Annotated in this window: 52 protein-coding genes and 1 pseudogene (2 of these 53 cut by a window edge); 19 read left to right on the forward strand and 34 right to left on the reverse strand. The window is 54.3% G+C overall.

Translation table 11 applies throughout. The annotated features are described in order from the left end of the window. A protein-coding gene (locus NI000_RS22030; protein WP_253413561.1) for a 2-methylaconitate cis-trans isomerase PrpF family protein crosses the window boundary here: on the reverse strand, positions 1–1,000 show its 5' portion. Its footprint begins 191 nt before the window's first position; only the first 1,000 of its 1,191 coding nucleotides appear in the window; the start codon lies at positions 998–1,000; its stop codon lies beyond the left edge, outside the window. Between the two features lie 192 nt (positions 1,001–1,192). On the opposite strand from NI000_RS22030, the gene NI000_RS22035 reads away from it, so the two are divergent. Next, positions 1,193–2,056 (forward strand): LysR family transcriptional regulator, encoded by an 864-nt coding sequence (locus tag NI000_RS22035; RefSeq protein WP_253413562.1) that lies wholly within the window; start codon positions 1,193–1,195, stop codon positions 2,054–2,056. Between the two features lie 97 nt (positions 2,057–2,153). Here NI000_RS22035 and NI000_RS22040 read toward each other — a convergent pair whose 3' ends face one another. From NI000_RS22040 to NI000_RS22075, 8 genes are all read right to left on the reverse strand, one after another. Continuing rightward, entirely contained in the window at positions 2,154–3,800 is a 1,647-nt protein-coding gene (locus NI000_RS22040; RefSeq protein WP_253413563.1) for an MDR family MFS transporter, read from the reverse strand. 8 nt (positions 3,801–3,808) lie between these two features. Further along, positions 3,809–4,249, reverse strand: coding sequence for a MarR family winged helix-turn-helix transcriptional regulator (locus tag NI000_RS22045; protein ID WP_253413564.1), 441 nt, complete (start codon positions 4,247–4,249; stop codon positions 3,809–3,811). Positions 4,250–4,477: 228 nt separating this feature from the next. Next, the gene (locus NI000_RS22050) at positions 4,478–5,110 is read right to left on the reverse strand and encodes an NAD(P)-dependent oxidoreductase (protein ID WP_253413565.1); all 633 of its coding nucleotides are present in this window, start codon (positions 5,108–5,110) and stop codon (positions 4,478–4,480) included. Positions 5,111–5,165: 55 nt separating this feature from the next. Further along, complete coding sequence (locus NI000_RS22055; protein WP_253413566.1) at positions 5,166–5,819, reverse strand: DsbA family oxidoreductase; 654 nt, start codon at positions 5,817–5,819, stop codon at positions 5,166–5,168. Positions 5,820–5,911: 92 nt separating this feature from the next. Next, positions 5,912–6,340 (reverse strand): Rrf2 family transcriptional regulator, encoded by a 429-nt coding sequence (locus tag NI000_RS22060; RefSeq protein WP_253413567.1) that lies wholly within the window; start codon positions 6,338–6,340, stop codon positions 5,912–5,914. A gap of 226 nt (positions 6,341–6,566) precedes the next feature. Further along, entirely contained in the window at positions 6,567–7,517 is a 951-nt protein-coding gene (locus NI000_RS22065) for a nucleotide excision repair endonuclease (protein WP_253413568.1), read from the reverse strand. Next, entirely contained in the window at positions 7,492–7,680 is a 189-nt protein-coding gene (locus NI000_RS22070) for a GIY-YIG nuclease family protein (RefSeq protein ID WP_253413569.1), read from the reverse strand. Before NI000_RS22070 ends, NI000_RS22065 begins: the two co-directional genes overlap by 26 nt. A 56-nt stretch (positions 7,681–7,736) precedes the next feature. Further along, on the reverse strand, positions 7,737–8,606 hold the full coding sequence (locus NI000_RS22075) for a GNAT family N-acetyltransferase (RefSeq protein WP_253413570.1): 870 nt from the start codon (positions 8,604–8,606) through the stop codon (positions 7,737–7,739). Positions 8,607–8,790: 184 nt separating this feature from the next. Between NI000_RS22075 and NI000_RS22080 the strand changes: the two genes are divergently transcribed. The 4 genes from NI000_RS22080 (at position 8,791) to NI000_RS22095 (ending at position 13,035) form a co-directional block, all read left to right on the forward strand. Next, on the forward strand, positions 8,791–9,711 hold the full coding sequence (locus NI000_RS22080; RefSeq protein ID WP_253413571.1) for a polysaccharide deacetylase family protein: 921 nt from the start codon (positions 8,791–8,793) through the stop codon (positions 9,709–9,711). A 249-nt stretch (positions 9,712–9,960) separates the two neighbouring features. Further along, complete coding sequence (locus NI000_RS22085) at positions 9,961–10,827, forward strand: polysaccharide deacetylase family protein (RefSeq protein WP_253413572.1); 867 nt, start codon at positions 9,961–9,963, stop codon at positions 10,825–10,827. Between the two features lie 88 nt (positions 10,828–10,915). Then, complete coding sequence (locus NI000_RS22090; protein WP_253413573.1) at positions 10,916–11,479, forward strand: RNA polymerase sigma factor; 564 nt, start codon at positions 10,916–10,918, stop codon at positions 11,477–11,479. After that, on the forward strand, positions 11,473–13,035 hold the full coding sequence (locus NI000_RS22095; RefSeq protein ID WP_253413574.1) for a hypothetical protein: 1,563 nt from the start codon (positions 11,473–11,475) through the stop codon (positions 13,033–13,035). Before NI000_RS22090 ends, NI000_RS22095 begins: the two co-directional genes overlap by 7 nt. Before the next feature lie 135 nt (positions 13,036–13,170). On the opposite strand, the gene NI000_RS22100 is transcribed toward NI000_RS22095, so the two are convergent. Then, complete coding sequence (locus tag NI000_RS22100; RefSeq protein WP_253413575.1) at positions 13,171–13,365, reverse strand: hypothetical protein; 195 nt, start codon at positions 13,363–13,365, stop codon at positions 13,171–13,173. Positions 13,366–13,533: 168 nt separating this feature from the next. On the opposite strand from NI000_RS22100, the gene NI000_RS22105 reads away from it, so the two are divergent. Together NI000_RS22105 and NI000_RS22110 are read left to right on the forward strand one after the other, a co-directional pair. Continuing rightward, positions 13,534–13,875, forward strand: a complete 342-nt coding sequence (locus tag NI000_RS22105) for a helix-turn-helix domain-containing protein (protein ID WP_253413676.1) — start codon at positions 13,534–13,536, stop codon at positions 13,873–13,875. Positions 13,876–13,974: 99 nt separating this feature from the next. After that, positions 13,975–14,193: a helix-turn-helix domain-containing protein gene (locus NI000_RS22110; protein WP_253413576.1), complete on the forward strand. Its 219-nt coding sequence runs from the start codon at positions 13,975–13,977 to the stop codon at positions 14,191–14,193. A 72-nt stretch (positions 14,194–14,265) separates the two neighbouring features. Here NI000_RS22110 and NI000_RS22115 read toward each other — a convergent pair whose 3' ends face one another. Beyond that, a complete protein-coding gene (locus NI000_RS22115; RefSeq protein WP_253413577.1) occupies positions 14,266–15,345 on the reverse strand; it encodes a copper amine oxidase N-terminal domain-containing protein in 1,080 nt (359 codons plus the stop codon). Positions 15,346–15,543: 198 nt separating this feature from the next. Between NI000_RS22115 and NI000_RS22120 the strand changes: the two genes are divergently transcribed. Beyond that, positions 15,544–16,389, forward strand: coding sequence for a DUF5643 domain-containing protein (locus NI000_RS22120; protein WP_253413578.1), 846 nt, complete (start codon positions 15,544–15,546; stop codon positions 16,387–16,389). A gap of 50 nt (positions 16,390–16,439) precedes the next feature. On the opposite strand, the gene NI000_RS22125 is transcribed toward NI000_RS22120, so the two are convergent. The 4 genes from NI000_RS22125 to NI000_RS22140 all read right to left on the reverse strand — a co-directional run bounded on the left by NI000_RS22125 (position 16,440) and on the right by NI000_RS22140 (position 20,189). Further along, complete coding sequence (locus NI000_RS22125; RefSeq protein WP_253413579.1) at positions 16,440–17,006, reverse strand: DJ-1/PfpI family protein; 567 nt, start codon at positions 17,004–17,006, stop codon at positions 16,440–16,442. Positions 17,007–17,042: 36 nt separating this feature from the next. After that, positions 17,043–18,056, reverse strand: a complete 1,014-nt coding sequence (locus NI000_RS22130; protein WP_253413580.1) for a FecCD family ABC transporter permease — start codon at positions 18,054–18,056, stop codon at positions 17,043–17,045. Next, the gene (locus NI000_RS22135; RefSeq protein WP_253413581.1) at positions 18,053–19,102 is read right to left on the reverse strand and encodes a FecCD family ABC transporter permease; all 1,050 of its coding nucleotides are present in this window, start codon (positions 19,100–19,102) and stop codon (positions 18,053–18,055) included. The genes NI000_RS22130 and NI000_RS22135 overlap by 4 nt, the downstream gene beginning before the upstream one ends. A 61-nt stretch (positions 19,103–19,163) precedes the next feature. Beyond that, positions 19,164–20,189, reverse strand: a complete 1,026-nt coding sequence (locus tag NI000_RS22140) for an ABC transporter substrate-binding protein (protein WP_253413582.1) — start codon at positions 20,187–20,189, stop codon at positions 19,164–19,166. Positions 20,190–20,423: 234 nt separating this feature from the next. Between NI000_RS22140 and NI000_RS22145 the strand changes: the two genes are divergently transcribed. Continuing rightward, entirely contained in the window at positions 20,424–22,076 is a 1,653-nt protein-coding gene (locus tag NI000_RS22145; RefSeq protein WP_253413583.1) for a stalk domain-containing protein, read from the forward strand. Positions 22,077–22,167: 91 nt separating this feature from the next. Here the strand turns inward: NI000_RS22145 and NI000_RS22150 are convergent, their stop codons facing one another. The 10 genes from NI000_RS22150 to NI000_RS22195 all read right to left on the reverse strand — a co-directional run bounded on the left by NI000_RS22150 (position 22,168) and on the right by NI000_RS22195 (position 34,187). After that, a complete protein-coding gene (locus NI000_RS22150) occupies positions 22,168–24,222 on the reverse strand; it encodes a septation ring formation regulator EzrA (protein WP_253413584.1) in 2,055 nt (684 codons plus the stop codon). A gap of 168 nt (positions 24,223–24,390) precedes the next feature. Beyond that, positions 24,391–25,410 (reverse strand): AI-2E family transporter, encoded by a 1,020-nt coding sequence (locus NI000_RS22155; RefSeq protein WP_253413585.1) that lies wholly within the window; start codon positions 25,408–25,410, stop codon positions 24,391–24,393. Positions 25,411–25,689: 279 nt separating this feature from the next. Continuing rightward, positions 25,690–26,724 (reverse strand): hypothetical protein, encoded by a 1,035-nt coding sequence (locus NI000_RS22160; RefSeq protein WP_253413586.1) that lies wholly within the window; start codon positions 26,722–26,724, stop codon positions 25,690–25,692. Positions 26,725–26,917: 193 nt separating this feature from the next. Continuing rightward, a complete protein-coding gene (locus NI000_RS22165; protein WP_253413587.1) occupies positions 26,918–28,318 on the reverse strand; it encodes an ATP-binding protein in 1,401 nt (466 codons plus the stop codon). Between the two features lie 3 nt (positions 28,319–28,321). Then, positions 28,322–29,197 (reverse strand): tetratricopeptide repeat protein, encoded by an 876-nt coding sequence (locus tag NI000_RS22170; RefSeq protein WP_253413588.1) that lies wholly within the window; start codon positions 29,195–29,197, stop codon positions 28,322–28,324. Positions 29,198–29,216: 19 nt separating this feature from the next. Next, positions 29,217–29,663, reverse strand: coding sequence for a hypothetical protein (locus NI000_RS22175; protein ID WP_010493105.1), 447 nt, complete (start codon positions 29,661–29,663; stop codon positions 29,217–29,219). 109 nt (positions 29,664–29,772) lie between these two features. Continuing rightward, complete coding sequence (locus NI000_RS22180) at positions 29,773–30,921, reverse strand: acyl-CoA dehydrogenase family protein (RefSeq protein ID WP_301292642.1); 1,149 nt, start codon at positions 30,919–30,921, stop codon at positions 29,773–29,775. A gap of 166 nt (positions 30,922–31,087) precedes the next feature. Then, positions 31,088–32,026 carry a DMT family transporter gene (locus tag NI000_RS22185; protein ID WP_253413590.1) on the reverse strand — a complete coding sequence of 313 codons (939 nt, stop codon included), beginning with the start codon at positions 32,024–32,026 and terminating at the stop codon, positions 31,088–31,090. A gap of 175 nt (positions 32,027–32,201) precedes the next feature. After that, entirely contained in the window at positions 32,202–32,669 is a 468-nt protein-coding gene (locus NI000_RS22190; RefSeq protein ID WP_253413591.1) for a DinB family protein, read from the reverse strand. A 48-nt stretch (positions 32,670–32,717) separates the two neighbouring features. Beyond that, complete coding sequence (locus tag NI000_RS22195; protein WP_253413592.1) at positions 32,718–34,187, reverse strand: glycosyl hydrolase; 1,470 nt, start codon at positions 34,185–34,187, stop codon at positions 32,718–32,720. Between the two features lie 223 nt (positions 34,188–34,410). On the opposite strand from NI000_RS22195, the gene NI000_RS22200 reads away from it, so the two are divergent. Continuing rightward, positions 34,411–36,402, forward strand: coding sequence for a methyl-accepting chemotaxis protein (locus NI000_RS22200; RefSeq protein WP_253413593.1), 1,992 nt, complete (start codon positions 34,411–34,413; stop codon positions 36,400–36,402). Between the two features lie 54 nt (positions 36,403–36,456). On the opposite strand, the gene NI000_RS22205 is transcribed toward NI000_RS22200, so the two are convergent. Together NI000_RS22205 and NI000_RS22210 are read right to left on the reverse strand one after the other, a co-directional pair. Beyond that, positions 36,457–37,077, reverse strand: coding sequence for a PH domain-containing protein (locus tag NI000_RS22205; protein ID WP_054972674.1), 621 nt, complete (start codon positions 37,075–37,077; stop codon positions 36,457–36,459). A 122-nt stretch (positions 37,078–37,199) separates the two neighbouring features. After that, positions 37,200–38,201, reverse strand: coding sequence for an ABC transporter substrate-binding protein (locus NI000_RS22210; RefSeq protein WP_253413594.1), 1,002 nt, complete (start codon positions 38,199–38,201; stop codon positions 37,200–37,202). Between the two features lie 487 nt (positions 38,202–38,688). Between NI000_RS22210 and NI000_RS22215 the strand changes: the two genes are divergently transcribed. From NI000_RS22215 to NI000_RS22225, 3 genes are all read left to right on the forward strand, one after another. Beyond that, entirely contained in the window at positions 38,689–39,480 is a 792-nt protein-coding gene (locus NI000_RS22215; RefSeq protein ID WP_253413595.1) for a M48 family metallopeptidase, read from the forward strand. A gap of 263 nt (positions 39,481–39,743) precedes the next feature. Beyond that, a complete protein-coding gene (locus tag NI000_RS22220; RefSeq protein WP_253413596.1) occupies positions 39,744–41,243 on the forward strand; it encodes a stalk domain-containing protein in 1,500 nt (499 codons plus the stop codon). 64 nt (positions 41,244–41,307) lie between these two features. Next, positions 41,308–42,861, forward strand: a complete 1,554-nt coding sequence (locus NI000_RS22225) for a stalk domain-containing protein (protein ID WP_253413597.1) — start codon at positions 41,308–41,310, stop codon at positions 42,859–42,861. A gap of 51 nt (positions 42,862–42,912) precedes the next feature. On the opposite strand, the gene NI000_RS22230 is transcribed toward NI000_RS22225, so the two are convergent. Then, entirely contained in the window at positions 42,913–43,710 is a 798-nt protein-coding gene (locus tag NI000_RS22230) for a helix-turn-helix transcriptional regulator (protein ID WP_253413598.1), read from the reverse strand. A gap of 271 nt (positions 43,711–43,981) precedes the next feature. Between NI000_RS22230 and NI000_RS22235 the strand changes: the two genes are divergently transcribed. From NI000_RS22235 to opp4C, 6 genes are all read left to right on the forward strand, one after another. After that, positions 43,982–44,392 carry a VOC family protein gene (locus NI000_RS22235; protein WP_253413599.1) on the forward strand — a complete coding sequence of 137 codons (411 nt, stop codon included), beginning with the start codon at positions 43,982–43,984 and terminating at the stop codon, positions 44,390–44,392. A 493-nt stretch (positions 44,393–44,885) separates the two neighbouring features. Further along, a complete protein-coding gene (locus NI000_RS22240) occupies positions 44,886–45,902 on the forward strand; it encodes an ABC transporter ATP-binding protein (protein WP_253413600.1) in 1,017 nt (338 codons plus the stop codon). Beyond that, positions 45,899–46,882: an ABC transporter ATP-binding protein gene (locus tag NI000_RS22245; protein WP_253413601.1), complete on the forward strand. Its 984-nt coding sequence runs from the start codon at positions 45,899–45,901 to the stop codon at positions 46,880–46,882. The genes NI000_RS22240 and NI000_RS22245 overlap by 4 nt, the downstream gene beginning before the upstream one ends. Before the next feature lie 28 nt (positions 46,883–46,910). Next, a complete protein-coding gene (gene opp4A / locus NI000_RS22250) occupies positions 46,911–48,647 on the forward strand; it encodes an oligopeptide ABC transporter substrate-binding protein (RefSeq protein WP_253413602.1) in 1,737 nt (578 codons plus the stop codon). A 22-nt stretch (positions 48,648–48,669) separates the two neighbouring features. After that, a complete protein-coding gene (opp4B, locus tag NI000_RS22255; RefSeq protein ID WP_253413603.1) occupies positions 48,670–49,635 on the forward strand; it encodes an oligopeptide ABC transporter permease in 966 nt (321 codons plus the stop codon). 18 nt (positions 49,636–49,653) lie between these two features. Then, positions 49,654–50,553, forward strand: coding sequence for an oligopeptide ABC transporter permease (opp4C, locus tag NI000_RS22260; RefSeq protein ID WP_253413604.1), 900 nt, complete (start codon positions 49,654–49,656; stop codon positions 50,551–50,553). Positions 50,554–50,842: 289 nt separating this feature from the next. Here the strand turns inward: opp4C and NI000_RS22265 are convergent, their stop codons facing one another. The 6 genes and pseudogenes from NI000_RS22265 to NI000_RS22285 all read right to left on the reverse strand — a co-directional run. Further along, complete coding sequence (locus NI000_RS22265) at positions 50,843–51,280, reverse strand: hypothetical protein (protein ID WP_253413605.1); 438 nt, start codon at positions 51,278–51,280, stop codon at positions 50,843–50,845. Then, positions 51,277–51,648 carry a hypothetical protein gene (locus NI000_RS22270; RefSeq protein WP_253413607.1) on the reverse strand — a complete coding sequence of 124 codons (372 nt, stop codon included), beginning with the start codon at positions 51,646–51,648 and terminating at the stop codon, positions 51,277–51,279. The genes NI000_RS22265 and NI000_RS22270 overlap by 4 nt, the downstream gene beginning before the upstream one ends. A 43-nt stretch (positions 51,649–51,691) precedes the next feature. Beyond that, entirely contained in the window at positions 51,692–52,123 is a 432-nt protein-coding gene (locus NI000_RS22275; RefSeq protein WP_253413608.1) for a hypothetical protein, read from the reverse strand. Positions 52,124–52,852: 729 nt separating this feature from the next. Then, entirely contained in the window at positions 52,853–53,308 is a 456-nt protein-coding gene (locus NI000_RS22280) for a hypothetical protein (RefSeq protein WP_253413609.1), read from the reverse strand. Between the two features lie 488 nt (positions 53,309–53,796). Beyond that, positions 53,797–53,874 (reverse strand): annotated as a pseudogene (locus NI000_RS37180) (hypothetical protein); the annotation flags it as partial. A gap of 519 nt (positions 53,875–54,393) precedes the next feature. Further along, positions 54,394–57,671: the 3' portion of a GH36-type glycosyl hydrolase domain-containing protein gene (locus tag NI000_RS22285; RefSeq protein WP_253413610.1), read on the reverse strand. The gene runs 97 nt beyond the window's last position; only the last 3,278 of its 3,375 coding nucleotides appear in the window; its start codon lies off the right edge, out of view; its stop codon occupies positions 54,394–54,396.

Genomic DNA, 57,671 nt, shown 5'->3' on the forward strand with positions numbered 1-57,671 from the left:
CCTTAGCGAGTTGGTTCGGAATCGTGTCCGGTATGCCCGCAGCCGCGGCCAGAGCTATTGCTCCGCTGACGGCGTGCGCCCGGTGCAGCCGTCCCATCGAAATGTATCGCGAGACGATATCGATATCCTGCGAGCTCACAACCTTGCCGCCGCCTGCCGTATTATAGCCCGCCGGGGAAGCGACCATCGCAATTTTGGGCAGCGCATGAGTCGCTGCGGTGACGCTCGCTCTTTCCTCCTCCCGAATGAGCTCGATGCGGATGCCGCACTCTACCCTGATGCTTTCCAGCGTGTGCAGCAGCTCGCGGTTTCCGTTGATTTCGCTCTCTAACTCGGTTCCTTGCATCCCCACATCCTGCGCCCGGACCATCACCAGCACATTCCCGCAATCGACGATGCTTGCTTCGAATTCGCGGCCGTCCGGCAGCTTGACGATATCCTTTGGCCGCCCCGTCGGGAGCGTCTTGCCTGTAAACGTGCCGCCCGAATCCGGAAAATTAAGCATAATGCGTGCGGACGAGCCCGGAACGCCGTCAATCGTAAAGTCGCCTTCGTATTGGATTTGTCCGTTTTTCACCGGGATTTCCGTAATGATCAGTTTCTTGGTGTTCGTGTTAAAGACACGGACGGACGTCACCGGCTCCTTCAGCGGAACATACCCTTCCTCCACCGCGTATAAGCCGACGGCCGTAACGAAATTGCCGCAGGTCACATGATAGTCGATCACTTTGCTTTCGACGCTGACCTGCCCGAACGTGTAATCGATATGCGCGTCCGGATGCGAGGGCGGACCGACAAGGGCCAATTTGCTCGTCAAGGACGTGCCGCCGCCCAAGCCGTCGATTTGATTGGAATCGGGGCTGCCGTACATTCGCAGGATGACCAGATCCCGCAGATCGGGATCGCTGGGCAGGTCCGCCTGACGCAGAATCAATCCTTTGCTGGTCCCTCCTCTCATCATCACGGTCGGAATTTTAAGAATTTGCCCAAAGTCGTACATGTAAGTTTCCTCCGCATTTGCTGCCTGCTGAAGTTGGCGTTCCCTTGATGTGATAAAAGTAACACTGACCTTGAAATAGAACAAATACTTAAATTTTATGTAAATTCATAAATTATTTTGATGCCTATGGCGAATTGGTTTAAAATAGTTTCGAATCCGATCTGCCGATCTTGCATACGGGGGGGAGCTCTTGTGGACGAGAAAGACTGGCTTTTACTGCAAACGCTTTACGATAAACAAAATCTAACGAAAACGGCGGAAGCCTTATTCGTATCGCAGCCTTCTCTAAGCTACCGCATTCAGCAAATGGAGAAGGAATTCGGGATTACGATCATGCACAGAGGCAGACGGGGCGTGGAATTCACCCCGCAGGGCGAGCATTTGGCCAAATATGCGCAGGAGATGCTCCAGCGGCTGCAGCAGACGAAGGAATTTCTGCTAAGCATGGAAAACAAAATTTCCGGCACGCTCAAAATCGGCACCGCCAGCAGCCTGGCGCGGTATAAGCTTCCGGGGCTGTTGAAGCATTTTCACGGACGTTATCCCGATGTGGAATTTAAAGTGACGTCCAATCGCAGCTCCGAGCTGATCAATTCGGTGTACAAGCAGGATGTGCATATCGGATTTATCCGGGGGGATTATTCCTGGCCGGAGGAGAAGCATCTGATCATGACGGAGAACATATGGATCGTTTCCAAAAAGGAAATCTCGCTGGGCGAGCTGCCCAAGCTGCCGCGAATTATTTACAAAACGGACTGGTCTCTGGAGCATGTATTCGACAATTGGTGGAAGGAGACGTATTCCGCGCCGCCGACCATCGCCATGGAGGTCGATCACATGGAAACGTGCAAAGAGATGGTGTCGAGCGGATTCGGGTATGCGATCATCCCGGATATCGTATTGAACGAGAGCGAAGATATGTACCGCCTTCAATTGAGGACGAAGCACGGGAATCCGATTTTGCGAAAATCGTGGATGATTTACCGGAAGGAGTCCTTGCATATTTCGTTGATTAAAGCGTTTGTCGACTTTATCAAAGAACTGAAGCTGATGTGATGGAATTTATCGAATTCGATAGAAAACGTTTATGTCTTCTTGATTAAACCAAAAAAACGGACCCGGACCAACTCATGGTCCGAGCCCGCTTATAATGTTACCCGTTCGCCGGCTGCTTCCCGCGGAGGCGGGGCGACGGTTCGCGGTCCGTTTCCGCAGCTTCCTGCGGCTTCGGCCCTTGGCCGCCGCTTCCGGTGCGCAGCGGAATCTCCTTCAAGAAGAACGTCAGCACAAGCGCCACCACAAGCAGCGCAGCCCCCGCCAAAAACACATTGGCCAGCGAATAACTGAGCGCCTCGCGGAGCGAGTCGATCATCCGGCCGAACACGGTCTGCAGCTCCGGCGGCAGGGCTGCCTGAATCTGCGCCAGCTTCGGCTGATCGAGCAGCATCTGCGGATTGTGGAACGCGGCGAGCTTCTCGGCCACCTTCGGATCGAGCTTGCTCAAGTCGACGCCCCGCCCGCTTGCCAGAAGCTCCTGCAGCTTGTTCGTCATGCCCGTCGACATGATCGTCCCCATGACGGCAATACCGATCGTGCCGCCCAAGTTACGGAACAGCTGCGAGGAGGCCGTGGCGACGCCAAGATCTTTCGGCGATACGGCGTTCTGAACGGTTAAGGAAAAGACCGGCATTCCCAGTCCAAGTCCGAAGCCGAACACGATCATACTGAGCACCGTCACCGAGATCGTATTCATGTAATGCATGATCATCATCCCGATGACCATAATGATAATCCCGATAATCGCGATCCGCTTGTATTTGCCCGTTTTGGTAATCAGCTGCCCGCTGATCGCACTGGTCACAACCATCCCGATGGACATCGGCATCGTCACATAACCGGAATAGGTCGGCGAGATCCCCATTACGCCTTGGACGAAGAACGGCGTGTACATAAGCGCTCCCATCATCCCGGCGTTCATAATAAACCCGATGACGTTCGAGATCGTCACAATCCCGTTTTTGAACAACGAGAGCGGCAGCACCGGACTTTTCACCCGGCTCTCCACCCATATGAAAATAACCAGCGCTGCCAATGTACAGGCGAACAAACCGACAATTTGCGACGATCCCCAAGCGTACTTCGTACCGGCCCACGAGAACGCGAGCAGCATCGGCACGATCGTCAAGGTAAGGAACAGCGAGCCGAAATAATCGATCGATTCCGACGGCTTGCGCTCCACCTTCGGGAACATCGTCAGAATCATAATGAAAGCGACAATGCCAAGAGGCAGGAAAATCCAAAACACCCAGTGCCACTCCAAATGGTCGACAATATAGCCGCCAAGTGCCGGACCGACGACGCTCGCGAACCCGAACACCGACATCATGATCCCGGACCATTTGCCTCGCTCACGAGGAGCGAACAAGTCGCCGACGGCCGTAAAGGCCGTGGCCATAATAATCCCGGCGCCTACCCCCTGGATGCCCCGGTACGTAATCAGCTGAAAAATATCCACGGACGTCCCCGCCATGAACGCGCCGATCATAAATAAAACGATTCCCGTTAGAATAAACGGCTTCCGCCCGTAAATGTCGGACAGCTTGCCGACCAGCACTGTCGCAATCGTCGAGGTAAGCAAATAAATCGTGATGACCCATGTATAGTAGTCCATCCCGCCGAGCTTGGCAATAATCCGCGGCAGGGCCGTTCCGACGATCGTCTGGTTAATGGCTGAAAAGAACATCGCCGCAATAATGGCTATCATAATCGTGATTTTGCGTTTATACGATAAATGTTCCACGTACCTTTTTACTCCTCTCCCAATTGTTCCATGTTGTTGAGCATCTGGTTAAAGAAACGAAGATGCTGCCGAATCTCCTCCTCCGACAAACCGGCAAACAACGATTCGACGAGCTCCGTCTGCTGCTCTCCGAGCGCCCTTAGCTCGCTTAAGCCCCGTTCTGTCATCTCCAGGTACACGACCCGCCGGTCGTCTTCTCCCCGATACCGCTTAGCATACCCCTTCTCTACCAATTTATCGGCTTTAGCGGTAATCGCCCCGGACGTCAGCTCGAGCGCCTCGGCCAAATCGGAGACCTTCTGCGGCCCTCCGCGCAGCTGCCGGAGTACCATAAACTGGGCCATCGAAAGCGACTTGTCGATATGCCGGCTCCACAGAATCGACATTTCTTTGACGACCTTCCGGAACGTGCGGGCCAGTTCGGTTTTTAATTGATGCTCCTCGTTCATGAAAATCACTCCTTTCGTGTCAAAAGGTGCCTTCCAAGGAAGGTGCTTTTAAGACAAAACCATTAAATCACGAAATAATTTAATAATAAACAATTAAAATATTTACTTATTATACACTAAAGGCAATCGTTTGTGAAATTTTTTTGATCGGGAACGCCAAAAAAGGCGAGCCACCCACGATGAAAATCATCGCGGCGAATCGCCTTTTGTTCGAAATCGGAAGCCCTATTAATAGCCGACCGTAAACCGTTTGCGAGAGAAGCGCGGACGCTCCGCCTCATCCAGCATAGCAACGGCGTAGTCCTCGGCCGAGATGCGGCTGTTCCCTTCGGCATCCGTTACGAGCCGATTTTCTTCCGTGCGGTATTGACCGGTTTTTTCTCCCGGTTGAATTAATGCGGCCGGGCTCAGGTTCGTCCAATCCAGCTCGGAGCCGTGGTATACCTCCAGCGCATCCCGGTGCGCCAGTGCGATTCCCTTCCATTCGGCAGGGAATTCCGGCGTATCAACCAGCTGCACGCCCGGAGCCACTTCCAGACTTCCCGCACCGCCGACTGTCAGCAGACGGCTGACGCCGGACTTTTTCGCCGCTTCGACCAACGCTTGGGCGGCTTGAACCAGCTTCTCCTCTTGGCCGTGCGCCGGACCGTAAGCGCTGATCACGATGTCGTGACCGGCTGCCGCTGCGGCGAGATTATCCACGTTCGTAACGTCTCCTGCTACAACCTTCAGGTTCTCGTTTTGCTTCGTCACGCGAGACGGATCGCGCACGATAGCCGTCACTTGATGCCCCCGGTTCAAAGCTTCCTCCAGTATCCGCTGTCCGATTGTTCCCGTTGCTCCAACCAATGCAATTTTCATCGTTCATCCATCCTTTCGTCCTATAAAATGTTATGGTGATCAAATGTTATCGTGGTTAATCGCATTCTCCATCCACGGTGCAGGACAGCCCTTCGGCGGCCTTGCCGGCTTGACCGGCCAGTTCCTCGGCGATCACCTGCTCCAGCGTCTCCCGGTTCGCTACGCCTCTCAGCACCTTATTGCCGATAAAAAACGTAGGGACGGCCGTGATGCCGGCTTCTTGGTAAGCATGGTTCAGCGCTTGTTGATGAGCTTCCTTGTATTTCCGCGTTTCCAGCGCTTCCCGGTACTCGGCGGCATCCAGTCCGATTTCGCCGGCCAGCTTCGCCAGCACGTCCGGGTCCCCGATATTTTGCTCCTCCTGGAAGAAGGCCCGGAACAGCCGGTGGTTGTACTCGTTTCCTTTGCCGTGCTCCTTGGCGTATTGATACCCTTCAAACGCTAGGTGGGTGTAAGGATGCGGGGAAACCCGAGGCAGCTTCATATCGATCCCCATCCGCTGCGCATAAGGAGCGATGGATTGCTCGAACATCCTCAATTTCGGCGGGTCGTTCCATGGGTCCAGCGGCTCGGTCGGGCTTGGGCGAAGCTCGAAGGGCATCCATTCCACCTCGACGTCCTTGCCCTGCACGGCCTGCTCCAGCGGTCCTTCCGCCAGAAAGCAGAAGGGACAAACGTAGTCCGAATACACTTGAATTTTAACGGTCATTGTTAAATTCACCTCCTTAATAAAGTCGTCCGAGTCTCTTCTTTCCATTCACATGTAACCACATTAGTTACAGGTCATGGCAAAAAAAAGGGTTACCGGTCACCCCGCACCAAATCGAACACAATCTGGTCTAACGTAACTTTCGCCAACTCGTCCTCCATGGCCGACTCCGCCCGTTTGAAGACGGTGTCCAACGTACCTTGAATATTTTGCCCGACAGGACATTTCGGATTCGGCTTATCGTGCGCCGCGAACAGCTCCCCCGGCGGGTCGTTCTGTACGGCGCGGTACACATCCAAAAGGTTAATCTCCTGGGGCAGACGGGCCAGCGATGCGCCGCCGACGCCGGGACTCGTATGCACCAGCCCGGCTTTGCCCAGCAGACCGATCACACGGCGGATCACCACCGGATTCGTGTTGACGCTGCCCGCGATAAACTCCGACGTATTGCGGCCTTCTTTATTAATATCGAGGAGAGCCAAGATGTGAATCGCTACGGCAAAACGACTGCTGATTGACAATTCATATCCTCTCCTCTCCGTTAATTCCACCACCTGTAACTATTGTAGTTACAATTGTTCGTTTTGTCAACCCGTAAAAAATGATGCCGAATTATTGTTACCAGTCGGCACCCGGGCCATTCATACCTATTTTCCTCGGCGGCATCGGCTCCTCTCCCGGAAAACAAACAAAGCACCGACCGTTTGTCTGCGGTCCGTGCTTATTTTATTAGGCCTCGCCGTCCGCTCACGGCTTCTTCCCGTCGCGTCCGACCCGGTATTCGTAGTTGTCCTTGCACAATTGCAACAAATCGTATTTCAAGCCGCGCTTGGGCGTCGTAATTTTGATCGCCCGGCCTCCCGTTCGCCGCAATAGGGCACGTAACGAACCGGGATCGCTCACTTTGTTCACGATGAGCTCGTCCGGCCCCTCGGTTTCCCCATAACGGCTAACCAGAAAACGGTCGCAAGCGACCTCGCCGTAAGCGCGCTCCAGTTCATGCATCTGAAAATCGCGCAGCATGCCCTCCTGCACCTTGGCAATCAGCACCCGCTCCTCGCCGAAATACAGCACATCCTGATGGGTCGAGCCTTCCCGGTCGACGATCTGCTTCTCCGGCATTTCCTCCAAAATGCGCAGGTGGCGGAGCATGCTGCCCGCTTTCTCGAATTCCAGACGCTCGGCGTACTCGCTCATCTTGGCGCGCATCGCGGGAATCAGGTTCTCTCCCCGGTTCAACAGCAGATCAGCCGCCTGCCGCGCCGTCTCCCGGTAAGCTTCCTCCGTGATTTTGCCTTCGCATACGCCGCTGCACTTGCCGAGGTGATAGAGCAGACAGACGCGCTTCGGCATCTTGTCGCACGTCCGCAGCTTATAATGCTCCGTGACAAAATCGAGCACGGCATCACGGAAGCGGGCGCTCCGGTAAGGGCCGAAGCGGTGTTCCTTGCCCGAGGCAGCGGCTTTGTCCGCTCCGCCACTGCCGCGCACGGTCCGGAGCCTGCGGTCCCGGTAGTATTCGGTCAGCCGCGGAAACCGCTCGTCCGTCATCTGCAAATAAGCATAACCGCTGTTATCCCGCTTGAGCGCCCGGTTGTACGGGGGCTTATGGATTTTGATCAGATTGTTCTCCAGCAGCAGACTTTCCGACTCGTTGTTGACCAGCACCACTTCAATGGACGCGATGTCCTGCACCATTTGATGAATGCGTCTGCGCTGATCCCGGTTTTGGAAAATACGAGCGCAGACGGCTGCGCAAATTTTTGGCTTTGCCGACGTAAAGGATGCGGCCTTCGGCATTTTTCATGATGTAGCAGCCCGGGCGTTCCGGATATTCGCCCGCTTCGAACTGAAATGGCATCGCAAACTTCCCCTTTTTTGCGCGGTTCCGCACACGGCTCTCCCCGCACGGTACCTTTAGAGGCTTTTGTCCATTTTAACCTGCTCCACAGCGACCGTAAACCCTCCCGCCGTCAAAACCTCCGCGCAGACAGACGTCTTCGACAAGTTAAACGCACGCTTCCGCAGCGCGTCGGCTCCGGCAAACACTTCTGAGCACAAGAGCCGGACGATTCCGCCCGTATCCAGGGCGTCCGGGCCCGTTACGCATTGGTACAAGATCGTCGAGACATGCTCGCCGGACGCATCGTACGCCCGCTTGGCTAGCGCATAGCCCATAGGACGGCCCTGCAGGTCGGACGCGATAACGGTATGCCCGTCCTTCAAGCTTTGCCATCCCGTCTGCCACGCGGAGTTTGCGTTGTAGAAAGGAAGCCGCGCCGCCTCATGCGGCCCGGACCAGCGGACGGTATAGTCCCCGCGCGGAAGCTCCCCCGGCTGCCAGGCCTCCGCCGATTCCAGCAGCACCAATTGATCGGTTACCTCGTAGCCCATGTGCCGGTATAAGGCAATAGCCTTTTCGTTCTGCTTGAACGCTTCGAGCGTCGCCAGCGATACGCCCTCCTCCCGGTACAGCCGGATGGAGGCGTCCAGCAGCTGCTTGGCGACGCCAAGCCTGCGATGGGACACAGTGACGGCTGTTCCCCCGTTCCAGACCGTTTTGACGCCGTTCATCGTACGGATGCCGTTCAAAATGATCCCGACCGGCTCGTCCCCGTCAAACGCGACAAAGGAATAGTCCGCCGACAAGCTTTCGGCCACCATTCGCGCCAAGAACGCATCGACCGTCATGACGATCTGGACATAGTAATCCTCGAATCCTTTGTTCCATACCTCTACCGCTTCATTCAACGTACATTCGGAAAGCCGCTTCACCGTAAGCTCCATTGCCATTCCCCCATTACGTATGACTTAGGCGGAACATGACGTTCCCCTCTCTACTCCCTAGATTCTCACACCGCTCCCTGAATTGCAAGATGCTGGAATTCTCTTTTCCTGTAAGGGAACAGCGGAGCGCTTTCCCGCGTCTATACCATGTGCGCACAACACATCAATGCATAGGAGACCACGCATGAAAAGATTTATTTTAAGTATCGCTATCCTCTTGGGTATCGTTTCCCTTCTGCTTTTGCTGACCGCACTCAAGCTGTCCGATATCACAACGGTAAGGCAATCGCGGCAACCTGAAGCCAAAATCCATTATGAAAACAAAGTGATCGTTCTGCTGTATCATGACGTCCAAGAACCGGATGCGGCCGGCATGCCCCGCCTCTTGACGGTCACGCCAAACCAGTTCGATGCTCATCTCAAGGCCCTGAAAGATCACGGTTATCAGATCATCGGCATGGAAGACTACGTCCGCTTCGCCCGGCAAGGGAAACCGGTTCCCCCGAATGCCGTCGTCCTCACCTTCGATGACGGATACGAATCGTTTTATACCCGCGCGTACCCGATTCTGCAAAAGCACAGCGTCCCCGCATCCAATTTCGTGATCGGAGCGCCGTCGGATACGAACGATCCCAAAAAGGGGCAGTATTTGACGTGGAGCCAGATGCGCGAGCTGATCCGGGCTGGGCATGGCATTTACAGCCATACCTACGATTCGCACCGCATGGTCGATACTGCGCCGAAAGGCCCGCAGCAGCCGGCTCTCACGCATCCCGTCTATCTGGCTCAAATGAAACGGGCAGAATCGGCCGAAGAATTCCGCAAGCGAATTCTCAGCGATTTGACCTTCATGAACGAGCGGCTCCGCACCGAGCTTGGCGACCGTTCGAAGTTGCTCGCTTTTCCGTACGGGGCGTACGATAAAGAAACGCTTCAAGCGGCGGATGAAGCAGGCATCGAGCTGCTGTTCACCACCCGCGAAGGCATTAATACCGCCGCAGATCGGCTGGTGCACCGGATCGACGCAGGCGAGCCGTATATAACCGCGGACGCCTTGATCGCGACGATAAGCAAGTACCACAAAATGAATGATAACAATCTTTAAAAATATGGAGGATGTCCGGAAGCCGGCAGTAAAAGTCTTAACCTTGCCGGCGGCTGGCACATTCGCTTTTATTGAAGCTTCCCCGTGTTTTGAACGGCGGTCATGACGGAATCGATAAGGTAAGTTTTGACCGTCATGACACGTTCCCCTCTCTGCCCCCCTTGATTCTCATTTGAATCATTTGAACCGCCCGCCGCTTTCGTTCGCCTATATCACGTGCGCACACCACATCAAGCTTAGAAGGCACGCATGAGAAGGCTTATCCCGGGCGTCGCCTTTCTGCTGCTCTTGCTGACCGGGGTCACGCTGACCGGACACACGCTGCAGTCGGAGGTCGAAGGCCATTATCAAAATAAAGTTATCGTTCTGCTGTACCATGACGTCCAAGAGCCGGAAGCCGCCAGCTTTCCGCAGCCGTCGACGGTTTCGACCGTCCAATTCGACGATCATCTGAAGGCGCTGAAGGACCACGGCTACCAGATCATCGGCATGGAAGACTACGTCCGCTTCGCCCTACAAGGAAAATCCGTTCCCGCCAACGCCGTCGTCCTCACCTTCGATGACGGGTACGAGTCGTTCTATACCCGCGCGTATCCGATTCTGCAAAAGCATGGCGTTCCCGCATCCAACTTTATGATCGGAGCGCTGTCGGATACGTATCATCCCGATGCGGAGCCGCATCTGACGTGGGACCAAATGCGGGAGCTGGTCCGGGCGGGATACGGCATTTACAGCCATACCTATGATTCGCACCGCATGCCCCATACCGCCCCCGGCGGACAGCCGCAGCCGGCCTTGACCCATCCCGCCTATCTAACCCAGCGGAAGCGGGCCGAGTCGGGCGAAGAGTACCGCAGGCGGATTCGCAGCGACTTGACGTTTATGAACGAGCGGCTCCGCGCCGAGCTTGGCAATCATTCGAAGTTGCTTGCTTTTCCGTACGGGGCGTACAATGAAGAGACGCTTCAAGCGGCGGAGGAAGCAGGCATCGGGCTGCTGTTTACGATTCGCGAAGGCATCAATACCGCCGCGGACCGGCTGGTATACCGGATCAATGCGGGCGAGCCGTACATGACGGCGGACACCTTGATCGCAACGATAAGCAAGTATCATTAAAGAAAACTCAAAATTTTTTGCGGAATCAATGAACCGGAGCCCCGTTTCGTTCGCCTATAAGGTAGAGGAAGTCAGGAAGGTGACGTAAATGGATCAGGAAAAGCTATATATGAGGCAGTGCAGGAACGGAGATAAAGAAGCTTTTTTCAAGCTGGTCGAGCCGTTGTTAATCCGCGTCTACAGCACGTCCGCCGCGATACTGCGTTCCTCGCATCTGGCGGAGGATGCGGTACAGAATGCGTTGCTCGAAGCGTATCAAGCCATTATGAACGGCAAAAATATCCGCAATTTCAAGAGCTGGTTCAATCATTTGACCGCCTGCCGCGCGCTCGATCTGGCCAGGCAGCGTTCGAAATTGGCCAGCCGGACCGGCGATCTGGAGGAGATTGAAGTCCCGGACGAGCAAGCCTCCCCGATCGACGCGCTCATTCGCAAGGAAGCGGGCCATGAGCTGCTGGAATCGGTGATGTCGCTGGACATCAACCACCGGACGGTCGTTATTTTGTACTATTACCAAGAACTGTCTCTTGACGAAATCGTCGATGTGCTCGGCGTGAAGAAGGGCACGATCAAATCGCGGCTGCACGCCGCCCGCTTGAAATTGAACGAAAAAATGATGCAACCTAATCCAAAGCAGGTGATGGAATGTTGAAATCGACGCGCGATAAACAAGTCAAAGAAGAGCTCACCCAATCGCTTCAAGAGCTTCCGGTCCCGGCATCGCTGCTTCAATTCGCCAAGGACGTTCCGGATATGGCGAAATCGATGCCTGCTATCCCGGCCCGCAGGCCGATCCGGCAGCGCAGCAGGAAGGCGCGTTTTACCATTGCCGCGGCCTGTGCGTTGGCCGTAGTCGCTTCGGTCGGCGCCGCCCAGGTTTCCCCGACGTTTGCCAATATGGTGAAAGGCCTTCCCGGCTTCTCCGGCGTGTTAAGCTGGCTGGATGAAGTACGGGGCTATGACGGCGTCCGCAATGCGCACTCCTACGGCTATGAACCGGCCGAGCCCGTCGTGAAGCAGTTCGGCGACGTCACCATCGGCATCAGCGATGTTTATTTGACCGGCGATAAGCTTTCCTACAAGACGTTCGTCAAATCCGACGAAATCAAGAAAAACGCGATCAAACGGGATAACGGCTATTTGGATGTGGACCAGAGAAAAATCACGAATTATACCATCAATAGCTATGACTTCGAGGAAGCTATCGGTCAAGGCAGCGGGGGCACCATCGAGTCCGATGACGCAACCAAGGAGCCAATCCAAGTTGAAACTTCCGAATTGTCCCTGACGCCGCAACAAGTCAAGGATTTTATAAACAAGAACCCGAAGGAACTGCGGTTTAAGGTATACGAGCATCCTCCTGGAAAAAGCTCAAAGTTCTTGTTCGATATCAGCGTGCCGTTCGATAAGTCACAATGGCGCGAAGACCTTATTGTTCCGCTTCATCAACAGGTTGAGGTGGCCGGAGACCCCGATCTTCCATCGTTTACCTTGGACCAGCTCAAGATCACGCCCACAAATACGCACCTTGATGTGAAAATCGAGCAGGGCTCAAACTATTATTTGGAATTTAGACAGTTTGGCGATTATGAGCATAAATTGGAGCCTTATCTTACCGACGATAAGGGGAACAAATACCGGCTCAATGTGGATAGAGTGCAGAAAATGTATGATAGCCTTGCTCAGCCTGGTGATTGGGACGGCAACAAAATGGAGTTCATGTCTTCGCCTTATTTCGACCCGTCCGTGAAGCGGCTAACCTTGCACCTGAACGGCTTCCAGCTTACCGAAAAAACGCCGAGCGCCTCATTTACGCTCTCGCCCGGCGAGAAGCTGCCGAAAACGGTGCGCTTTAAGGATAAACAATTTACGATCGTCGGGACCTCTTATAAAAAGGGTTACCTGTGGCTTAAAATCAAGAAGGATCGTCCGGAAGACGTCCGCTTGGGCATCCAGTTCGACATTCCTGAGGACCTCGAGAAAGCTTATCAAGAGAAAATAAAAAATACACCGGAATTGAATGAATTGTACGGTCGGCGTCCCGGCGTTGCGTTAATCGACGGGGTGGCTCGGTCCGAACGGCCGGAGGATGACTATTTCGAAGCCGGCATCATGACGCCCGAGCAGGACTCTTACGAAATTACCATGATGCGCAACTCCAACCCGATCCCGCTGAAAAAAGAGATCACGTTTGAAATTAGAAAGTAGAAGTCTTAACCTTGCCGATACTCGGCACCATCGGTTTTATTGAAGCTTCCCCGTGTTTTGAAACGCGTTCATGACGGATCACACCGACATGATGCGGGCAAGGCACGGGGTGTTTTTTTGGGGGAAATAGCAGCATTACGGTTCCATAATAATGGCTACCCATGGATGTTGCTCCAGTACCAGCCCTACCTTTTGAATATGGTAGGAGATGCCTTTATACGATACGTTATTGATTTCATTCAAGCCTCGCACAAAACTCCATATATCGGCGATCCGGCTCTCGTAGGTTTCATCCGGCATGATCCAACGTACGGTAATTTGATTATTCACGTATTTCCCTCCATTTTTCAAAAAAAATTCATGATTCATGAACTTTTATTCCAAACAAAAATTTGTCTGCAATATCCAAATCGTTTAAAGTATATTTAACAGTTCATTTTCATGCGCAATCATTACTATGACTGGTATAGCACTATAAACATTGGGATATAGCGAGTGATGACCATGTTTGGAGGACGGCTTCGCCTGCTGAGAAAGGCACATAAGCTTACGCAAGAAGCTTTAGCCCATAAGCTTCAAACCGTGAAATCTACCATTTCACAATACGAAAACGGCGTGAATGAACCGGACTACCGCACCTTGCTTAAAATCAGCGAAGTGTTCCAAGTCAGTACGGATTATTTGTTGGGGAAAACGGACATTCCATTATGTCATGGTTCGGACTTTAATTCTACAGATGAAGTGTTTAAGCAACTATCCGAAGACGAAAAAGCGTTCCTGCTTGGAAGCCTTGAAATTTACCGTAAAAGCAAACCGCGCTGGGAAAAAGGCAGCAAGTAATCTGTTGGATGTCAAAAGCTTTGATTCACAGAACATAAAGTTCCTAAAACTTATTCTAACGGAACTTTATGTTCTAGTCAAGTGTTTAAGGAGAATCTTATGCCTACCATCGCCGAACGATTAAAAGAGCTACGCGAGCAAAATCAGGTCAAACGAGAGGAACTCGCCCAAGTCCTCGGGGTTTCCATTCGTTCAATCAGCCATTATGAGTCGGGCAACAGACGGCCGGATTATGAAGGTCTTCTTGCTCTTGCAGATTATTTCAACGTTAGCCTGGATTATCTCGTTGGCCGCTCCAATGATCCGGAAAGACACTGACGGATGTGAAAAAACCTTGATTCGGGTACGACCAGCCGTCACCCAAATCAAGGTTTTATTTATTTTATCCCGTTATTTATTGGTAATAATAACTGTTTGGGACGAAGGCTCCCACTTCACTTCCGCCCCCAGCGCCTCGCCGATGAAACGGACCGGGACCATCGTATGACCGTTCACGATCTGCGCCGGCACTTCCAGCGTTTTGGCCGAACCGCCGACCGTGACATTTTTATCGCCGATTTTCAAATACACCGTCGTCGTTCCTTTCTTGGCTGTCACGGACTGTTCCTTTTCGTTCCAGTCGATCGTGGCGCCCAGCTTTTCAAAAATCGCCCTTAGCGGCACAAGCGTGCTGCCTTCGACGATAACCGGCGGCTGCTCGAAGCTTTGCGCGGTACCGTCAATGGTTACCTTAATGGCGTCGGTGCCGCCTGTGGACGCTTCGAAACGGAAGGTATCGCTACCGAATACCGGCGTGAAATCAACCGACGTTACGATACTCTCGCTGCTGCCGCCACGCGGATCGGTTGTGGTTTCTTTCAGCAATATGCCGGTTTCTTTGTCGAACCATTGCTCTCTGGCCGGGGCGATCCCGTTTTCCACTCTCTCGATCCCTTCGGCATCCGTGAATTTTCGATTCAATGGCTTGCTTGCCCCCGACAGGTGATAGGCGGTCCGGCCAAGGAGCGTTTCTTCTCCTTTAAAAACCGGAGCTTCGTTATCTTCTAACAGTGACTTAAGTTCTCGCTTGGACATCTTGGAGAAGCCGTCCCATTCCATCCCCTTCAACTTTACTCCGCTTGTTTTCCCTTCCGTGATGAAAACTCCGTCGTCTCCGTTGATGATCGAAGTGCTCATCGTTTTGCCGCTTCCGTCATAGTTGACCTCCGATCGGTATCGGGCATTCGGCACATCCTCCCATTGCTTGTATGACACAGCCTTGCTCGTTCCATTTTCGAACGTGGACGTCTCCTTCCATTCCAAGTAAAACGGGCTCGGCTTCTTCCCTTCGATTTCCTTGGCGACCTGCTCAAGGGTTAATGCGCCGGTTCCGGCTCCTGCCGGGGCAGCCGTCGCTCCGTAAAGAGGCACCGCCATGGCAAGCAATGCGAGACCTAGCCCTGCGGACACCCATTTTCGTTTGTTCAACATCATCATATCCTCCATCTTTCCATATAAGGGATTGCGGCGGTGCTGATTTTTCGCCCCGAATCATCGCCGCTTGGGCCGGACGAAAACACCTCCTTATCTTAAGGCGAAGCAAAATTGAATTCGGTTCACCCATGAACCGAGCCGCCGGTTCGTTCGCCTATAAGGTGTACGACCCAAAAAGAGGAGGAGCAAACCACAATGAAAAAAACAACCATTGCCGTATTAAGCGCAGCCGTATTATTAGGAGGACTCGCACCGCTAGCCGTTCGGGCCGATGCAACCGCCGTTTCCGCAAACCAAACCGCCGCAGTGCCGCTTGCCACTCAAGACGCAGAAACCTTCAAGTTGAACCCGGCCATCCAAAAGCAGTACGGCGGGGCCACGTTCACGTTGAAGTCGCTGTCGGCCTCTCCGGAGACGACCGAATTTGTCTTGGCCCGCCACGTCCCGGATGGGATCGCGAAAGAAATCGATGAACAGCTCATGAAAATGAGTTATTTGGTCACGGACGACAACGGATGGATTTACGAATACCAAAAGGCTAGTGAGCAAGGACAGGAGCAGCCGGACGGCTCTTTCGTGCCCCACTATACCGAAAATGTGAAGCCTTTGCAGGGCAAGCCCAAGGAACTGACCATTAGGCCGTATGTAGGAGGCTGGTACGACGATACAAGCACGATGTTCTCGGATAAAGCAAATGTGACCGCGCCATTGACCGGTCAATATCCGCTGACGCTCGATCAAGGCAAAATCGGCAGCATGTCGGTAACCGGCGTGGACTTCGGCAAGGATAAAACCATTCTGAAACTGGCGATCGCCGGAGAAACGGCGTCCGTTCAGAAGACGGGCACTTGGTTGGTACAAAACGGGAAGCAGCTTGATGCGGCCCGCACGGAATTGGTTGGCGTAGAGCACGGCGTCTACCAGTACGAGTTGGAGTTTCCGGCCGTGGACCCGACAGCACAGCTTGAGGTGCTGACCAAGCGCATGACGCCTGTGACGTTCCTGAAGGAACTGGAGATGAAGGTTCAGCTTCCTCAATAACGACAACAACCCGCAAGGAGTTACGCTCCGCGCGGGTTGTTTTTTCACTCTTACAATCCTTTGCCTACAGGCTGAATCGTTCTCAGCACTTGTGCGGCGACCTTCGGGCCGATCGCGGACGCGATAACCCATTCCGCCAACTGTTGGGCGGCCAGGCAGCCGGCAGCGGTCGCGATTCTTCCGTCGCTGACGAAATCTTTGGCGACCACCTTCACGTTCATTTTCTCCAGCATCTTCCTGCGGGTCGGGTACGTCGTCGCTTCTTTACCATCCAGCAACCCGAGCGCCCCCAAAATGAGCGCCCCCGAGCACATCGAACCGATCCACTGCCTGTCCGGAGCCAGCTTGAGGCGAGACACGTACTCCGGGTCTTGAATCAGCTTCGGGACCAGTACGCCGCTTGTAAACAGAACCGCGTCCATCTCTTGCAGCTCGTCGATCGTCCCCATCGTCTGGATCGGGAGCCCGGCATCGGACACGTGTGTATCCTTGGTCCCTACGATCTTCACCTGCCAATCCTCCACGCCCGCGACGGAACGGACACGATTCAACAAGTCCCACGGCAGAAATAAATCCAGATCGGTAAACCGATCAAAAATGACCAAGGCTATTTTCACGCGAATCTCCCCTTCCCCTTATAAATCAAATATACCTCATCGTCTCGACTGACGCCAAAGCAGATACAGAAAATAAGGGCCGCCGACGGCCGAAACGACCAGTCCGGCGGGAACTTCCACCGGCGGTACGAGCCCCCGGCCGAGCGCGTCTGCGACGAGAACGAGCAGCCCGCCAAGGAGAGACGCCGTGGGGATCAAGATGCGATGACGCCCCCCGACAAGCTGTCTGGCGGCATGCGGCACGATCAGTCCGACGAACCCGATGGTGCCCACCACGGCTACGGCCGAACCGGTCAGCGCGACAGCCATCGCCAGCAGAGACGCCCGCAGAAGCTCGACTTTGACACCGAGTCCGAGGGCTACCGGGTCCCCGAGACGGATCACGTCCAGATGAACAGCCAGCAGCCAGGCGAGCGGAAGGAGGAGCAGCATCCAGGGCAGCACTTGCAGCACCTGGTCCCATGACCTGCCCCACAAGCTTCCGCTGAGCCAAATAAGCGCCGTGTTCACGTTGGGCGTGGCCCGCGACACCAGCAGGTGAACGCCCGAGGAACAAAACGCGCTGACGGCCACCCCCACCAGCGCCAGCCGGATGGGAGCGACGCCTCTGCGGTAAGCAAGCAAATACACGGCAAATGCGGCGGCGATACCGCCGCCAAAGGCCGCTGCCATGAGCGCGGAAGGTGCAGACAGCGGAAACAACAGCGTTACGATGACCGCAGCCAGCCCCGCGCCTCCCGTAATGCCGAGCGTATCGGGAGCGGCTAGCGGATTGCGCATGACGCCTTGGGCGATGACGCCCGCAACGGCCAGACCGGCACCGGCCAGCAGCGCCAGCGCAATGCGGGGCAACCGGTAGTCGAAAATAATCGCAGCCGTATTCGGATCGCCTCGGCCGATGAGCGACGACAGGATCGGCCCGATCCCGAGCTTCGCATCCCCGATGCCGATATTGGCTATGGCAAGAAGCAGGGTCGCGAGCGCCAGCAGGCCGAGAACGCCGGCATTTCGCCGTCTGCCTGCCGCAGCCTGAACATGCTGTCGGTTCATTCGTCGTTCCCCTCCTTGCGCCTGCGGCGGGCCAAATAAATAAAGTACGGCGTACCGATCAGTGCCGTGACGACGCCCACCGGCGTCTCATACGGAAACAGCACGAAGCGGGAGGCAAGGTCCGCGAGCAGCAGCAGCACCGCCCCGAGCAGGGCGGACAGCGGGATCACCGCCCGGTAGTCCGCGCCGGTCAAATAACGCACGATATGCGGCACCATCAGCCCGACAAAGCCGATCGGACCGGCGACGGCTACGGACACGCCGGCCAGCAGGATGACAACGAGCGTGATCAGGCTCCGGGTCTTCCCTATGCGCTGGCCCAGTCCGCGGGCCATATCTTCGCCCAGGCTGAGGATGGAGGCCGAGCGCCCGAGTGCGAAGGCGACGGCAAGCGCGGGAACGCCCCACCAGAGGAGCGTCTGGACGTGCTCCCATTTTCTCCCCGAAACCGATCCCGCGAGCCAGAACAGCACGCTATCGGTTTTCGTTTCGTTGAAAATAAGCAGCGCCTGCGTCGCCGCCGACAGGATCGCCTGGATGGCCACTCCCGTCAGGGCCAGGTTGACCTCCATATGAGCTCCTTTAAAGGCGGAGGCCATCGCGAAAACGACGACCGCCGCTGCGGCTCCCCCTACGAAAGCAGCAGCCACCGTATATCCGCCCGTCACAAACGGATACGTGACGGCCACAAAGACGACCGCCACCGATGCCCCGGCGTTGATCCCGAAGACACCCGGAGAAGCGAGCGGATTGCGCGTCACGGCTTGCATCAATGCACCCGCAACGGCTAAATTCGCCCCGGCGAGCGCCGTGACAACCGTGCGGGGAATCCGGATGTTCCGGATAATACTGTGCGTCCGCGACCCGTCCTCGTGAAGCAGCGCGGTCAGAACGGACGATATCGGCATCGACGTCGAGCCTACGGCAACGGACAGCAAGAGCGCCACCGTCAGCAGCACGAAACCGGCCGCAGCCACCAGAGCGATCCGGGCCGCGCGCCTACGGAGCGCTTTGGTTTCCGTGAGCGGCTGTACGGAATAATCCACTAGTACCCGACTCCTTCGCTATCGAATATGCCGAACTTACGCCAGAGCGTTGAGGCCGAGATCATTTGGCTGCGAATAGCAGCTTATCCGCCTGGTCGATCATCACATTCGCTCCCTGCACACTGCGGCGAAGCGACCAGGCATACCGGTCCACCTCGTATACTTGCTTGTTTTTCACCGCCTTGAGGTCTTTCCACAGCGGATCTTTCTCGATCGGCCGGCCGCCCTCTTTGTCACGCTTGTCACTCTCGGCGGACATCAGCACGATCGTATCGGGATCGATCTCAAGAAGCTGCTCCAGTGTCAAATTGGCGTTCGTCGAGGTAGATGCGTATTTCGAAGCATCCTTCAATGCATACGTATACCCGAACTGCATCAGCAGCTGCGAGGTGAAAAATTCCGGACTGCGCACCGCGATTTCGTTGTTCGTATTGCCGATGAGCAGCACGCTCGGCTTCCCTTGCGGCGCTTTGGCCTGCAGCGCTTTGAGCTTGGTCTTATGAGCTTCGATCACCTTCTCCATCTCGCTTCGTTTCCCGACGGCCTCGGCAACTGTAAGCGCCGTCTTCAGCGTATCGTCGTAATCCGCGTTCAAGTTTTTCAAGGCGATCGTCGGCGCGATTTTGGACAATTCCGCATATACGTTTTTATGCCGGTCCGTATCCGCGATAATCAGATCGGGCTGCAGCATCTTGATCTTCTCCAAGCTGGGCTGCGCGCGGGTGCCTACCGGGGTGTAGCCTTCGATTTTTTTCAGCACCTCGGCAGCGATCAGATTCGGTTTATTGTCGTCGGCGACGCCGGCCGGCTTCACGCCGGTATCCAGCAGCGCGTCGATGAAGCCCAGCTCCAGCACGACAATCTTCTGCGGGGAGCTTGGAACCGGCGTTTCGCCTAGGTCATGCTTGATGGTTAGAGCGGCAGCGGAGCCTGCGTTTTTCGTCTCGGCCGATGCGGATTTCGTCTCTGTCGAAGCCGGTTTGGCTTCGGCCGACTTGTCCGGTGTGCCTTCTTTGGAGCAGCCGAACAGCAAGGCGCTGATCAAGGCGATAACAGCCAGCAGGAAAAGAGGCTTAAGAAGTTTCACGTTATGTATCCCCTTTGCGTAGGTATGATCTTCCGGTCGGCACTCATTATAGCAAATCGCCATTCCAGTGACAATGATAATCATTATCATAATTTTCCGCGACCTTTTCTTCCCACCCTTCGTTCCCGCCATTGTCTGGAGTTTTTTTGAAGAAGGGTTTCCCCCGCAAATGCCGAATAATTTAAGAGAGAAAGTCCGCACCCCTAAAATTCATTGAGTAAGGAGGAATTTCCCTTGAATTCAACCGCCCGCCTGGGCAGATCTCTGATGCTCTTATCCTTGGCGCTGATGCTCTGGTGTATCGGTCTTACGCTTCCCGTGCCCCAAGCCCAAGCGTCCTCCTATTCTTACGAGGCGGCTCCCAAAGGAACCGTCGGCGTCACCAAGCCGAATCTCACGTTTTATTTCGATACCGATTTGGCCTTTGCGCCCTCGTCTTACACCATGACGCTGAACGGGCAGAGCGTGCCTGCCAGTTACGACCATGACAAAGGGACGTTCACGTTTACGCCCGACAAAGATCTCGCGCCCGGAAATTACACCGTGCAAATGTCGATCACCTATCCCGGCTATAAGCCTATCGAGCAATCGTGGTCGTTTACCATAGCGAAAGACGCGGTCAGCCGCTTTGAGGCTCCTACCCCGGAGGACCAGACTGGGCTCTCCGCCATTAACGACTACCGGGTGCTGTACGGACTCCCCCAGCTTCAGATGAACGAGCGGCTTTTCGCTATGGCGAAGGCGCATGCGAAATATTTGGATGCCAACAAAATCGCCCAAAGCGAAAAAAGCCAAGAGAGCCTGCATGATCAGAACCCGAACAAAACCGGATTTTTCGGTCAATCGCCGCTGGAGCGCGCCGCTTACTACGGGTATTCGGCCAAGCTCGGGGAAGATGCCGCGTATCACGTGGGATCGATCGGCGAGACGGTCGACGTGCTGTTCGACGCGCCGTACCACCGTTCTCCGTTCTTGAACCCGGATGCCAAAGAAGTCGGTATTGCCAAAGTGGGGGATTACACGATCATCGAATTCGGCTTCGGAACGAGCGACTCCTCGCCCATCGTCGTCTCGCCGGCGGACGGGGAACGGTATGTGCCAACGTCCTTTGACGGGAACGAAGCTCCAGACCCGCTGCGTATGCATACGAGCGGCAAATACCCTGTCGGCTACCCGATCATGGCTCAATATTTCGGCGAGAATGTGGACAAAATCAAGCTGCTGAGCGCCGAACTGACCGATAATGCCAAGCAGAAGATCGACTTGTTCACGAATTCACCCGAAAACGATGACAAATTGACCAATGCCGTCATTCTGCTGCCGCGCAAGCCGCTGCAAGCAGATCAGACTTATCTCGTCAAGCTGAGTCTGCAGGTGACCAAAAAAGACGGCACTACGACCACCGAGTCGAAAGAATGGAATTTCACGACGGAACCGGTGCCGCAGCTCGGGAAAACGAAGCTGCACCGGAATGCGTCCGATTACCTCAAGCAGGCGGTCACCGTCCTGCCGATTCAGCGTAAAGCAAGCTTCGGGCTGGATGACAGCAGCTATTCGGTCGACGGCGTCTCCTTCCCGATGCAGCGGACGCCGGTCATCGTCGACGGCTCCTCGTACTTGTATATCCGCGACTTGGCCGCGGCGCTCGGAGCGAACGTGGAATGGGACGAGCAGCAGCGCGCAGCCGTGTATACGAAAGGAACGCTTAAGGTCACGCTGCACACGACGAAAAACGCGTACGAAGTGAACGGCGACCTGCGGCAAACCGATACGCCTGCCCGGCTGGTCGGCGACAACACGATGGTCCCGGTGCGACTGCTGGCCGAAGTGCTGGGGGCCAAGGTAGATTACGCCGAAGCTACGCGGACGGTCATGATTACTTACTGATAGGGGCGGCCCTGTCAGAACCGGACCCATCCATGCAAAAGACACCGCATCCTGCCACAACAGGAGCGGTGCCTTTTTTTTCATGCGCACTCTATTCGTCTTCGTCTCCGCTATCCCCTCCGCCGTCATCGTCATCGGAACCGCGGGAAGTGCGGGAGGAGCTGGAAGAACCGGAAGAACCGAAGAAGCCCGAGCTTGAGCTTGAAGCGCTTGCCCGGCGTGCCGCCGCTTCTCTTCTTTCTTCGTCGATTTCCCGCTGATACAGCCGTTTCATCTCGCCTACGATTGTATCGATATCATGGCATTCATTGACAGCTTCGATGTAACGGCCTCCGGCAATAAGGCCTTCGACGCGCTGAATAACGGATGTATAAGGACCTTCAAACCTTCGAACCTCGATCCTGGATCTTACCTTGGCGCGTGTAGACCGGTAGCTCGATTGCGCTCGATTGAGCGCTTTCTCCGCCTGCCGTTTCTGATCCAGCCTCTGATTGACGGTTCCGGCAAACTGATTCGCGAGATCGGTTAAGCGGACAACGTGCTGCTCAATCGCTCCGAGACGATAAGGCGGGACGAGCAGCCGCTGATTCAGCTCGTTATTTAACGAATCTGCCCTTGCGAGCACCATGTCGATCTGGTCCGCCACGAGGAAGCGCAGGCTGTTTTGGTTGACCTGCTTCACTGCGACGTCAAGCGCCGACCACGCCTGCTCCTGCCTGCTTTTCAAGCTGCCGTAGGCCCGGTCCAACTGCTCGATGGCGCCGCGGCAATTCCGCTGCATCTCCTCGGCCTCGCGCAGCCGTCCAAGCATGTCATCCAAGGAGCTTCTGGCGGTATCGTAATCCTGGTGCTCGTCGTCGGATTGCCGTTGCACCTCGGGCAACTGCTGTTCCATCTGCTTCACATGCCGATCGATTGTCCCGTAACGACTCCACATGTCCTCCCAATGCTCTTGAGCATAGCATTGGCGCGTTCTCGCAAGCGCCGGCGCGAGCGCCGCGTCCGTTGTCCGGTATTCCCACAGCTTCTTCTGCACATGCTGAATGTCCTTCGGGTTCTGCCGCCGGAACGCTGCATGCCGCTGCGTCATCTCGACCGCAGCCTTTACAAGACCGCTGACTTGCGCGGCGGTGGCTCTGACCCGTTCAAGGCTGCCGGCCTTGAGATTTTCCAGCATGTCCTCGGACAGTCTCCGGGCCTCGGCAAGGCTCCCGTAAGGATCGATATGAAGCAGATTCAGACGATGCTCTTCCACAAGCTTCTTCACTTTGGCCTCAGCTTGGTCCAAGCGGCCCGGGAAAGCCTGGTATTCGTTCAGATAGACGCCAATGTCCTTCACGTCCCGGCTGATGCTTTGCAGCCGGGCCTCGGCTTGCGACGCGATCCGCTGCGCTCCGACCGGGTCGGGCCGCGCTGTATCGGACGCTTGCTGCAGCTCTTGCCGGAGCCGCTCCAGCTCTTCGTACGTTTGATTCAGCGGAAACGCAAGCTCCGCCGTCCGGCTCTTCGCCTCGGCTTCTACGACGGCGCGCTGATCAGCAAGCCGCTGAAGCCGCGGCGACAGGGCTTGGGCCGCTTCCAGCACGCGACGAACCTCGGCACGAACCTCCTTGAAAGACGCCCTCAACCGCTTGAGTTCGCCCTTCGAATCACGAATAAACCGTGAGAGCTTAATGAAGCGGAGAAAAAAAATCTTCGTCTCCGTTAACACAGTCAATCTCCGGCTGACGGCCACCGTCAAATTCGCCAGCCGCTCGTCCGCCTGCTTCACGATCGTTTCGGTATTTCCCTCTGCATTCCCTTCGTAAGGTCTTAACTCCTCCGCTGCGCTCATCACGTTCACCAGCAGCCGCTGCGCCCTGCGGCGAAGCCATCCGACCCTCAGCTTGTAGACAAGCCCGCAGCCGAGCACAACAAGTAAAACCGGTACAGTAACCAGCACCAGAAAGAACGTGCCGGCGGAGATGGTAATCTTCCCCGACTGCGCGGCATCCACCGGAGCAGGAACCGCAGTCGGCGGCTCCTGAGGCTTCTCTGCGGGCGGCTGCACCGCCTGAGCAGGCTCGACCGGAGCCGGGTCGGCCAGCGCGTTCTGGTGGATCAGCAAACCTAGCGCCAGCAGGACGCCGAGCAGTAATTTTTTCATCCTTCCACCTCATCCGCATCGGTGCTTTTAGGAAGATTATACTAGAAACGGCGGCCGCCCAACATCCTTTTTTGTCGGATTATGGCACTTTTGGAGCAACAAAAAAGGCACCCGGAGGCGCCTTGTCTTAAGTTCAAGTTTTATGGCTCTACCCAACCGGCTTCCCGCTCATCCCTTGCCCGAGCGTTCGTCCACGTTCACATCAAGAATGTCCAGCAGGAAGACGAACACCGGAATCCCGATAATGAGCCCCCATACCCCGAAATAGTGCTCGGAAAAGATGAGGATGATGAACGTGTAGAACATCGGCAGATTCGTTTTGGACGACATCAGCTTCGGGTTCAGGAAATACCCTTCCAGGAAATGCAGGACGGTAATCATCACGATCACATAGACGACCATCAGCAGGCCGCCCAGCGTATAGCCGATAATGCAGAGAGGAATAAGCGAAATAATAACGCCTGCCACCGGAATCAAGCTGAGCAGGAACACCATGATCGACAGCGCGAACAAATACGGATACCCCAGTATCCATAACCCAATCGCAGTAAAAATCGTATTGAACACGGCGATCAGCAGCTGTGCTTCGATCACCTTGCCGAAGGAAAGCACGAACTTCCGGCCAAAATACTCCAGCTCGTTATAGAGCCAAGCGATTTTGCTCGTTTTAAACTTGGAGGTGAAGCGGACGATGCGGTTTTTTTCCAGGATGAAGAAGAGGCTGAGCAGCAGCGCGAAAATAAACGTCGTTCCCCAGTTGCTGATCTTGAGCACATATTCGAAGCCTTGCTTTACATACGATTGCAGGTTCAATTCCTTTAAGATGCCGACAATCCATCTGGACAGCTCGTCATCCGGCTGAGGCGAGTTCATCAACGTAAACACGACGTCATACAGCTGTTTGATTTGGACGATAACCTTAGGCAGATTGTAAGCAATCGCCCAGCCCAACAGGCCGCAAATGATCAAATACAGCAAGATCACGACGGTCTTGCTGTTGATCCGGATGACGCGGTTCAACTGTGCCGTGACATACCCTTGCAGACGGTACATGATGAAGGTGAACAGGAAGGTCAGCAGCACCAAATTCAGCATATCCCGAATTTGGAACAGCAAAAAGCAAACTATGAGCAATATGGCGAATCTTCTTACCGTCAGGTTGGTAAACATCGTTTTAAGCCATTCCATACATCTAATCTCCTGTCGCCGCCGGAATAAGGAATTAAACTTCCCATGCAGTATACGAAGCAAAGGGAACGAAAGTTTCAGGGAACCGCGCCCGATTGACATAAATATTTCAAAAGGCAAAAAGAGACAGCATGGGAACGTGTCCCTCTATTGGGCTTACTTGCCCGACGAAAAAGAACACCATAAGATCCCGCTGCCGGCCAACGTGATGATCGCCTTTTTCAAAGGTTTCATTAGCTTTTATCGTCCTTTTTTCGTTTTTTATTCAGTTGTATGTGTTTATCCCGCCCCCGGCTGCTGCTTCGTTGCCTGGAATGCGGCATCGATCCGGCCCCGGAGCCCGCTCCAGAACTTGCCAATATTCCGCTTCGGATCGCCGACGATACTCTCGCCTTTTTTGCCGGGATGGTAGATAACGTCCTTGTTCCGGTTGATCTCCTCCAGGTAATCCTGCACAATCTGCGCCGTCTTCGTATCCGGGTGCTGCTTCACCAGCTGCTCGTAGCTGCGCTTGACCGCCGGAAGCAGCTTCATCGTGCTTTCATCGATGGCATCGTACCGGTATCCGTGAATGTACTGCTCCATATAATCGACATACAGCGCTTTGATTTCAGTCCTTCGATGGCCAGAGGGGTAGCCCGTCAAGTAGTTCTCCGCTTGCAGCATGCGATCGGCAAGCTCGCTGCGTCCGATCAGCAGACGGCCGTCGTCGAAGAACGTCTTGTTCGACTCCGCCGCCCGGATGGCGAGGTAAGCCTGCACATCGTCTGACGCGAAAGAAGCATACGCTTTCTTCAAAGCCTCATAGTCGATTTTCCAATAAAAATCGCCTTCGCCGCTCATGTCCAGCGCGAGCTTCCCTTCGGTTTGCCGCAGGAGCCACTGCTTCATCGTATCGTCGTTTTGGATTTTATTGAAATCGAGAGGAAACCCGAGCTCGCGCAGCTTCTCGGCCGTTCCCGGCTGCTCCAGCATCCGCTTGAAATTGGCGTTCACGCCCGGCAGCAGTTGATCGTAATACTGCTCAAGCCGCAGCAGCATCCTGTCCGCCGTCTTCACGTCGGCCTTCTCCAAGTTGGCGTCCAGAAACGCCGTGATTTCCCGGGCTTCCTTCGCTCCCGAAGCGGTCATGTCCAACTGCTTCAGCAAGTCTTTGCCGCGAACCGGTTCCGAACCGGGCGTCCCCGGCTGCGGGGAAGTCGTCTGCCCTTGTGGCTCCTTCACGATCAACGAGTTGTCGCCGCTTCCGCACCCCGTCATAACCGTCACGACAAGCAGCGCCAGAACAGCCATCCTTCCAGCACGTTTCATCATCTGCACTCCACCTCATGTTGTTTTCTCTACGATTTCAAATGCCATGCGCCGCCTCCTCCCGAGCCGGTTTTACAAAAAAGAGAAGCCCGAACGACGCACAATCGGGCTCCTCTTCCATAGATGATGATAGTAATTAAATGATAGCATTCCGGACTTCCACTTTCAACTTGTTTCGGGGCACGCGCCAAGCCGGTCAAATATGCTTCCCGTGCTTGCGCAAGTACCGCTCGATATCGTTGTACATCCCGCCCTGATTGGCGTATTTGACGTAGTTTTTAGCCGTCCGCAGCCAGTCCAGCGTCGAGGGCTGCACCTCCGCCAGCGCTTCCTCCATATCCCGCATCCGGACCGGACGCTCGACGCCGGTTTCGAGAATTTCCATCAGCACCTGCTCCACCGCACGCTCGCACACGTTCGCGATATCCGCGCCGGAGAAAAATTCCGTCGCTTTCGCCAGCTTAGCCGTATCCAGCTTCTCGGCATACCGCCCCTGCATCTGCAGCGCAAAAATGTGCTGCCGCGCCTCCACATCGGGAGGCTCGACGAAGACGAGACGGTCGAACCGGCCGGGACGCTTCAGCGCATTGTCGACGTCCCACGGCATATTGGTCGCGCCGATGATCAGCAGGTGGTCCGTATCGCTGTCGATGCCGTCCATCTCGTGCAGAAACGTATCGACCAAGCCTCTCGTGAGCGAGGACGATTTGGAGCGGTTGAAGCCGATGGCGTCGATTTCGTCGAAAAACATGACGCTAGGCCGCTGCGCCCGCGCTTTATCGAACATTTCCTTCAGATTGCGCTCGCTTATCCCGATGTACGGATCTAAAATATCCGTAATATGCACCGTAATGAACTTCGCCCGGCATTCTCCCGCGGTCGCCCGGGCCATATACGTCTTCCCGCAGCCGGGAGGTCCGTACAGCAGCACGCCGCCGCCCGTTTTCTTCCGAAACTTGGAGAACAAGCCCTGGTTGAAAAACGGGCTGATGATCTTCATCTGGATCGTTTTCTTCAAGTCCTTGAGGCCCGCCACGTGCTCGAACGTAATGGCCGGAACGTCGGATTTCCGCTCGGGAGCCGGTTCCTTGCCGCCGGCCACCACCTGCAAGCCCGGGTGGACCTTCGGACGGAACGCCGTCGCCTGCCTGCCCGGAACGCTGGGGAAATTCGCCTCGTCCGCCTCGTCTTCGTCAGGCCCGTCTTCCTCCGGCTTTGGCTCCCCGAACATCTCGTCATGCCTGTCCGCACGCTCCTCGGACCGCTCCCCGCGCTCAGGGGCTTCCGACCCCTGGCCGGGAAAGAGCTCCGTTACGGTGCCGCCGGAAGTGTCCGGCCGGCTTTCGGCCCGGGACTCCGCGGGTGACGGAGCGCTTGCCGCCGCGCTCTGCTGCAGCCGCGCCGTCACCTGAGACAACGCGGCGACGATTTCGCTGCGCAGGGCATCGTCCTGGGCATACGTCAGGCCCTTGGAGAACGCCTGAATCGCATCGAGCCAGCGCTCCGCGGCCTCGTATTCCTTGCCGAGCCAGAACCAGGTCTGCGCATCTTCCGGCTGCTTCTGTGTCATTTGCTCCAGCCAATTGATCTTGTCCATACGCTATCCTCGGATTCTCGTTAATAGTTTCGCCAGCGGCTTGGCCGTCCACGAATAGATCAAGTAAGTAAAATACAGAACGAGCAGCACGATCGTCGCCTGCTCCCACCCGATTGCCCGAGTCCCCAGCATCGCGCCGAGGCCGACCACGTAGACGACCATGGGGCCGCCGATTTTTTCGACCAGCCGCAGCGGGACGAGCACCGGATGCCGCCCCCAATCCAGCTCCTCCAGCAGCGCCGCAAGCTCCTTATTCGTCGGGTCGAGCAGGAACGCTTGCCGGAAATGGTCTCGGGCGTCGGTCAGGCGGTCGCGGTACAAGGCATCCAGCCCGAGATGCACTTCGATGGCGATCTGGTCGCCCGACACCTGCATCAACCGCTCGAGCGATTGGATTTGCTGCAAACGGCTGTCCTTCGTCAGCGCGAACATGTAGTGGGAACGCACCACGTAATCGTCCTCCGGGTCCAGCTCAAGCGCCTTCCGCATCAATTGGTCCGCCTTGTCGTGATGCCCCGTCTCCCTCAAGAGCATCGCATAAGACGCATGAACCCGCGCGCTCTCGGGGTTATCGCTGAGTGCATCCAGATACGCCCGTTCCGCCTCCACCCAGCGCTTCGTCTTGGTGTAGACGTCTCCGAGCCATTCGAATACCGCTTCTTTATCGTAACCGAGCACCAGCGCTTCCTGCAGATTCTCCTCCGCTTCGCGATAGCGCTCCAGAGAATAGAAGCAGACGCCGAGATAAAAATAATACTTCGGCTGGCCGGGATTGTCGGCCAATCCTTCCTTCACAAGCTCGATCACTTTGGCGTAGCGCCGCATACCCAAATAATGGTCGATTTTCGAATCCAACGCCCTACTTGCTCTCTCGTCCACGAACCGCAGCCTCCCAGCCTTAAAGTGCGATCAACAGCACGATCGAAACGATTTCGATCCCGGCGGAAATTAGGCACCATACGATCCCGCTTTTCTTGAGCGGCTCGCTCTCTCCGACGGTCAGCATATGCTGCCGGTACGGCTGGCGAAGCGCCAAATAGTACCCGCCGAACAGCAGCAGCTCCGCGGCCCGGGCGATATATTTTACATAAACGCGTTCCAGTTCGATCATGTGGTGAAAATAAGCGTAGTAGAACCCCATTTTGCCAAGATACAGCAGGGCAGCCACGAGGATGAAACCCCTTAAGACGTTCGGATTCACATGCAGCCAGCGGCCGGTCCGGTTCGCCAGCACGGTAAGCGCAATGACGCCTCCGAAAAACGCGACATAGAACAAATTGCCGATATCGTAGGATTTGGTGCGGCGTATCGTTTCCTGCGACAAACTGGCTTCGTACAAACTCACTTCGATTGCCCCCATCGTTCGTTCTTGGTTAGGTTGTGTTTCTCTTACCAATATCGGCTGGGGGCTTACAAAAATTTACCCGAATTTTGCAGGGTCCCGCCGTCTGCGCTTACTCCGCTAACGCACGTGCCGCCAGCCGCTGCAGCGCGACATCGTCCATCGGCGGATTGTGCAGCCCGGCACGGACGTCGCGGTACATCCGCTCCAGCGGCAGCTTGCGGGACAAGCTCGCACCGCCAACGATGCGCATCGCGGTATCGACGATCCGGATCGCATGGTTCGTCGCGACGTACTTGACCAGCCCAAGCTCCGGCTTCAGCGCGGCTCGCCCGGCCTCATCCCGGTCCCATCGGTCCGCCATCGCATACAGCAGCGTGCGGGCCGTGATCAAGTCCGCCTCCATCTGGCCGATCTGCTGGCGGATGTGGGGGAGCTCCGCGATCGGTCCGGGTAAGCTGTTCGGCCGGTAATCCCGGGCGAAGCCGACGGCAAAGTTCCTTGCCGCATGAGCGATGCCGATATAGCAGGCGGGAATGTGAAGCAGCCAGCCGTCGCCGTCGTCGACACGGGGCCTGCCCGAGTCCGATCGGCCGAGCAGCTCGTCCTCCGGCACGAAAGCATGCTCCAGCACGAGGTCGTGACTGCCCGTCGCCCGCATGCCGATCGTATCCCACGTCTCTTCCACCCGGATGCCAGGACCCCGCCGGACGAAAAACACGCCGGTCGCGTCCTCCCCTTCGATTCCAGCCGTTACCGTAAAATGGTTCAGCGCCGGGCTCAAGGTGCTGTAGGTTTTGCGTCCGCTCAGCAGCCAGCCGCCTTCGGTTCGGACCGCCGTCGTCTGCGGCTTGCCGCCCCGGCTCGGACTTCCGGTCGCCGGTTCCGTCCCGAAGTGGTTGATCATCGCCCCCTCGCGCACCACCTCGCCGCAAAACCGGGCGAACAACGCTTCCGGCCACGGCCGGGTACAGCGGAAATGAAGCATCTGCCCGACATGCCAGCCGACCGCCAGCGCCGTCGAACCGTCACCGCGCGCCAAACGCTCCTGGGCCAGGACGAGCTCATAGAGCGAAATCCCATCGCCCCCGTACTCCTGCGGCACGGTTAGCCGAAGGTAACCGCTTTGCCTCAGATCGGCGAAATTGTCAAACGGGAAGCTCCCTTCCCGGTCATGCTCCGGCGCCCGCTGCGCGAAGCGCGCCGCCAATCGGTCCGCCAGCGCGGCAAGTTCAGCCTCACGCTCGCTGCGGATGAACATATCCGAAGGTTGATTTGGGCTCACCTGATGCACACCCCTTTTTACTATTATTCACATGAGAATAATATGCTTTGATGCCGGGTTAGCTTACGGATTTTCTGCGAATGCCCGTCCCGGCTTCTATTCTCCATTATAGTTGGATTTATTTGGATGTCATAGCTGTACGTTAAACTTTCTTGCCCGCATACGAGGAACGGGACGATTGCAATCTTTTATGAGCTCCGGGCGCAAGGAGCGCATAGCCGAAGATGCCCGCGACGACAAGCAGCACGCCGATGCCGTGACGCCAAGTCACCGGTTCCTGCAGAATGAAGAACGAGAGTACGATCGAAGTGACGGGAATGACCGCCGTGAACAGCCCGGAGACCGACCCTGGTACCTTCTTCACCCCGGCATACCACAAGATGTACCCCAGCACGGTCACGACGACCGCATAATACACAATGTACGGCCACTCCCCGGCGGTCAGATGCAGCCCTTCCATCCGTACGACATCGTAAACCGCAAGCGGCAGAAACCACAGAAACCCGAACGTGCATGAGATCGCCGACAGAAGAACCGGACTGTACTTGCCGGAGAGCCCCTTGCCGATGACCGCAAATAACGCCTCGCACACCACGGCGAGGAGGATTAGCAGATTGCCGATCCAGACAGACCGTGTCCCCGTCTGGGCCGTTTCTCCGATGTGCAGGACCGCCACCCCGAGGACAGCGGCGGCGACGCCAACCATCACCGGCGGCGTTAATCTTTCCTTGAGCAGGAGCGCCGAGAGCAAGGCGACGAAAACCGGGGTCGTACTCGTGATGACGCCGCTCTCCGCAGCACCGGTATATTGCAGACCGTACAGCAGGCAGACCGAGAACAGAAACGAGCCGCAGAACGACATGAGCAACATCCGGTATACTTCGCTTTTGACCCATGCGGGCTTCTTTCCGTCCAAAATAAACCACAAGGCGATCAGCAGGGCGGCGGCGATCCCGAAACGGAGAGCGGAAGCAACGAATACGGGTACGGATTGAACGAGCAGCTTTCCGGCAACGACCGAGCTTCCCACGGTCATCATCGATAAGGTCATGGCGGCATAAGCCGCCCAAGGCTTGGACATGGACAAGTTCCTCCTTCTGGTTCACGTGCGGATACTATACCATGCCCTGCCCGCTGCGGTTAGAGCCACTGAACGCCGAATCGAAGGGTACCACTGCGGACCGTCCGGTTTTCCGTCCGGGAACAGACGAAAGGCCGCCCATGGCAAGATCCACTTGCCGGGACGGCCTCTTCGCTTATGCGCCACTTTTTTCTCTGACGAAGGTGATGAAGTCCACATTCACCGGCTCCGCCCCGTTCGCTCTGAGCAAGGCGTTGATTTGGCCGCGGTGGTACTGTCCGTGCAGAACCACGTGAGTCAAAATATCCCCGACCGAATTGTCGAACACTTTGCCGGACTGATTGCCGTAACGAAAAACGCGGTCCCATTCGGCAACCGTCAGGCCTGCCAAATAAGCGGTGTAATCTTCATGATTCCGCTCGGCCGTCCGGCCGCAGAAGTCCAGGTCGGCTTCGGGCCAGACCGTCAGCGCCGAGCTGTCCTTCCCCTGCAGCCGGGTCAGCCAAATCCGTTCCGCCTGCAAGATGTGGGCAAAAAGCCCAACCGCCTTCGGATGGCTGCCAGCCTCCCCGCTTCTCAATCGTTCCAAGATCCGAAGATTGGCCCAATTCAAATGCTCGAACAGCTTTGGAATACTTTGCATGAGTCCCACTCCTTATTCGAAATTAGATTTCCTGCCCTGCCGACCCGCTTAATGCACGGGAACCGGCTGCGGCGCTTCCTTGCGCCCCGGGTACGGATAAGGCTGCGGCGGCTTGCCGTAGACGGTTTGCGAAGGGAATTTGTCCAGCGTGATCACATACGGATGATTGTAGACGGTCCGCAGGTGATGCTCGGCGTTGACCTTCCCGTCCATCAGAAATTTGCCGTTCCACGTGTTGAAATACATCCAGCCGACTTTATTTTTTTTGAGCTGCCGGGGGTCCGGGATCGGGCCGTTCTCCAGATAGGCGACCAGCTTCTTCCCGCCGGTCATGTTCACAAGCGTATCGTACACGCTGAGCAGCGGGCTGTAATCGCCGTCCTTGATATACCGGTCCACCCCGATAATATCGACCTTGTCGTCGCCGGGGTACCAATCCTTCGAATGGATCGTATCGGACGTCGTCCATACCCAAATCAGGTTATCCAGCCCGTGGTAGCCGGTAAACCGGTCGAACATCAAATTGTACAGCCGCTTCGCGGTTTCCGGCCCCTTGGCCCCCCACCAGAACCAGCCTCCCTCCGCCTCGTGCAGCGGACGCCAGACGACCGGGATGCCCGCCTGCTTGAAGCGGAGAAGCTTCTCCGCCATGTCGTCGAGGTCCCGAAGCAGCAAGCGGTGCTCTTCCGTACCCGGGGTCACGGCTCTCGCCGCGTCGAAGGTCGTCTTGGAAGCGAAAAACTCATGTCCCCCCATCGGCGCCGGCCAATGCCATTCTATGGAAACGATCCCGCCGTACTTCGCCCACTCCAGCGCATTGTCGCCAAAATCCGTCGCGGTGAATCCGGCCATGACCGGCAGCCTCCCCGTCACGCGGTAAATATAGTCCATCTCCTCGGAGGAGGTGCGCTGCTGGCCGGACAATATGTTTTTCCCGTAGCGGGATGTCATATAGTTCATCAGAGCCTGCGCTTCGCGCGAAGGCTTCGGTGTGGCGAGCGCGGGCGCTACCTCTGCGATCGCGGGCCGCGGCTGCATGGCTCCGAGCCGAATGTAATCGATGTCGAAGTAACCCCAGTAGGTGGAAATACGGATCTCATTCTCGCCTTCCTCCAGCTGCACCTGACCGAAATCGGTTTCCGTAAACGCTTCCGTCTGCGGAAACAGTTTCTCCCCCGCCGTGCTGCCGTTCACTTCCACATAGTTCGTCTTATCGCCGAAAGGTGACGCGTATCCGATCTTGAGCGGGTAGAACCCGTCCGCCTCCACATTTACCGTAAACCGCACGGCTTCCCCGGCACGCTCGAAGCCCGTGACATAGCCCGTCCCGGAAAACCCGGGCCGTACGGCCGCTATAGCCGTCCCCTCCGTCCGGGCGTCCTCCGCCTCATACAGCATGTCGGGGGGCGCGGCGGCCGCTGCCCCGCTTTCTTTGCCGGCTGCGCCATGCCACAAGCTCAGCGCCAGCATGGCGGCGATACTCATTTTGCCCGCACACGGAATTGCCGTCCATCGCATCTGGGACCCTCCTGAACTTTCCATACTATGAGCTTAGCTTGGAAAAAGCCGGAGCGCAACGAAAAAATAATCGTTCCAATTCTAAAATTTGATTAATTTTTTACTTTCGTACCGCATGTCTATCATTTTGTTTCCTTGCAGCGCCGATATAATAACAAGATGCTTTCGGCCGGAGCCGCAAGATGATCAATTAGACTCGAACTTACAACCGGGAGGAACTTGCATGTTAAAAAAGTGGGTCAATGCTTCAATCCGTATCAAACTAACCGTATTATTACTGGCGCTTTCTTTATTTCCCTTGCTGTGCAGCACCGTCTTTCTGGCCAATTATTTGACAGCGGAAATTAAAGAAGAGACCCGCGACAAAGAGAGAAGCCTGGCCTCATCCAATGTGGGATATATGGATTATTGGGTACGCAAGCGAACGGAACTCGTACAAGAGATGATCACAAAAAATCCGGTCCTCAAATCGGGCAATGTCGAAGCGATCAAACCGGTGCTGAAGGCGTTCGGGGAAATCGACAGCGAGGTCGAATACTATTCCTACGTGGACGTCAACGGAGGCAGCTACAGCCCGGACGGCGGCGTCAGTCAAATCACCGACCGCGATTACTTCAAGCAGGCTCGCGAAACCAAGAAGCCTGCGATCAGCGACATGATCGTGAGCCGCAAATCCGGGAAAAACGTTATCATTTTGAACGTGCCCATATTGAACGATAAGAACGAATTTACCGGGGCGATTTCCGCCGTGCTCAACTCCGAGATTTTGTCCGGACTGACGTCGAACATCAAATTCGGGGATACCGGCTTCGGCTTCCTGGTGACCTCCTACGGCACGGTCGTTACATTCCCCGATAAGGCGGCCGTCGGCAAAAAAGTCGAGGAGGCATTCACCGCAGAGCAAGCGGCGGCGTTCCGGTCGGACATCTTGGTCAACGAGAACGGTATGGTGACCTTCGCAGCCTCGGACGGCGAAAATATCGCCGCGTACGATACCGTGCCTTCTACGGGATGGAAAATTATCACGGTTGCACCGACCGCTGAAGTATACGAAGGAATTAACAAGTCGAGGGTGCTCTCCTGGATTTTAATCGCCGTATTCGTAGTCATCAACACGTTCTTGGCGCTGCTCATCTCCAGAGCAAACACGAAGCCGATCGTGCTTCTGTCCAAGCTCCTTGAGCGGATTGGAACAGGCGATTTCACAACGAGACTCCCGGTCAAGTCCAAGGACGAGATCGGTCAGCTGTCTTACAACATGAATACGATGCTGACTTCGATCGGAGGCATGGTCCAGCAAGCTCATGCGACCGCCGAGCACGTCGCGGCTTCCTCCGAGGAGCTGAACGCGATTGCGGATCAATCGGTCGAAACCTCCAATCACGTCGCCGGGGCGATACAGCAAGTCGTCAACGGCTCGGAGGCGCAAGCAACCGCTGCCGAACAGACGTCGAAGGCGATGGAGGAAATGGCCGTCGGCGTGCAGAGAATCGCCGAATCCTCTTCCAACGTCTCGGAGCTGTCCTTCGCCTCGGCGCAGGAAGCGCGGGAAGGAAACCAGCTCGTCACTTCGGCGATTCGCCAGATGAAGTCGATTCAAGATTCGGTCGGACAGACGGCATCCGATTTGGCGGCGCTCAACGAGCTGTCCCAAAAAATCGGCAACATCGTCGAAGTCATCGCGGATATCTCGAATCAAACGCAGCTTTTGTCGCTCAACGCCTCCATCGAGGCGGCGCGTGCCGGGGAGCACGGGCGGGGCTTCGCCGTTGTCGCCAATGAAGTTAAGAAGCTGGCGGAGCAGGCGAAGCAATCCGCCGACGATATTGCCAGCCTGGTGAAAGAGGTGCAGGGCTCGACCCGTGCGGCCGTGACCTCGATGAATCAAGGGGTTACCGACGTGGGGCAAGGCTCCAAGCTGATCACCGAGGCCGGAGCGCTGTTCCAAAACATTTACGCTTCCGTACAGAGCATTTCGGAGCAAATTCAGGAAATTTCCGCCGCCTCCGAGCAGATGTCGGCAGGAACGGAGGAAGTCAGCGCTTCGATGACCGAGCTGGTCACCATCTCGCAAGGTTCCCTGCAGAACGCGCAGGAAATTTTGGCTGCTTCCGAGCAGCAGCTTGCTTCGATGGAGGAAATCTCGTCTTCCTCCAAATCGCTGAGCTCGATGTCGCAGGAGCTCAACGAAGAGCTGTTGAAGTTCAAGGTATAACTTCCGTCATAATGAGAAAAAGCACCGCCTCCATCCTGGACGCGGTGCTCTCTTTTATTGATTAATATACTTCTCGAACACGAAGCCGAAGTCTTTGATTTTATACTGCTTGCGGGCATTGGTCAGCCAGTCGAATGCCGCCTGGTTGATTTCCTTGAACTGTCCGGCGGTATCGATGTCGTGCTTGACCACGCGGTTCAAGGTAGAAGATGCCAGCTCAAGGCTTTCCTTCGCGTACGCCATCGCCACTTCGTTCTCATGCGTGAGCTCGGAAATCTTGATGAGCGCTTTGTACAGGTCTTTGACCTCGGCAATATGCTTTTTATGCACATCGATGGAGAACGCTGCGGAACCGGAGCCCATCGTAAATTTGATTTCGACGTCCAGATCCACCGTTCCGGCCGTTTCCAGCAGAACGTCCGAGATGTTGTAGCTGCTGTAGCTGTAGCGGTGCAGCGTGCGCTTCTTGCTGATGGCGCTCGTGCCGTCCAGATGAATCAGCGCCAGATTGGTGAAGCAGTATTCGTCCGTCTTGGACTTGATAAGGAAGTAAATTTTCTCATTGTCTTCGTGCATCACGTAATCGTCGGAGTCTACCTTGTCGTAATCCTGCGGTTTAATGACCGACCCGATGTCGCTGATTCCCAAGATGTCGGCGGCTACTTTCCCAAACATGTCATCATCCCTCTCCCTGATCTGCTGGCTATGGTCAATCCAACACGATTATATCATTCCGCGCTGTGGAACGGTATGCTACTTTAATCGCAGTCGAAAAGCTTATCGCCATGGTGCGCCTGTTATTTCATCATGAGCTTCGGCATCTCGTCGAGCAGCCAATCTAATGTAATGGGATCGTAAAACGACCATTTACTGCCGACCACATAAGCCTTCCCATTCTTCACCGCGGGGAGGTTGCGCCATACGGGGCTATTCATGAGCTCCTCCGCCCCTTTTTTGGCGTTCTCGTTGTTATCCAACGTGACTAAAAAAATCCGGTCTCCGGCATAGTCGGGCAGCGTTTCATTCGAGATCGACTGCCATAGAAGGGTCGGCTTATCTTTGAAAAGAGCCGCCACTTTCTCCGGACGCGAAAATCCGAGCGCATCATAGAGCGTGGAGCTAAGCCGCTGATTCCCGTATACATAGAGCAGCTTATCCTGGAAAAAGACGAACGCCGAAGCCGTTTCGCCCTCCTTGATGTAAGGCTTGAGCTGCTCCCGCTTCTGCTGGGCTTTTGCTTTGTACCGGGCCGTCCAGGCTTCCGCCTCCTTGCTTTTTCCCAGCACGTCGCCCATCGTTTTCATGCGCGTAAAAACATCGTCCGTATAGCTCACCGCTACGGTAGGAGCTACCTTGGATAAGGCATCCAGGCAGGTCTGCTCCAGAAAATCAGGGACAATAATAAGATCCGGGCTGAGCGAAAGGACTTTCTCCACATTGGGGTTCACTCCCTCCCCTCCGATATCTTCGATCCCCTGCAGCTGATCCTTGGTCAGAATCAGATTGGCATTGATCCAATTCGTGGCAACAGGCTTTACGCCCAAAGATATCGCTTCGGCGGCATAATAATGGACCACGGCCCTTTGAGGGGCGGCCGGAATAGTAACCTCGCGTCCTTTGGCATCTTTAAACAATCGGGTTGCCGCTTCCTTTTTCCCTTGTCCCGCTTCCTTATTCGCAGATTCTTGGCCCTGCCGGGCGGCGTCCGGAGTCCCCGTAGTACTGGCGCAAGCCAGCAGCAGAGAGGCCATCAGAATGAAGGCGCCGATTAGGCAAATGACTTTTTTGACAGGCAGCATGATTTCCTCCTAGATGAGATTGATAATCGTTATCACATCCATGATCTTACATGACTCGTACCGGTCCGGCAACGAATATTTTCAACGATCGGACAAGCTTCAACAGGCCGGTATTCCCTGCAATCACTGCATCCGAGCCAAATTTCCAATAATGTCTAAACAAATCGCGGGGCAATGCCGACATTTAGGAATGAGCCTTGGATACACGGCACATTGAGCTTGTTGAGAAAGTGGTCATTTACAAAAATAGAGATGCAAACGTAGGTGGGGTATCCACTGGAGAAGCGATAGCGGCCGCCTTTGTCTTCGGGAAATGTCCGCTATTAAGCGGCTTCCATTCAAATTTCCCGAGGACAAGAGCAGTCGGAAGTGGCTACCCCACCCCATCGTAACCTCTATGACCTCAATTGACCACTTTCTCAACAGCCTGCTTGAACACAAGGTACATTATTCATCAGAGAAAAGGAACGAGCACTGCATGAACCCCATGAATCCGCGGTTAATTCACAGCAAAGAAACGTCGTACTTCATTATTAGCCTGCTCTTTAGCATCATGGTCTATTTCGGCCTGATCGTATCGCTGATCGGCATCTTTTATCTATTGATCGGTCTTGGTATCACGTTTTTCCTTCACGGCCTTATGATCGGCCACATCCGAAGCAACGGGGTCAAGCTGACGGAGCATCAGTTCCCTGCGGTGCACCGGAAGGTGCGCGAGCTGTGCGAGCGAATGGATATCCGGCAGGTTCCCGATGTGTTCGTCCTTCAATCGGACGGGATGCTGAATGCTTTCGCCTCGCGTTTTTTCGGCCGCAACTTCGTCGTGCTGTACTCCAATTTGTTCGAAATGGCGGACAGCGAAGAAGACGAGCTGGCTTACGTCATCGCACACGAATTGGCGCATATCAAGCGGAATCACATGACAAAAAGCCTGCTGCTGCTGCCCGCCCAATGGATGCCTTTCCTGGGCAAAGCTTATTCGAGAGCCTGCGAGTACACCTGCGACAGGATGGCGGCGGCGTATACGGGGAATGCCCCGGCGGCGATCTCCGCCCTGACCATTCTGGCCATCGGCCGAACGATGTACGCCAAGGTGAACGTCGCCGAATACGTGGCCGAGAGCCGCAAAGAAACGGGCTTCTTCGTCTGGTTCAGCTATGCCCTGTCGACCCATCCCCCGCTGCCCAAGCGCATCGAGCAGATGGAGCTGATGCAGGCGCAGCCGCAGCTGTTCGGCTATGCCTCGCCCGCCTTCGAGCGGGAGTCCTTCGCCTCCTGACGGAACCGACGGGCAGCGAATGTCCCGCACCAAGCCCGAAAAGCCTGTCATTTTACGATGGCAGGTTTTTTTGCAACATTTTCCACGTTGTGCCGTATTAACGGTTAAGATACGACAAATTTCCTAAAAATCTTCTTTTTTACCCGGTAGTATAAGTCGAATTTCCTAGAAAATTGTCGACAATGCAGGAAATAACTCTTATACTATTTGTAATATTTTGTTATCTTCTACCGAAAAACCACCACCCAAAGGAGCAACTAGCTATGAAAATGAACCTTCGGCTGTCTCAAACCGTTTCCGCTACGCTGGCTTCCGCCATGCTCGTTACGGCTGTCCCCGCTTTTGCCGCAAACAGCGCCAAACCTGGCGTCAATATGGATATCGGCATTCAAGTCGACGGAAGAGTGCTTGTTCCGCTGCGCGACATCTCCGACGAATTAGGAGCTAAGCTAAGCTGGGAAGAAAGCACGAAATCGATCACTCTGACGAGAGACAGTACTACCGTCCAATTGAAAATCGGCGACCCGACCGTCCAGGTAAACGGCAAGTCCCAGACGCTCGATGTCCCGCCGCAGATCAAGGGCGATCAAACATTTGTTCCCGTACGTTTTGTGGCAGAAGCCTTCGGCGCCAAGGTGGAATGGGACACCGAAGCCCAATCGACACATATCGACACCAAAGAGAAAGATATGTATATTATCTCCCGGCCGTATTTCGAGCTGGACGGCGTGCCGCTTGTGTACGATGGCGAGATGAAGAACGGTCTGCCCGACGGAAAAGGCTTTGCTGCTAAAGGAACCTCCATCTACGGCGAAAAATGGTTCGAGGGCCAATGGAAGGACGGAAAACCGGTCCGGGAAGAAGCGCCTCCAGGGACCGAAGGCTATAAAATCTACATTAACGGAAGCTACTTGAAGTCGGACTATGCTCCGATCGTTCGCAATAACGCCGTCTATGTGCCTTTATGGGCCGTACTTGGCAAGGTGAACGCATCGGCCCAAGCCGTAGACGGGGTCATCCGGATCAATCATCCGAGCCGCATTTTGCTGCTGCGCGCCAATAGCAACCTGCTGACGTATTACGGAGGCAAGATGGACTCGCACACGGTACGACTGGACTTTCCGCCGATCTCGGAGAACGATGTCATTTATGTGCCGCTTGTCTTTTTAACGGATTATATGGACATGAAAATCGTTTGGGGAGAACAGCAGCGGGTGGATCTCACCGTCGGGGACTTGTCGAAAAACAATACTTGGGGCCAACAAGGCATCATTTCCGATGGAATCAAAAAGCTGAGACTCGATTCGGACGCCGAAGCGATATGGAAGAACTATCCCAACCTATGGGTGGATTCCCTGCCCCGCAGCAGCGATGGCGCCATGAACGGCGGATTCGAAAGATTCGAGCAGTTGGCCGTCATCAGCTACAGCGGTCCGACCGTCGTCTTAAGCAACGGGAGCAAGAACGTCCAGTTTAATTTCGATTCGATCGAAGCCATCCATAGATCGTTCTTCACCGCCGATCCACTGGCCCAATTCGACTGGCCGGAAAGCGTGAAAGCGGGTATTCGCCAACAAAAAGTCAGGGTCGGTATGACTCAGGAACAAGTCCTGATGTCTTGGGGCAAGCCGGACGATATCAATAAAACGACCGGCAGCTTCGGCACGTTCGAGCAATGGGTATACCGCGGTCCGAGCATCGGCACCGGCAATTATTTGTACTTCACCGACGGCGTGCTCACCTCGACTCAAACTTTAAAGTAAGTCTAATCCAAGAGGCCGTCTCTATCGGGAGACGGCTCCTTTTGTAAGAAGGAAGGTGCACAGAATGAAGCGGAAAGGGCCCAAAGCGCTTATTAGTCTCTTGGTATTAAGTTTATTCATAGGTCCCTCTATTCTTGAAGCAAAAGGCAGCGGAAGCAGCGGGGGCGGGAGCAGAGGCAGCAGTTCGTCGAAAAGCGGCAGCTCCAGCGCCCCCAAGAGCAAGCCGAATGTGCAGAAAGGCAAAAGCTACTACAAACAACAAAAACCGTACTATAAGAAAAAAACAGGCGGTGACGACTACGAATACTACGAATATGAGTATATCGACGACGGATACGATTACGAAGAGAGCGAGGACGATGAAGCGCCCAACAATGGTTACCAGCCTCCGCCGCCGAAACCAAAGCCCGAGCCGCTAATCGAAAGAAGCACCATCGTAGAAAATCAGAATCCTCCCGGTCCGTCCTGCAGACATGTAACAGACGAGTACCTGCGCAGTACACAATACAATGATTACTACAAGCGCATTTGGGATTGCCGATTGTTTACTGACAATGGAACCGTGTACCAGCAATCCGGACTTCGGGTGTCGTTAAATCGGAATCCCGTATATTTCGAGCAGCTCCCCATCGATATTAACGCGCACGCCTTAGTTCCCTTCCGGAAAATCGCCGAGCAGTTGGGCGCGGTAATCAGCTACGATGAACCGACTCAAACGATTACGGTGAAAAACGCCGCGGATACCGTCACCATGCGGATCAATAATCCGACGATTCAGGTTAACGGGCAAAATGTTACCTTGGACGTGCCTCCGCAAACGATTTACGGCCTCACCTTCGTCCCGCTTCGGGCGCTGACCGAAGCGTTCGGAGCCAAAGTGGACTACGATGCCGAGAAGCATGCCGCCTTCATTACGGCGAGGATTAAAGTCAAGGTGACCGAGGTGATCCATGGGGATACATACAAGGTGCTGTTCGGGGAAACGGAACGAATCGTAAAGCTGGAAGATACGGCAGCACCTGCGGCCTCCGGGCCTCGTGAACAGCCCTACGGCAAAGAGGCGGCAGCGTTTGCCGCTGCACAGCTAGTGGGCCAAGCGATCGAGTTGGAGCTGCCGAGCGGATACAAGCAGGAAACCGACCGTTCGCTGTACGCGGTCGTATGGCTGAATGGCAAACGGTTCAGCGATTCGCTGCTTCAAGAAGGCTATGCGGCAACCTATTCCAACCTGCCGGAATCCCGACAGCTGGCAGACGAGGCCAAAGCGAAGAAGCTGCGAATCTGGTCGGACGAAGCCCAGCTTAGTCAGATCGATCCAGCCAACAATGCGGAAAAGCTGAGGTATACCCTGAAAGGGAAGCCTGTCAAAGGGGCAAATGAGAAAGAAGCGGTCATTGAACTCACTCCGCTGAATGAAACCGAGTGGGTCCGCTATCGGATTCTACCCGAGAATTACAAGAAAGAAGCGATTTACTCCGCCGTCGACTATCAAACTTACGTAATGAGTGTCGATACGGTAATCGTCAAGCTGGTGTATAACAATAAAACATATGCCGAAGCCGTCGTGAAACATTCGCTCGACTCCAGCACGTTCCAATTGTATGACGAAGGAAAATAGCCCCATGATCAAGGCTCTATCCGGCTCCACAACGGATAGAGCCTTTTCCGCTTAGCGGTAGCTCGTTTGCAACCGCTCGCTCAGGAACCTGTTCATCAACAAGGGTAAAGAAATGAGGATGGGCGGATCGTCCAGCCGGGGGACATGAAGCATCACTTGCTGATAAGGAACAGAGGAATACGGCTGAACGACGATCGGCTCTCTTGAACGGGTGCGCAAGGTGTTATGCGGGAGCAAAAAGTCCACCGCCTGCATCCCCCAGGAAACCGATGTGGCCATAAGGTAATAGGTGCCCGGCTTCACGCCGGTAAAGCAAAATTCCCCTAGCGAGGAGAGCAGTGTGCCGTGCAGTGGAATTCCTTCGGGAATCGGCTTCGGAAACAAGCCGATCAGAATAACGCCTTCGAAAGGGATCTCCGCTTGTACGGTCCCCTCGATTCTTGCATAGTGATCGAAAACGGGACGCCCCGACGTCCAATCGCTGAGCCGCTGCAACGTCCGGAAATGGCTGTCCGCTTGAGGCGTCGAGTTGCGGAAGTCGGACGGCGTCACGCCGACTCGTTCGGTAAACCTCGTTGTAAAGGTTCCCAGACTCTGCTGTCCGATCTCCAGTCCGATATCGCGAACACTCAGATTCGTGCGCAGCAGCAAGTCTTTTGCCTTTTGCAGACGGAGGGAAGAAACATAATATAACGGCGGGAGGCCGATCCTTTCCTTAAAAATGCGCGTGAAATGAAACGGACTGTAGCCTGCATAAGCGGCCAAGCGAGCAAGCGGGAGCGGATCATAAATATTCCAATGAATATAGGCGATCACCGCGTCGATCTCCGGATACTTGTCGGTCGCCATTCCTTCACTTCCTTCCAATCACGTTCCTCTAGTCAAACGCTTCCAATTTACGGAACAAACGTTCGCTTCCATATTATCATAATTATGATAGGCGTGGAACAGTAAATTTCAATTTAAATCCTCTTTTATGCCTCGGAATATCACACGATATGTTAGATTAAAGAAGTGGATTTCTCGCCAAAACAGCAATCCGTAAGAAACCGGAAATCCGGGGGAATGCTATACTTAGGATGAAATCGACCAAAACCAGCGGATGAAAGGATGTTGTATCATGGCGAAGCTTATACCTTATCTGGTCTCGGAGGATGCAAGAGCTCAAGCGGAGTTCTATATCAACGCGCTCGGCGGAGAAATTCGGTCCGTGATGACGCATGGACAGCTTCCGGATGCAAGCGAAGCGGTGAAAGACAAAGTGCTGCATATGTGTGTGATGGCCGGCGGAATTACCTTCTTTATGAGCGATTCCGTCTTCGCGCCGCTTAACCATGGGAACGGCATTCAACTGAATCTGGAATTCCCGACGGAAGCCGAAGCCCGCGAGGCATTCGCCAAGCTTGGGGAGGGCGGCACTGTAAAGCACCCGCTGGAGCCGGCGTTCTGGGGCAGCCTGTTCGGCCAGATCGAAGATAAGTACGGCGTGATCTGGATGATCACCAACGAAGCCCAAGCAAGCCAAGCCTGATCCTTTTCATTAGCTGTTCGCGTATGCCTCATACAAGGATGATACAGACCGCAGGCACAGCCTTGCGGTCTTTTTGCGTATTAATAGTTAACAAGAAATGTTATATTTCTCCCCCCACAAACAGAACATGCCTTCGATAAAATTCAACAATTCGTGCGAACAAAAAAAGGGGGGTGACAAAAAAAGGGAGTGTATGTAAAATGTGTAGTAATGTCATTGCTTTTAATTGTCGCAATTTTTCGCCAACGGTTTATTACTAAACTACGACGACTTCTACAGCATACACCATCGGATTTGGTGACCTCACGAATCTCATACCTATCACGATCGTCCACACGACGCCATGATCCAGGGACGATCCCCTCTCCACTGTTCCAAACGCCTGAGTCTAGTACATAAGCAATCTCTCGGTCTTAAAAATTTAATCAAGCAGCCATAGTGTTGGAAGCGTTTTCCAAACATTGTAAATCGGCAAACTTCTCGAGGTGATCCTATGAACAATCCGTCGAGCGCCTTGCTTGACATCCGTCATTTGAGTGCAGGATTTTCCATTGAAGGGAATTATTATCGCGCGGTCGACGATGTGTCTCTCCGCTTGTTGCCCGGGCAGGTGCTCGGCATCGTCGGGGAATCCGGCTGCGGCAAATCCGTCATGTCCTTGTCCATCATGAAATTGCTGCCCAAGAAAATAAGCCGGATGGATAGCGGGGAAATCTGGTTTGCCGGCAGCAACCTGATGAATTTATCCGAGAGCGAGCTGCTCAAGCTGCGGGGCAGCGATATCGGAATGGTGTTTCAAGAGCCGATGACCGCGCTTAATCCGGTATTTACCGTCGGGTATCAAATCGAGGAAGTACTGGAGAATCATCTTGTCATGAGCAAGAAAGACAGGCGCAGACGCAGCATCGAATTGCTTAAGTCCGTCGGCATCCCTCATGCCGAGCGCATTGTCGGCGAATATCCGCATCAGCTATCGGGCGGTATGCGTCAGCGCGTCATGATTGCGATGGCGATCGCCTGCAACCCGAAGCTGCTGATCGCCGACGAGCCGACGACCGCTCTGGACGTCACGATCCAAGCGCAAATTATTGAGCTGCTTAAAGATATTCAGCAGCAGAGAGGCATGTCCATGATTCTGATCACGCACGACCTCGGCGTTGTCGCCGAGATGGCCGATACGGTCGCTGTCATGTATGCCGGTCAAATCGTGGAACAAGGGCACGTCACGCAAATTTTCTACGAGCCCAAGCATCCGTATTTGCAGCTGCTGCTGCAATCGCTCCCCCGCCTTGACGAGGAGCAGGAGCGATTAAATTCGATTAGCGGCATCGTCCCGTCGCTTGTACATATGCCCCGAACCGGCTGCCGGTTCGCCGGACGTTGTCCGAGCGCCAGCGACGATTGCCGGAGGCTGACGCCGCAGCTTGCTGATGTCGGCGGCGGCCATTACGTTCGCTGTCTGAACTTTTCAGCGAGCATGCCGGCAGCCCAGGAGGAGGAAACCGCATGAATGACTTGACCGCTCATGACCGCCCATTGCTGCAAGTCCTCAATCTGAAAAAGCATTATCCAATTCACGGCGGGCTCTTTCGGAGGCAAGTCGGCTCGATTCAGGCGGTGAACGACTTCTCGCTAACGATGCGGCGGGGCGAAACCGTCGGACTTGTGGGAGAATCCGGCTGCGGCAAATCGACGACCGGACGCGCTATCATGCGTCTCATCGAGCCGACGGCAGGCACGATCTTTTTTGAAGGTCAGGATATTACCCGAATCAAGGGCGAAGGGCTGCGGCAAATCCGCAAGCATATGCAGATGGTGTTTCAGGACCCGTTCAGCTCGCTGAATCCGAAAATGATGGTCGGCCATCTCGTCTCCGAGCCTATCCGCAATTATGAATCGCGTACCGGGAAAGAGCTGGAGGAGCGCGTTGCCGAGCTGCTCGTGAAGGTCGGACTTTCCGAGGACTCTTATTATAAATATCCCCACGAGTTTTCCGGCGGGCAGCGGCAGCGTATCAGTATCGCGAGAACGCTGGCGTTAAAGCCCAAGCTCGTCGTAGCCGACGAACCCGTGTCCGCGCTCGATGTGTCGATTCAGTCGCAAGTGCTGAACCTGCTGCAGGACATTCAAGCCGATTTCGGGCTGTCCTATCTGTTCATCGCTCACGATTTGAGCGTCGTGAAACATATCAGCGACCGGATCGGCGTCATGTACTTGGGGCGGCTCGTCGAGATTACGGATAAGAAGAGCTTGTATAAACAGCCGCTCCATCCTTACACCCAGGCTTTATTGTCCGCCGTGCCGATCCCCGATCCGAACGCTAAGCGGGAGCGAATCGTGCTGCAAGGCGATGTGCCGAGTCCGGCCAATCCGCCGGTCGGCTGCGCCTTTCATCCGCGCTGCCGCCATGCCGTTGCCGCTTGCCGGGAAGAGCAGCCCACGCTTAAACAGGTGGCGCCTCACCACGAGGTCGCCTGTCATTTGTATTGAATCATCTCATAAAAGGAGGATGCGTTCCATGGAAAAAAAAGCTTCAATTGTTTTATCCGCCCTGCTGTTTCTTGCCGTGTCCCTAACCGGCTGCACGGATAATGCACCGAAGGGGACGGAAGCGCCAAAAAAGGTCGAAGAGAACAAAGCGGCTCCAAGCGAGCCGAAACCGGGGGGCATTGTAAAGTACGGCTACACGCAGCCGTTCAAGGGGGTGCTTGATCGAGCATTTTATGGCGGTCAAGACGACGATTTGATTTTGCGGTTCATGATGGACGACCTGCTCAAAACCGGCGATGACCTCAAGACGTATCCCAATATTGCCGAATGGACGGAATCGGCCGATCATAAGACGTTTACGTTCAAGATCAAGCCCGGCATCAAGTGGCACAATGGCGATGAACTGACGATGGAGGACTGGAAGTTCGCGCTGGAGACCATTGCTCATAAAGACTATACGGCGGCCGGGGGCAGCAGGTACAGCAACGTTGAGATGATTGTCGGCGTTGAGGATTACCGCGAAGGCAAAGCCAAAGATATTGCCGGCATCAAGCTGATCGACAACTACACGATGTCGGTTACCGTCAAAAGCGCTGCGCCGAATACGATCTCGAACCTGTGGTCGTATCCGATGCCGAAAAAGTATTTTGCCGGTGTTGCCGTCAAAGATATGCTCAATTCCGATCAAGTCCGCAAAAAGCCGATCGGCATCGGGCCGTTTAAAGTAAAAAAGATTCAGCCGGGCGAGTATGTCGAAATGGAGCGGTTCGGCGACTATTGGGGAGGCAAGCCGCTGCTCGACGGCGTGATCTACAAGGTGGTTGCCGGCAATATGGCGACCAGTCTGCTGGAAAACGGCGAAATCGACATCATGGAAGTGCCGAACAGTCAATTTAAAGACGTTGAAAAGCTGAAAAACGTCAATATCGATAAACAAGATGCGCTTTCCTACGCCTATATCGGCTTCAAGCTGGGAACGTGGGACAAGAAATCCGAGAAAATTATTGCGAACCCGAAATCCAAGTTCGCCGACAAGCGCCTGCGGCAGGCGATGTATTACGCGCTGGACCGGCAAGCGCTGATCGATGCGTTCTCCAACGGTCTGTCCAAAACGATCTCCGCCCCCATGCCGGGAGTAAGCTGGGCGAAGATTCCGGACGATCAATTGAATCCGTACGAATACAATCCCGATAAAGCGAAGAAGTTGCTCGACGAAGCGGGATACAAAGATACGAACGGCGACGGATTGCGTGAAGATCCGCAAGGGAACAAGCTCACGTTTAACTTCGACGCCATGTCCGGCACGGAGGTTGCCGCGCCGCGCGCCCAAACGATGATGCAGATGTGGAAGGATGTGGGACTTGACGTAAAGCTGAACGGAGGCGCATTGAAAGAGTTCAACGCCTTCTACGATGTGGTCGAGAATGACGATCCGTCTGTCGAGCTGTTCGCCGGCGCATGGTCGCTTGCCAGCGATCCCGATCCGAAGGCATTATGGAAGAGCAACGTGCTCTGGAATTTCCCGCGCTGGTACTCGGCCGAATCCGACCGCCTGATTGACGAAGGGATCAGCGAGAAGGCTTTTGATCTGAACTACCGCAAGGACGTGTATCACAAGTGGCAGAAGCTCGTGAACGAAGAAGTGCCGATGATGTTCCTGTATTCTCCGATCGATGTGACGGTGAGCAACAAACGTCTGCAGAACGTCAAGGCAAACGCGTTCACGAATCAAATCGACGTTCATAAGTGGTGGGTTACGCAATGATCGTATCCGGGAGGCTGGTCTTATGCTGACTTATGCATTGCGCAGACTACTGGGCATGATTCCGCTGCTCCTGCTCATCTCCGTCGTGGTGTTCACCCTGGCAAAATTAATGCCGGGGGACGCCCTGACGGGGATGATCGATCCGGCTAATGCGAAACCGGAATATATTGCCGAAATGCGCCAGCAGCTCGGTTATAACGACCCGATTCCGCAGCAGTTCATCCGTTGGTTCGGCAACATGCTGCAGGGTGACTTCGGGCAATCCTTCATTCATAAGAGGCCTGTGAGCGAGCTGTTTTTCCAGCGGCTTCAGAATACGGCCATCTTGGCTACGATGGCCATATGCATTACCTATGCGATCGCTTTCCTCACCGGGATGATCGCGGGCAGACGTCCGAATACGCCGATCGATTATTCGATCCAGACGGTCAGCTACATTGTCTATGCCCTTCCGAGCTTTATTATCGGAATCGTCTGCATCTACATCTTCTCGATCAAGCTCGGCTGGGTACCCGCCAGCGGATCGCGCAGCGTCGGCGTTGCCGACGGCACGCTTGCGTATTACTTGAACGTATTGAAAAATTCGCTGCTGCCCGCGTTCGTACTCGGCTCTTTGGGCACAGCCGCTTATACGCAATTTCTGCGCAATGACATTATCGAGAGCAGCCGCAAAGATTACGTCAGGACGGCACGGGCAAAAGGGACAAGCGAGCGGCATATTTACAACCGGCACATCCTGCGCAATTCGCTGATTCCCATGGTCACGTTTCTCGGTATCGATATCGGGGGATTGTTCGGCGGAGCGGTCATTACCGAGACGTTATTCGTTTATCCGGGAATGGGCGAGTTATTCGTCTCCTCGATCAGCAGCCGCGATTATTCCGTCGTGATGACGATTACGATGTTCGCGTCCGTCATGACGCTGATCGGCAACTTAATTTCCGATTTGCTGTACGGTTACGTCGATCCGCGTATCCGGCTTCGCTAGCATGAGAGGAGGATGGCTATGAATACCGCGACGAAGCCGTTGAATCAAACGATGCCCATCGGCAAAAAACGAAGTGCCTCTCCATGGGTTACGGGCTGGAACCGCTTTTTTCACAACAAGCTGGCGGTCGCCAGCCTCGCGTTTCTGGTCCTCATTGCGACCCTGTGTGTGCTGGCGCCGCTGCTGACGTCTTACGATCCTGTCAAAATCAACCTGCGCCTCATCAATAAGCCGCCGTCGGCGGAGTATCTGTTAGGAACGGACAAAGGCGGGCGCGATATTATCGCAAGATTGCTGTACGGCGGGCGCACGACGCTGCTGATTGCCGTAAGCATCAGCTTTTTCGTCACGTTTATCGGGGTGACCATCGGTTCTGTCGCCGGCTACTTCGGAGGCAAAATCGACAACATGTTAATGCGCTTCACCGATTTTATTATGATTTTTCCGTTTCTTATTTTTGTCATCGTCCTGAAGACGGTCATTGCGGACTCGGGCATTCTGGTGCTGATTGTCGTCATCAGCGTACTTGGCTGGGGCGGGATCGCCCGTCTTGTACGAAGCAAGGTGCTGGCGGAGAAGGAGAACGAGTACATCATGAGCGCCGTCGCGATCGGCTGCAAGCCATTTCAGGTCATCGTCAAGCATTTGCTGCCTAATGTGGCTTCTACCATTATTGTGCAGGCAATCGTCATCATGGCCGTTATGATCGGTGTAGAGACGGGTCTTAGCTTCCTTGGCTTCGGCGTGCCGGCCAATGTGCCAAGCTGGGGAAATATGATGTCGGATGCGATATCGCCCCAAGTTATCAAAAATCAATGGTGGGTTTGGCTGCCGTCTGCCGTCGTGATTACGTCTACGATTCTGGCCATTAACTTTATCGGGGAAGGCGCGAAGGAAGCGTTCGATCCGAAAGGATGATTTATGGACGACCATAGGCGCATACTCCCATATATGCGCCTACTCTTTTAATTTATCTTAAATACCTTTTTTATTAAGGGTCTAGTTACAAAATGATAGATTGCGATTGAAATTATTAAACCAATGCAAAGGCTACTGATGTTAGTTTTTAGCCTTAAGCGGTGATTTCCATTCGTGGAAATGCGTAAAAACGGCTCTTGTTCGCATCCTTGAACTCTGACCCGAATTATGAAGAGTTTGAAAAAGAGGCCCGTATGTTAAAGCAGCTATGAGATGACTTCTGAACCTATCAGGAGTCATCTTTTTTAATGTGCATTGAAACCGTCAGTTCGCTGGTTGATCTTCGCCCGGTACTTCCTTTTCCTCGCCGCTCCTCAAGTAGTCCCGGTTCGCTGTATGTCGCGTATACAGTGCGCCACCGTTCTAAGCTTCGTTTCGGCGTTTTCCGTCCGATGACATCGATGTTAAAATCTGCTCTAACAAAGATCTCCATGGGAGTTTGTCCTTCCTGGTAGGACATGATAGCAGCTACTTTAAACATGGGCGTATACATGATGCTCTTTTGGGACGCATGCTCCACGTTCGGATTAGCTTCCAATTGTTTTATTTCCTGCTCAGTAACCAATCTACCCATGTCCGCACCTCGCTTGTCCTCGATAGTTTGATTAAAACACAAAATGACCCACAAGAGAGTCACTTTTTTCAAAGTATACATCTTGCGGGTCACAGTTCAGGCAGCAATGTGGTTATCTTTTCAGAGTACCATGTGCCGTCTTTGGGGTAATATCCGTCTGGAATAATTTTCTCCCCTTTGAGGTCATCGCCAGTCCAAGACTTTATAACAATTTGATATTTCATGTCGGCTTTGGAGCCAGGTCCATTATCTTGCCATCCGTGAATCGTTACAGAAGAGGATGTCATATCAAATGTCCCACTGTAGGTACTCCTGCGGTCAGCTTTTATAAAATCACCTTCATAATATGCTACTGATGTTGAAGCAGGATATACTACATTTGTTGAAGCAGACGCTATAGCAACGTTATAGGATACAGCGATGATAGCAGATAAGAAAATTAGAGATAGTTTCTTTGACATGAATAAGCTCTCCTTTGAATTTGATTTGAAGTATTCAAACGTTTTATTTATCTACTCTTATTTCTTTTCCGGTAACTAGCAACTTCCATTGGCCCTTTTCGTCTTTAACTACAGGAAGTACTTGAGTGGTAATTATTCCATCTTTTTTTCTCGACATCTGAATAGTAACTGCAAATGTTTTATCATCGATCTTCTCAATATTTGCAATCTTATGTTTTTCAAAGGGGGCAGTTGTAAGCATTTGATTGTATTCATATTTTTGTTCTGCTACTGAGTCAAAGCGGGTATCTTTTACCCACTCCGTAATTTCATTTACATCTTTTTTTTCAATTGCAGCAAAGTAATTTTGTACAGATTTCTTTGCTTCTTGTACATCTGGCGCTGAAGCATTCGAATTATTTACTAACCAAAGTGATGAAGCTATGAGGCCAATAGCGAAAGAACTGGCAACAAAAACTTTAAAAGATGATTTCATTCTGCAAATCCCCTCTCAAAAATGGTAAATTTAGTATTTATATTACTATTTTTTTTAATTTTATGGCAATATATTTTTTGTTAGGTTAAAATTAACTATTGAAAGGTGAGATGTAAATGGCACTTCTGAAGGAAAGTGAGAAGCGTCAGGAACTCCAATTAATGCACGATGCAATATGGAAGGAGCTTGAAAATCGAGATGAGTTATTCGCCAGCACATTTTAAAAAAAACAACTGAACGAGTTGATTGACGAGACACCAACACATCCTTACAATGTTCAACCACGTTTATCCACTAAAGCTATCTTGGTAGCTGCACTTACCGGAGTTCTTTTGTTGCTCCTTGTTGTTTGGATGATTCTACAGTTGCCCTGAGAATCTAACAAACGTCACAGATTGTTTTGGAGACACGTTAAATAAATTTCCGCAATGGGCAATTTTCTCCCCGTGTAACAAATAAAAAAACGGTTTTTTATGCGCCTTAACGTCCTTAACGTATATTTTCCTTAAAATATTGGAGGTCGCCCATTCCAGCCATGCGCGGTGATGGCTTCGTCTAAGTCTTCAGCGCTAAGCTAGGGAAGACCAAAAAAAATAAACTCCCCTAGCCAAACGCCCCCCGTAGGAAGGAAGCCGCGAGGATCTCGCGAACCAGTTCCGTGTGGCCTTGGCAATTGTAAGAAAAAAACCAGCAAAAAGGATTGATTCTTTCCTTCTTGCTGGTTTTGTTTTAATAATACATTTTTATACTGGATACTTTAATACTTCCCGAAGAATTGTTGTTTTTAATATAGAAATACCCTTGTACATCTTCATTCGGTTTATACATTTCCCCGAATCCTGCAAATTTTCCACTATTAAGGCTTATTCTTGTCCCATCACTTTTCATAAAACCTACTTCGGCATTGTGGTTATCATCGAAATTAGCCGAAAACCAAGCGGTTACACCCTTTCCAATTGAAAAGTAGCTATTGGGGGCGGCACGTTCAAATGTAGCTGTTGCTCCGGAAGGGATTGTCGTGTCTGACCAACTCATATCTGCCATCATCTTGAAATCACCGCTTATTGTTCCTCGGGCAGAGTCCGAGGATACGCTGATTGGTTTAGGTTCACTAGCGTATACACCTGATGCTGTGGTCGCTAGTGCTGTAGCTGTAATTACGATGCTTAATGCCAACTTTTTCATCGGGGATTGATTCTCCTTTTACTTCATTTTATGTATTATTACAGATATAAAAGAATAAATGATATCTATACCCATAATTATACATTCAAATAAATAGACGTTCTTTTGTATGAAAATGTTTCGTTAAGAAAAAATATCAATCATTGAAGGTTATTTTTTTATGCCAAGTCACAGATTGCCGCCGGAAGAACAGAAGAAGATTCTCGGGCACCAATTACGTGTCCCGGAACGAGCACATATATATAACCCCGAATTTTGTACAAATGTCCGGTTCTCCAAAAACATAACATGACCATCTTTTTGGAGAAATCCTGTCGGTTGACCAGAACTTGATGTCATAAATGACAAGAACTTTATCCCCTTCACGTCCTTAATAAGCTTATCATTAGATTGTCAGCCTAGATACAAATCCGGGGAAAAGTGAAGATCGGCACTTGTCGCAAGGATGAACTCTGACCCGAATTATGAAGAGTTTGAAAAAGAGGCCCTTATGTTAAAGCAGCTATGAGATGACTTCTGAATTCATCAGGAGTCATCTTTTTTAATGTCCATTGATACCGTTCAGAGTTTGGAGGTTAGGGTATGTCTTATGTTCCTGTCAGAAAAAGTTCTGCTAACTGACATTACTTACATGCGTTACGGTAACGGTCAGTGGGCTTCTCTCTCCTGTGCAAAAAGATGGAGCGACAAAACAGTCTTGAGCCACTCAGCAGCGTCGTAATGAATCACAAAAGATCCGCCGATTGATGCGAAAATTCAGGTTGGTCGCCATTATGTGTCGAGCAGATCATGCCGCAAAATGGCTCGGCCTTGCCGCAAGGATAAAATGTGACCCACAAGATGGATGCAACCCGGTCGATGACGGGCTCCTGCGGGTCATACGCGATTTTGGGGAACTGCTGTTGTGATGCCTTGAGACGCCTTCCATCAAATTTGCCGTCTTTACCGGAATCTCCAACAATCGCTATAAGCGAACTTAATTTGTTGTTTACAAATACGGCGGCCGCCCGAACATGAATCTCATGTTCTGGACGACCGCCGCCGTGTTCATGGGCCGGGGCTTGAGAAGCTAGCCCCTCCCTTTATTACATGAAAATTTCGATCACATTGCCGGCTTCCGACCGATTGCCCTCAAATTCCCGCTTCCCGATCCGTACGCCGCCCTCCCGGTAACGGTTGGCAACGGGCTTCACGGTCAGCTCGCGGCCGTTCATCGTCATCCGGCTCAGGCCTTGCCCTTGACCGGTCAGACGATACACGAACTTGACCGGAGCCCCCATCACCTCGAATTCGAACTCCAGCCCGTCGAGCGACGGTGGCAGAACCGGATCGATGATCAAGTCGCCCTCGATCAGACGAATCCCCAAGGCATTGGCAATCAGCTGGTTCATATAAATTCCCGGACCGCTGGAATATATTCTCCAGCCGCCCTTCACCGGTACCGAGCCGTCGCGCAATTCGTCAAAGCGCTCCTGCGCCTCGTAGCGGGTGCTAAACTTCGCGTCGGAGCTGCTGAAGTAGGCATTGCTTTGCCGAAGCTCCGCGTTAGGCACGACGCTCCGCAGGCCGACCGGGTTAATCGTGGCCAGCCCCTTCCACACCTCGTCCGATTTGCCGAGCTTGGCCATCGCCTCGATAAAACGGATATGGGCGTGAACGTACTGCAGGCCGATTTCCCTGCCTACGTTAGCCGCCTGCTCGGCCCGCTTGAACTGCTTGCTGACGCCCCCGGCATAGTTCGCCGGGCGATCCATCAGCCGGACGCCGTCCGGATAGAACAGCTTCTCCTTGATGATCCGGTAATGGGCCTCCGCCTGCTCCTTCGTCAGCAGCTCGCCGATCATGCTGCGCGTCATCGGCAGCAGCCGGTAGCGGATGCCGGTTTTCGTATCCGACGGATGCAGCATCAGCTCGGCCTCGCCCGGCTTCTCCATGTATACGAATCCGGGAATGACCTCGGATTGCAGCATATACCGGTTAAAGTCCTCCCGGATGCCGTCGCCAAGCCGTTTCAGCTCGGCCGCCGTCTCCGCGTCCGCTTCTGCCAAAGCCGCCGCGAGCTGGCTGAATACTTGATACGTCAAGGCTACGGTCCAGCTGCTGATCAAATAGCGTTTCAGCTGGGCGTTCGCCGGCTGGAGCGTATCGTCCCAATCCCCGTCGCCGTACGAAGACAAGTGCGTACCGTGCAGAAAGTGCCGTTTGATATACTCAAGCTGCTTCTTGGCATGCTCCAGCACCGTCTCGGTCTGTTCCGTGAACGTAAAGCCGCCCCGCTTCGTATAAGGCAGCCGGACCTCCAGAATGGAAGCGTCCCCGGTCGCCGTCAAATAATCGCTCAGCACCTTGAGCGGCCACACGATAATATCGCCGTGGCTTTCTTCCTGCTGAATGAAGGCGTACCGGTCGAACATGAACCATTGCGGCCAGTTTCCGTCATCCTCGTATTGATGCGAGTACACGGTGGTCAGAATATCGCGCACGACGTCATATTTTTGCGTCGCCAAAAAGTATTCGGTCGGCCCCTGGCACACGTCGCGCGTTCCCCATGCTGCCCCGCCATATTGCTCCAGACCGTGCGGCACCGAGAAATGCACCAGCATATTGTGCGTATACCACCATGCAAGCGTATTAAGCTTGCTCAGCTCGTCCGGCTGTTCGCCGCGCCGGCTCAAGCGGAAGCCGTTCATGACCGTGCGGTAAAACTCGTGGTATCGCTCGATTTCCGCATCGGCATCCCGTTGGACAAACGGCGGCTCTTCCCCATGCAGCAAGCCCTGCACCGTAACGGTCCATTCGCTGCTTGCGCTGAGTGCGAGGACGACCAGGGAAGCAGAGCCCGGCTCCGCGTTCGAGGCCAGCAGCCGTTCGTCACCCGCCTGCATGTCCGCGCCTTCGATCCTCATGCGGTAGCACAGGCTTGGGTAAGCGCGGGCGCTGAGCGACTGGGCGTCCGCATAGAAAGTGAGCGTCCGGCCATCGTCCTGCTGCTGCATGCGGAACGGCAGCTCGTATTCGGCCGCGTTCATCGACACCTGGTTCGAGAGCAGGAAGCGGTAAGGCTTGTCGCTGGCCGAGCGGACGTGCAGCACAACCTCCGGCGTATCCACGGTCGTATAGTTCGTGATTACAAACAGCTCGTCCGCCGTTTTGTAGTACCAGCGGGCATAGTTGAAGCCCATCTCGAACATGGACGGCATCGCCAGCAGCCGGTACTGCCCGTCCAGCTCGACGTACATGCGCTGCCCTGACGTCTTCGGCACGTTCAGCGCATTGCGGGCGTTCGTCAGCATTTTGTTGAACGACGTATTGCCGACCACCAACTGCGCGTTGAACATCCCGTACATGTACGAGGTCGTTGTGATGACCTGCTCGTTCATCCGGTCGTTGTTCCCGGTCATGAGGATATGTCCGTGCGGACGCTCCATGCGCAGCTCTTTTTCCTTCAGTACGACATGCTCGTGGGTATCGGTGAAGAAGGACAGCAACTCTTCTCCGTCCCGCTCCTCTTGTTGACGGTTCGGGAACAAGTCCCCGACTTCCTGCTGCGTCATGGACAAGGTTCGCAGCGGCGCTCCGAGCTGGGGCGCTGCGCTGACCTTCGCCTGCCAAGAGCCGGAGGCCTGTACCGGGGCCGAGGACTCCCGCTCCCCGCTCTCGCGCCAAGCGTCCTGTACGTCGGCCTCGTATTCCAGAGCCGTTACCGCCTCCGGTTGGTTGTCCCGGAACAAGCCGTAAAAGACGAATCTCGCTTCTCCGGCCAGCTTGACCCGTTCGGATTGCAGCGCGATATATGCAAATTCGTATTGGTATACTTCGTTAGCCAGCGAAGCTTTGGCCAAAGCCTCAGGTTCGTCTGTTTCTTTGTAGGACAAGCCGAAAAATTGGAAGCCGTCCGTCGAATAACCGGCCGCTTTCGTCAGACAGCCCTGCTGAAGATAAGGAAATTTCCCCTGCTGCGGCTGATTTTGCCGGGAACAGACGACATATCCCTTCTGCGCGTCCTCGAATACCGCATGATCGATATATTGGGACAAATAAGCCTCATTGCTGCGGACGGCGCCCGAATGGGCAATACCCACGTCTTGACCGTAGACGATGTCGACTTCCGCCTCCTGCCCGTACACGGCAACGTCCCAGAACCATACCCCGCGCGCCGTTAAGCGAAAGGTCACTTGATAACGAAGCGCGCCGGCCTCGCCTTCCCAGATCACCCGGCTACCGTCCGCATGACGCACACGGCTTGCGGAACGGACGCCAAGCAAAGGTATCGCTTCTATGCCGGAAGCCCGGTGCTGCCGCAAATATAAATTGTTCAACGATCCGGTCACCGGGTCGGACAGCCATTGATTGATCATCGTAT

This window comes from Paenibacillus tyrphae (assembly GCF_024158745.1).
GTDB lineage: Bacteria > Bacillota > Bacilli > Paenibacillales > NBRC-103111 > Paenibacillus_G > Paenibacillus_G tyrfis_A.

Bases quoted from the DNA above. Each gene is read 5' to 3' on its own strand.
- NI000_RS22045 (WP_253413564.1), bottom strand. From the start codon at position 4,249: ATGAACGAGGAGCATCAATTAAAAACCGAACTGGCCCGCACGTTCCGG.
- NI000_RS22050 (WP_253413565.1), bottom strand. From the start codon at position 5,110: ATGAAAATTGCATTGGTTGGAGCAACGGGAACAATCGGACAGCGGATA.
- NI000_RS22055 (WP_253413566.1), bottom strand. From the start codon at position 5,819: ATGACCGTTAAAATTCAAGTGTATTCGGACTACGTTTGTCCCTTCTGC.
- NI000_RS22065 (WP_253413568.1), bottom strand. From the start codon at position 7,517: ATGGTGCAGGACATCGCGTCCATTGAAGTGGTGCTGGTCAACAACGAG.
- NI000_RS22070 (WP_253413569.1), bottom strand. From the start codon at position 7,680: ATGCCATTTCAGTTCGAAGCGGGCGAATATCCGGAACGCCCGGGCTGC.
- NI000_RS22075 (WP_253413570.1), bottom strand. From the start codon at position 8,606: ATGGAGCTTACGGTGAAGCGGCTTTCCGAATGTACGTTGAATGAAGCG.
- NI000_RS22080 (WP_253413571.1), top strand. From the start codon at position 8,791: ATGAAAAGATTTATTTTAAGTATCGCTATCCTCTTGGGTATCGTTTCC.
- NI000_RS22085 (WP_253413572.1), top strand. From the start codon at position 9,961: ATGAGAAGGCTTATCCCGGGCGTCGCCTTTCTGCTGCTCTTGCTGACC.
- NI000_RS22090 (WP_253413573.1), top strand. From the start codon at position 10,916: ATGGATCAGGAAAAGCTATATATGAGGCAGTGCAGGAACGGAGATAAA.
- NI000_RS22095 (WP_253413574.1), top strand. From the start codon at position 11,473: ATGTTGAAATCGACGCGCGATAAACAAGTCAAAGAAGAGCTCACCCAA.
- NI000_RS22105 (WP_253413676.1), top strand. From the start codon at position 13,534: ATGACCATGTTTGGAGGACGGCTTCGCCTGCTGAGAAAGGCACATAAG.
- NI000_RS22110 (WP_253413576.1), top strand. From the start codon at position 13,975: ATGCCTACCATCGCCGAACGATTAAAAGAGCTACGCGAGCAAAATCAG.
- NI000_RS22115 (WP_253413577.1), bottom strand. From the start codon at position 15,345: ATGTTGAACAAACGAAAATGGGTGTCCGCAGGGCTAGGTCTCGCATTG.
- NI000_RS22120 (WP_253413578.1), top strand. From the start codon at position 15,544: ATGAAAAAAACAACCATTGCCGTATTAAGCGCAGCCGTATTATTAGGA.
- NI000_RS22130 (WP_253413580.1), bottom strand. From the start codon at position 18,056: ATGAACCGACAGCATGTTCAGGCTGCGGCAGGCAGACGGCGAAATGCC.
- NI000_RS22150 (WP_253413584.1), bottom strand. From the start codon at position 24,222: ATGAAAAAATTACTGCTCGGCGTCCTGCTGGCGCTAGGTTTGCTGATC.
- NI000_RS22155 (WP_253413585.1), bottom strand. From the start codon at position 25,410: ATGGAATGGCTTAAAACGATGTTTACCAACCTGACGGTAAGAAGATTC.
- NI000_RS22160 (WP_253413586.1), bottom strand. From the start codon at position 26,724: ATGATGAAACGTGCTGGAAGGATGGCTGTTCTGGCGCTGCTTGTCGTG.
- NI000_RS22165 (WP_253413587.1), bottom strand. From the start codon at position 28,318: ATGGACAAGATCAATTGGCTGGAGCAAATGACACAGAAGCAGCCGGAA.
- NI000_RS22180 (WP_301292642.1), bottom strand. From the start codon at position 30,921: ATGTTCATCCGCAGCGAGCGTGAGGCTGAACTTGCCGCGCTGGCGGAC.
- NI000_RS22185 (WP_253413590.1), bottom strand. From the start codon at position 32,026: ATGTCCAAGCCTTGGGCGGCTTATGCCGCCATGACCTTATCGATGATG.
- NI000_RS22190 (WP_253413591.1), bottom strand. From the start codon at position 32,669: ATGCAAAGTATTCCAAAGCTGTTCGAGCATTTGAATTGGGCCAATCTT.
- NI000_RS22195 (WP_253413592.1), bottom strand. From the start codon at position 34,187: ATGCGATGGACGGCAATTCCGTGTGCGGGCAAAATGAGTATCGCCGCC.
- NI000_RS22200 (WP_253413593.1), top strand. From the start codon at position 34,411: ATGTTAAAAAAGTGGGTCAATGCTTCAATCCGTATCAAACTAACCGTA.
- NI000_RS22205 (WP_054972674.1), bottom strand. From the start codon at position 37,077: ATGTTTGGGAAAGTAGCCGCCGACATCTTGGGAATCAGCGACATCGGG.
- NI000_RS22210 (WP_253413594.1), bottom strand. From the start codon at position 38,201: ATGCTGCCTGTCAAAAAAGTCATTTGCCTAATCGGCGCCTTCATTCTG.
- NI000_RS22215 (WP_253413595.1), top strand. From the start codon at position 38,689: ATGAATCCGCGGTTAATTCACAGCAAAGAAACGTCGTACTTCATTATT.
- NI000_RS22220 (WP_253413596.1), top strand. From the start codon at position 39,744: ATGAAAATGAACCTTCGGCTGTCTCAAACCGTTTCCGCTACGCTGGCT.
- NI000_RS22225 (WP_253413597.1), top strand. From the start codon at position 41,308: ATGAAGCGGAAAGGGCCCAAAGCGCTTATTAGTCTCTTGGTATTAAGT.
- NI000_RS22230 (WP_253413598.1), bottom strand. From the start codon at position 43,710: ATGGCGACCGACAAGTATCCGGAGATCGACGCGGTGATCGCCTATATT.
- NI000_RS22235 (WP_253413599.1), top strand. From the start codon at position 43,982: ATGGCGAAGCTTATACCTTATCTGGTCTCGGAGGATGCAAGAGCTCAA.
- NI000_RS22240 (WP_253413600.1), top strand. From the start codon at position 44,886: ATGAACAATCCGTCGAGCGCCTTGCTTGACATCCGTCATTTGAGTGCA.
- NI000_RS22245 (WP_253413601.1), top strand. From the start codon at position 45,899: ATGAATGACTTGACCGCTCATGACCGCCCATTGCTGCAAGTCCTCAAT.
- opp4A (WP_253413602.1), top strand. From the start codon at position 46,911: ATGGAAAAAAAAGCTTCAATTGTTTTATCCGCCCTGCTGTTTCTTGCC.
- opp4B (WP_253413603.1), top strand. From the start codon at position 48,670: ATGCTGACTTATGCATTGCGCAGACTACTGGGCATGATTCCGCTGCTC.
- opp4C (WP_253413604.1), top strand. From the start codon at position 49,654: ATGAATACCGCGACGAAGCCGTTGAATCAAACGATGCCCATCGGCAAA.
- NI000_RS22270 (WP_253413607.1), bottom strand. From the start codon at position 51,648: ATGTCAAAGAAACTATCTCTAATTTTCTTATCTGCTATCATCGCTGTA.
- NI000_RS22275 (WP_253413608.1), bottom strand. From the start codon at position 52,123: ATGAAATCATCTTTTAAAGTTTTTGTTGCCAGTTCTTTCGCTATTGGC.
- NI000_RS22280 (WP_253413609.1), bottom strand. From the start codon at position 53,308: ATGAAAAAGTTGGCATTAAGCATCGTAATTACAGCTACAGCACTAGCG.